At 68.3% G+C, this 56,315-nt stretch carries 55 protein-coding genes (2 of these 55 running past the window's edge); 11 read left to right on the top strand and 44 right to left on the bottom strand.

The window, feature by feature from the left end; translation table 11 throughout:
- Positions 1-403, top strand: partial view of a DUF1844 domain-containing protein gene (locus CXQ96_RS11795; RefSeq protein WP_104118278.1) — the 3' portion only. The gene continues 47 nt to the left of window position 1, outside the view; the window shows 403 of its 450 coding nt (coding positions 48-450); the start codon falls outside the window, past its left edge; its stop codon occupies positions 401-403.
- A 241-nt stretch (positions 404-644) separates the two neighbouring features.
- On the opposite strand, the gene CXQ96_RS11790 is transcribed toward CXQ96_RS11795, so the two are convergent.
- The 8 genes from CXQ96_RS11790 to CXQ96_RS11760 form a co-directional block, all read right to left on the bottom strand.
- Positions 645-1,946, bottom strand: a complete 1,302-nt coding sequence (locus CXQ96_RS11790; protein ID WP_104118244.1) for an MFS transporter — start codon at positions 1,944-1,946, stop codon at positions 645-647.
- Between the two features lie 28 nt (positions 1,947-1,974).
- Positions 1,975-2,829 (bottom strand): SseB family protein, encoded by an 855-nt coding sequence (locus tag CXQ96_RS11785; protein WP_104118243.1) that lies wholly within the window; start codon positions 2,827-2,829, stop codon positions 1,975-1,977.
- On the bottom strand, positions 2,826-3,581 hold the full coding sequence (priA, locus tag CXQ96_RS11780; protein ID WP_104118242.1) for a bifunctional 1-(5-phosphoribosyl)-5-((5-phosphoribosylamino)methylideneamino)imidazole-4-carboxamide isomerase/phosphoribosylanthranilate isomerase PriA: 756 nt from the start codon (positions 3,579-3,581) through the stop codon (positions 2,826-2,828). Before priA ends, CXQ96_RS11785 begins: the two co-directional genes overlap by 4 nt.
- 58 nt (positions 3,582-3,639) lie before the next feature.
- The gene (locus CXQ96_RS18425) at positions 3,640-3,798 is read right to left on the bottom strand and encodes a hypothetical protein (protein WP_181036440.1); all 159 of its coding nucleotides are present in this window, start codon (positions 3,796-3,798) and stop codon (positions 3,640-3,642) included.
- Between the two features lie 4 nt (positions 3,799-3,802).
- Positions 3,803-4,441, bottom strand: a complete 639-nt coding sequence (hisH, locus tag CXQ96_RS11775) for an imidazole glycerol phosphate synthase subunit HisH (RefSeq protein ID WP_104118241.1) — start codon at positions 4,439-4,441, stop codon at positions 3,803-3,805.
- Complete coding sequence (gene hisB, locus CXQ96_RS11770) at positions 4,438-5,055, bottom strand: imidazoleglycerol-phosphate dehydratase HisB (protein ID WP_104118240.1); 618 nt, start codon at positions 5,053-5,055, stop codon at positions 4,438-4,440. Before hisB ends, hisH begins: the two co-directional genes overlap by 4 nt.
- Positions 5,056-5,178: 123 nt before the next feature.
- Complete coding sequence (locus CXQ96_RS11765; protein WP_104118239.1) at positions 5,179-6,285, bottom strand: histidinol-phosphate transaminase; 1,107 nt, start codon at positions 6,283-6,285, stop codon at positions 5,179-5,181.
- Positions 6,286-6,389: 104 nt separating this feature from the next.
- On the bottom strand, positions 6,390-6,896 hold the full coding sequence (locus CXQ96_RS11760; RefSeq protein ID WP_104118238.1) for a LysM peptidoglycan-binding domain-containing protein: 507 nt from the start codon (positions 6,894-6,896) through the stop codon (positions 6,390-6,392).
- A 426-nt stretch (positions 6,897-7,322) separates the two neighbouring features.
- Between CXQ96_RS11760 and lexA the strand changes: the two genes are divergently transcribed.
- Positions 7,323-7,997, top strand: a complete 675-nt coding sequence (gene lexA, locus CXQ96_RS11755; RefSeq protein WP_258059085.1) for a transcriptional repressor LexA — start codon at positions 7,323-7,325, stop codon at positions 7,995-7,997.
- Positions 7,998-8,117: 120 nt separating this feature from the next.
- Here lexA and CXQ96_RS11750 read toward each other — a convergent pair whose 3' ends face one another.
- Complete coding sequence (locus CXQ96_RS11750) at positions 8,118-10,205, bottom strand: ATP-dependent DNA helicase (RefSeq protein ID WP_104118237.1); 2,088 nt, start codon at positions 10,203-10,205, stop codon at positions 8,118-8,120.
- Entirely contained in the window at positions 10,198-11,784 is a 1,587-nt protein-coding gene (hflX, locus tag CXQ96_RS11745) for a GTPase HflX (RefSeq protein WP_104118236.1), read from the bottom strand. Before hflX ends, CXQ96_RS11750 begins: the two co-directional genes overlap by 8 nt.
- Before the next feature lie 122 nt (positions 11,785-11,906).
- Here hflX and CXQ96_RS11740 point away from each other — a divergent pair, with 122 nt between their 5' ends.
- Positions 11,907-12,515 carry a class I SAM-dependent methyltransferase gene (locus tag CXQ96_RS11740; protein ID WP_104118235.1) on the top strand — a complete coding sequence of 203 codons (609 nt, stop codon included), beginning with the start codon at positions 11,907-11,909 and terminating at the stop codon, positions 12,513-12,515.
- A gap of 25 nt (positions 12,516-12,540) precedes the next feature.
- Here CXQ96_RS11740 and dapF read toward each other — a convergent pair whose 3' ends face one another.
- From dapF to CXQ96_RS11710, 6 genes are all read right to left on the bottom strand, one after another.
- The gene (gene dapF / locus CXQ96_RS11735) at positions 12,541-13,488 is read right to left on the bottom strand and encodes a diaminopimelate epimerase (protein WP_104118234.1); all 948 of its coding nucleotides are present in this window, start codon (positions 13,486-13,488) and stop codon (positions 12,541-12,543) included.
- A 4-nt stretch (positions 13,489-13,492) separates the two neighbouring features.
- A complete protein-coding gene (miaA, locus tag CXQ96_RS11730) occupies positions 13,493-14,404 on the bottom strand; it encodes a tRNA (adenosine(37)-N6)-dimethylallyltransferase MiaA (RefSeq protein WP_104118233.1) in 912 nt (303 codons plus the stop codon).
- A complete protein-coding gene (gene miaB, locus CXQ96_RS11725) occupies positions 14,401-15,951 on the bottom strand; it encodes a tRNA (N6-isopentenyl adenosine(37)-C2)-methylthiotransferase MiaB (protein WP_258059077.1) in 1,551 nt (516 codons plus the stop codon). Before miaB ends, miaA begins: the two co-directional genes overlap by 4 nt.
- Before the next feature lie 119 nt (positions 15,952-16,070).
- On the bottom strand, positions 16,071-16,589 hold the full coding sequence (locus tag CXQ96_RS11720) for a regulatory protein RecX (RefSeq protein WP_104118231.1): 519 nt from the start codon (positions 16,587-16,589) through the stop codon (positions 16,071-16,073).
- 592 nt (positions 16,590-17,181) lie between these two features.
- Positions 17,182-18,225, bottom strand: coding sequence for a recombinase RecA (gene recA, locus CXQ96_RS11715; protein ID WP_104118230.1), 1,044 nt, complete (start codon positions 18,223-18,225; stop codon positions 17,182-17,184).
- A gap of 201 nt (positions 18,226-18,426) precedes the next feature.
- Positions 18,427-18,645: a DUF3046 domain-containing protein gene (locus CXQ96_RS11710; protein WP_104118229.1), complete on the bottom strand. Its 219-nt coding sequence runs from the start codon at positions 18,643-18,645 to the stop codon at positions 18,427-18,429.
- Between the two features lie 260 nt (positions 18,646-18,905).
- On the opposite strand from CXQ96_RS11710, the gene CXQ96_RS11705 reads away from it, so the two are divergent.
- Entirely contained in the window at positions 18,906-19,415 is a 510-nt protein-coding gene (locus CXQ96_RS11705; protein WP_258059076.1) for a MarR family winged helix-turn-helix transcriptional regulator, read from the top strand.
- Between the two features lie 54 nt (positions 19,416-19,469).
- Here CXQ96_RS11705 and CXQ96_RS11700 read toward each other — a convergent pair whose 3' ends face one another.
- The 6 genes from CXQ96_RS11700 to dapA form a co-directional block, all read right to left on the bottom strand.
- Positions 19,470-19,910: a helix-turn-helix domain-containing protein gene (locus tag CXQ96_RS11700; RefSeq protein ID WP_104118228.1), complete on the bottom strand. Its 441-nt coding sequence runs from the start codon at positions 19,908-19,910 to the stop codon at positions 19,470-19,472.
- A 125-nt stretch (positions 19,911-20,035) separates the two neighbouring features.
- The gene (locus CXQ96_RS11695; RefSeq protein ID WP_104118227.1) at positions 20,036-20,533 is read right to left on the bottom strand and encodes a CinA family protein; all 498 of its coding nucleotides are present in this window, start codon (positions 20,531-20,533) and stop codon (positions 20,036-20,038) included.
- A complete protein-coding gene (gene pgsA, locus CXQ96_RS11690; protein WP_104118226.1) occupies positions 20,530-21,117 on the bottom strand; it encodes a CDP-diacylglycerol--glycerol-3-phosphate 3-phosphatidyltransferase in 588 nt (195 codons plus the stop codon). The genes CXQ96_RS11695 and pgsA overlap by 4 nt, the downstream gene beginning before the upstream one ends.
- A gap of 9 nt (positions 21,118-21,126) precedes the next feature.
- Positions 21,127-23,991 carry a DNA translocase FtsK gene (locus CXQ96_RS11685; RefSeq protein WP_104118225.1) on the bottom strand — a complete coding sequence of 955 codons (2,865 nt, stop codon included), beginning with the start codon at positions 23,989-23,991 and terminating at the stop codon, positions 21,127-21,129.
- Positions 23,992-24,096: 105 nt separating this feature from the next.
- Positions 24,097-25,797, bottom strand: a complete 1,701-nt coding sequence (locus tag CXQ96_RS11680; RefSeq protein WP_104118224.1) for a ribonuclease J — start codon at positions 25,795-25,797, stop codon at positions 24,097-24,099.
- A complete protein-coding gene (gene dapA / locus CXQ96_RS11675; RefSeq protein ID WP_104118223.1) occupies positions 25,794-26,732 on the bottom strand; it encodes a 4-hydroxy-tetrahydrodipicolinate synthase in 939 nt (312 codons plus the stop codon). Before dapA ends, CXQ96_RS11680 begins: the two co-directional genes overlap by 4 nt.
- Positions 26,733-26,831: 99 nt before the next feature.
- Here dapA and CXQ96_RS11670 point away from each other — a divergent pair, with 99 nt between their 5' ends.
- Complete coding sequence (locus CXQ96_RS11670) at positions 26,832-28,013, top strand: heparan-alpha-glucosaminide N-acetyltransferase domain-containing protein (protein WP_104118222.1); 1,182 nt, start codon at positions 26,832-26,834, stop codon at positions 28,011-28,013.
- Between the two features lies 1 nt (position 28,014).
- Here the strand turns inward: CXQ96_RS11670 and CXQ96_RS11665 are convergent, their stop codons facing one another.
- The 7 genes from CXQ96_RS11665 to CXQ96_RS11635 form a co-directional block, all read right to left on the bottom strand.
- Positions 28,015-28,512, bottom strand: coding sequence for a hypothetical protein (locus CXQ96_RS11665; RefSeq protein ID WP_104118221.1), 498 nt, complete (start codon positions 28,510-28,512; stop codon positions 28,015-28,017).
- Positions 28,512-29,279, bottom strand: coding sequence for a 4-hydroxy-tetrahydrodipicolinate reductase (gene dapB / locus CXQ96_RS11660; RefSeq protein WP_104118220.1), 768 nt, complete (start codon positions 29,277-29,279; stop codon positions 28,512-28,514). Before dapB ends, CXQ96_RS11665 begins: the two co-directional genes overlap by 1 nt.
- 16 nt (positions 29,280-29,295) lie before the next feature.
- A complete protein-coding gene (locus tag CXQ96_RS11655) occupies positions 29,296-29,727 on the bottom strand; it encodes a molybdenum cofactor biosynthesis protein MoaE (RefSeq protein WP_104118219.1) in 432 nt (143 codons plus the stop codon).
- Positions 29,714-30,199, bottom strand: coding sequence for a molybdenum cofactor biosynthesis protein B (locus CXQ96_RS11650; protein WP_104118218.1), 486 nt, complete (start codon positions 30,197-30,199; stop codon positions 29,714-29,716). The genes CXQ96_RS11655 and CXQ96_RS11650 overlap by 14 nt, the downstream gene beginning before the upstream one ends.
- Positions 30,196-30,684, bottom strand: a complete 489-nt coding sequence (moaC, locus tag CXQ96_RS11645) for a cyclic pyranopterin monophosphate synthase MoaC (RefSeq protein WP_104118217.1) — start codon at positions 30,682-30,684, stop codon at positions 30,196-30,198. Before moaC ends, CXQ96_RS11650 begins: the two co-directional genes overlap by 4 nt.
- Positions 30,685-30,726: 42 nt before the next feature.
- Positions 30,727-32,022 carry a gephyrin-like molybdotransferase Glp gene (gene glp / locus CXQ96_RS11640; RefSeq protein WP_104118216.1) on the bottom strand — a complete coding sequence of 432 codons (1,296 nt, stop codon included), beginning with the start codon at positions 32,020-32,022 and terminating at the stop codon, positions 30,727-30,729.
- Between the two features lie 108 nt (positions 32,023-32,130).
- Entirely contained in the window at positions 32,131-33,687 is a 1,557-nt protein-coding gene (locus tag CXQ96_RS11635) for a molybdopterin-dependent oxidoreductase (protein ID WP_104118215.1), read from the bottom strand.
- A 184-nt stretch (positions 33,688-33,871) separates the two neighbouring features.
- On the opposite strand from CXQ96_RS11635, the gene moaA reads away from it, so the two are divergent.
- Positions 33,872-34,942 carry a GTP 3',8-cyclase MoaA gene (gene moaA, locus CXQ96_RS11630; protein WP_104118214.1) on the top strand — a complete coding sequence of 357 codons (1,071 nt, stop codon included), beginning with the start codon at positions 33,872-33,874 and terminating at the stop codon, positions 34,940-34,942.
- A 1-nt stretch (position 34,943) separates the two neighbouring features.
- Entirely contained in the window at positions 34,944-35,195 is a 252-nt protein-coding gene (locus tag CXQ96_RS11625) for a MoaD/ThiS family protein (RefSeq protein WP_104118275.1), read from the top strand.
- 93 nt (positions 35,196-35,288) lie between these two features.
- Here CXQ96_RS11625 and CXQ96_RS11620 read toward each other — a convergent pair whose 3' ends face one another.
- The 4 genes from CXQ96_RS11620 to CXQ96_RS11605 form a co-directional block, all read right to left on the bottom strand.
- Positions 35,289-36,656, bottom strand: a complete 1,368-nt coding sequence (locus CXQ96_RS11620; RefSeq protein ID WP_104118213.1) for a pitrilysin family protein — start codon at positions 36,654-36,656, stop codon at positions 35,289-35,291.
- Between the two features lie 104 nt (positions 36,657-36,760).
- Entirely contained in the window at positions 36,761-39,019 is a 2,259-nt protein-coding gene (locus CXQ96_RS11615) for a polyribonucleotide nucleotidyltransferase (RefSeq protein ID WP_104118274.1), read from the bottom strand.
- Positions 39,020-39,377: 358 nt separating this feature from the next.
- The gene (gene rpsO / locus CXQ96_RS11610; protein WP_087072138.1) at positions 39,378-39,647 is read right to left on the bottom strand and encodes a 30S ribosomal protein S15; all 270 of its coding nucleotides are present in this window, start codon (positions 39,645-39,647) and stop codon (positions 39,378-39,380) included.
- A gap of 103 nt (positions 39,648-39,750) precedes the next feature.
- On the bottom strand, positions 39,751-40,746 hold the full coding sequence (locus CXQ96_RS11605; RefSeq protein ID WP_104118212.1) for a bifunctional riboflavin kinase/FAD synthetase: 996 nt from the start codon (positions 40,744-40,746) through the stop codon (positions 39,751-39,753).
- 483 nt (positions 40,747-41,229) lie between these two features.
- Here CXQ96_RS11605 and CXQ96_RS11600 point away from each other — a divergent pair, with 483 nt between their 5' ends.
- The gene (locus CXQ96_RS11600) at positions 41,230-43,032 is read left to right on the top strand and encodes a hypothetical protein (protein WP_104118211.1); all 1,803 of its coding nucleotides are present in this window, start codon (positions 41,230-41,232) and stop codon (positions 43,030-43,032) included.
- Here CXQ96_RS11600 and CXQ96_RS11595 read toward each other — a convergent pair.
- The 4 genes from CXQ96_RS11595 to truB form a co-directional block, all read right to left on the bottom strand.
- On the bottom strand, positions 43,029-43,739 hold the full coding sequence (locus CXQ96_RS11595) for a DUF4345 domain-containing protein (RefSeq protein WP_104118210.1): 711 nt from the start codon (positions 43,737-43,739) through the stop codon (positions 43,029-43,031). The genes CXQ96_RS11600 and CXQ96_RS11595 overlap by 4 nt on opposite strands.
- Positions 43,740-43,891: 152 nt before the next feature.
- Positions 43,892-44,263 carry a hypothetical protein gene (locus CXQ96_RS11590; RefSeq protein ID WP_258059083.1) on the bottom strand — a complete coding sequence of 124 codons (372 nt, stop codon included), beginning with the start codon at positions 44,261-44,263 and terminating at the stop codon, positions 43,892-43,894.
- Positions 44,264-44,364: 101 nt separating this feature from the next.
- Positions 44,365-44,733: a hypothetical protein gene (locus CXQ96_RS11585; protein ID WP_104118208.1), complete on the bottom strand. Its 369-nt coding sequence runs from the start codon at positions 44,731-44,733 to the stop codon at positions 44,365-44,367.
- 3 nt (positions 44,734-44,736) lie between these two features.
- On the bottom strand, positions 44,737-45,639 hold the full coding sequence (gene truB, locus CXQ96_RS11580; RefSeq protein WP_258059072.1) for a tRNA pseudouridine(55) synthase TruB: 903 nt from the start codon (positions 45,637-45,639) through the stop codon (positions 44,737-44,739).
- Positions 45,640-45,808: 169 nt separating this feature from the next.
- On the opposite strand from truB, the gene CXQ96_RS11575 reads away from it, so the two are divergent.
- The gene (locus CXQ96_RS11575; RefSeq protein ID WP_104118206.1) at positions 45,809-46,987 is read left to right on the top strand and encodes a pyridoxal phosphate-dependent aminotransferase; all 1,179 of its coding nucleotides are present in this window, start codon (positions 45,809-45,811) and stop codon (positions 46,985-46,987) included.
- Between the two features lie 73 nt (positions 46,988-47,060).
- Here CXQ96_RS11575 and rbfA read toward each other — a convergent pair whose 3' ends face one another.
- The 5 genes from rbfA to rimP all read right to left on the bottom strand — a co-directional run bounded on the left by rbfA (position 47,061) and on the right by rimP (position 52,827).
- On the bottom strand, positions 47,061-47,498 hold the full coding sequence (gene rbfA, locus CXQ96_RS11570) for a 30S ribosome-binding factor RbfA (RefSeq protein ID WP_104118205.1): 438 nt from the start codon (positions 47,496-47,498) through the stop codon (positions 47,061-47,063).
- A gap of 112 nt (positions 47,499-47,610) precedes the next feature.
- Positions 47,611-50,550: a translation initiation factor IF-2 gene (gene infB / locus CXQ96_RS11565; RefSeq protein ID WP_104118204.1), complete on the bottom strand. Its 2,940-nt coding sequence runs from the start codon at positions 50,548-50,550 to the stop codon at positions 47,611-47,613.
- A 124-nt stretch (positions 50,551-50,674) separates the two neighbouring features.
- On the bottom strand, positions 50,675-51,130 hold the full coding sequence (locus tag CXQ96_RS11560; protein ID WP_104118203.1) for a YlxR family protein: 456 nt from the start codon (positions 51,128-51,130) through the stop codon (positions 50,675-50,677).
- Between the two features lie 33 nt (positions 51,131-51,163).
- On the bottom strand, positions 51,164-52,153 hold the full coding sequence (nusA, locus tag CXQ96_RS11555) for a transcription termination factor NusA (RefSeq protein ID WP_104118202.1): 990 nt from the start codon (positions 52,151-52,153) through the stop codon (positions 51,164-51,166).
- An 11-nt stretch (positions 52,154-52,164) separates the two neighbouring features.
- On the bottom strand, positions 52,165-52,827 hold the full coding sequence (gene rimP, locus CXQ96_RS18080) for a ribosome maturation factor RimP (protein ID WP_258059070.1): 663 nt from the start codon (positions 52,825-52,827) through the stop codon (positions 52,165-52,167).
- Between the two features lie 75 nt (positions 52,828-52,902).
- Here rimP and CXQ96_RS18075 point away from each other — a divergent pair, with 75 nt between their 5' ends.
- The gene (locus CXQ96_RS18075; protein ID WP_146070869.1) at positions 52,903-54,150 is read left to right on the top strand and encodes a DUF4439 domain-containing protein; all 1,248 of its coding nucleotides are present in this window, start codon (positions 52,903-52,905) and stop codon (positions 54,148-54,150) included.
- Entirely contained in the window at positions 54,137-55,195 is a 1,059-nt protein-coding gene (locus CXQ96_RS11545) for an aminoglycoside phosphotransferase family protein (RefSeq protein ID WP_104118200.1), read from the top strand. Before CXQ96_RS18075 ends, CXQ96_RS11545 begins: the two co-directional genes overlap by 14 nt.
- A 30-nt stretch (positions 55,196-55,225) precedes the next feature.
- On the opposite strand, the gene CXQ96_RS11540 is transcribed toward CXQ96_RS11545, so the two are convergent.
- Together CXQ96_RS11540 and CXQ96_RS11535 are read right to left on the bottom strand one after the other, a co-directional pair.
- Positions 55,226-56,035 (bottom strand): TSUP family transporter, encoded by an 810-nt coding sequence (locus CXQ96_RS11540; RefSeq protein WP_104118199.1) that lies wholly within the window; start codon positions 56,033-56,035, stop codon positions 55,226-55,228.
- Positions 56,036-56,041: 6 nt separating this feature from the next.
- On the bottom strand, positions 56,042-56,315 hold the 3' portion of the coding sequence (locus CXQ96_RS11535) for a proline--tRNA ligase (protein ID WP_104118273.1). 1,526 nt of this gene lie beyond the right edge of the window; 274 of the gene's 1,800 nt are visible here — the last part of the coding sequence; the start codon falls outside the window, past its right edge; it ends in the stop codon at positions 56,042-56,044.

Genomic DNA, 56,315 nt, shown 5'->3' with positions numbered 1-56,315 from the left:
CGCAGCGGCTTCCCGTCGCAGCTTTGCAGAGGAGCAGGAGCAGGGGGTCGCCGCGTCCGACGCGGAGCAGGACGTTCGCCAGCAGATGCGCGACATCTCCGAGGTCGCCGCGGTGGAGGTCATCGTGACGTCGGCCGTCCACCTCATGAGTGCCGCAGCCGTGAAGTGCGGCCTCGGACACGAGGAGAACGCAGAGCAGCTCAAGGACCTCGACGAGGCGCGCAAGCTGATCACGGCCCTTGCCGGCTTCGTCACTGCGGCTGCGCCCGAGATCGGGTCACAGCATGCCGGACCATTGCGCGACGGCCTCCGATCCCTGCAACTCGCGTTCCGCGAAGCGTCCATCATCGCGGACCCTCCTGGCCAGGGGCCGGGCGAGAAGTACACGGGCCCCGTCAACTGAGTTCCAGCGGTGCCCGACGCGTTCGGGCGCCGATTCCCAGCTCGGTTCCGGGCGGCGCCGTCGCGCACCGGCCTTCGGCGCCGCTTCCCCGCTCGGTTCCGGGCGGCGCTTCCGCGCTCGGTTCCGGATGGCGCTTCCGCGCTCGGTTCCGGATGGCGCTTCCGCGCACCGGCCTTCGGGTGTCCCCTTCGCCACCCCACCTGTTCGTGCAGCTCCGCGCCCCGGCCGTCCTTCCGGGCGACTAGCGCCCTGCGTGCGTGTGCTTGGCCGCGATGCCCTGGCCACCGAGGTTCCGTGCGGCGAGTCCGACCACGCCGATCAGCGCGGAGACCACGGCGACCGCGGTGAAACCGCCCCAAGGACCCGTCAGGTCGATCAGCACGCCGGCGACCGGAGCACCGAGCGCCACCCCGGACGTCAGCGCGGACCCGTACCAGCCCATCGCCTCGCCCCTCCGCTCCTCGGCGACGAGATCCGCGACCTTCTCCGAGGCCGCGGAGAGTACAGGAGCGCAGAGCAGGCCCGCCGGGATGGAGAGCAGTGCCAGTGACAGAGTGCTGTCGGCGAACCCCATCGGCAGCGTCAGCACCCCCATGCCGATGAGCAGGACCGCGGGTGCCACGGGCCGATGCAGTGCGCCGTACACCAGGCCGCCCACGACGGACGCCGCGCACCAGGCGACGAACACGAGCCCGAGCTGACTCTCGTTGCCGGAGAGCTCGAGGGCGGCGACGATCCCGACCTCCGAGCCCGACAGCACGAGGCCCGCGCCCGCAGCAATGACCATGACGACGACGAGCTGAATCGTCAGCCAGGGGAATGCGTGCCGTACCCCGCGACGGAACAGTGATACCCCGAGTCCGCCCCCGGTACCCGCGTCGCGCGAGCCGATGAGGTCGGCTGCGGCTTCGCCCACTCCTGAGGGCGCCGCCGCCGGCACCGTTCCCCCGTCGGGACGCTGCCCCGAGCGGGTCGGCGGATTGAACCACATGAGGAAGAGGCCGGCAGATGCCGTGGCGAGCCCGACGAGTGTCAGTCCGAGCACGGTCGACACCTGCGTCGCCAACACGACACCGACCGCCGGCCCGGCCATGAAGATGACCTCGGTGGAGATGGCGTCGAGGGTGAAGGCCGTGCGACGCCGGTCGCCCTCCACCAACACGCCGAGCGCCTGCCGGATGACGGAGAACGCCGGAAGGGTGAAGAGTCCGCCGACGAGTGCCGCGACGAGGAGCCACTGGTAGGACAGGTGTGGGGCGATCGACCAGATGGCCGCTTCGGCGACGACGGAGGGGATGAGCGCCCGACGCAGCCCGACCGTGTCGATCCGCCGCCCGCGCCAGGGAGCTCCGACGGCGATACCGATGGTGACGACGGCAGCGACGGCACCCGCTTCGGCATAGCCTCGATCGAGGGTCTGCACGACGTGCAGTGTCAGTAGGACACCCGCTGCGGAGTGGGGGAAGCGGGCGATCATGCCGACGATCAACAGCATGCGAACGGAGCGGATGCGCAGCAGATCCCGGTATACGGCGAAGTTCACGGCCAGTCTTTCTCCGCCGACGCCTCCGTCAGCGGGTGAGTTTGATATCGAGCGAGTCGACCCGTTCCACGAATTCGGGTATGGCGAGCAGCCTCGTACGGAAGGACGAGACGGCGTCGCGCACCTCATCGGGCGAGAGCCCGCCCTGGAGCTGGAGGTCCATCCGCAGTTCGGGACCGGGTCCTCCGCCGGAGGCAATGCTACCGTCGGCCGAGCGGGTGCGAACGCCTGCGGCTGGCCGCAGGGCCAGGGAGAGGATGCGTTCCTCTCCTCGCGCCGCCACCTCGACGAGTGACGCCAGAGCCCGATCCTCGTAGGACGGAGTCCAGTCGACCTGTTGCGCCAGGGCCCACAGGGCCGGGCGCCGGACCACGAAGGTGAGATCCGCTCCCGGATCGAGCACCATGAGTTCCGCGTCCTCGGCGACGGCGGCGAGTGCAGCCCGCGCCGCGTAGGCGGCGACCGGTCGCGCGTCCGGATGCCAGCGCTCGAGCGCCTGCGTCGACGAGAAGACCGGCAGCGCCTTCCGACCATCGGGCGCCGTCAGCGTGACAAGGGCCATATCGGCTTCCTTGTCTGCCGTCAGCCCGGCATGGGTCTCCGCCGCCCGAGCGACCTGGGCGACGATGGGAATGAACACCCGGGCTGCCTTCAGGGCGGTGAGGACAGCTCTCTCGGGCGCGCCGGGCTCGTCGGCAGCCGCCAGCAGTCCGGCCAGGGCCGCGATGAGCTGCGGGTTGGCCGCGCCGTCGTCGTCGTCGAAGCTGTGCAGCGGGTTGTCGGGACCGGACAGGTCGCGGCCGGCCCACGGCCGGCCTGCGGAGTCAGCGGTGTTGCCCGCCAGCGCCGCCGCGATGTGAGCGGGAAGCTGCCTGCCGGTCACGCGTCCGCGCCGGGCAGCCCTGCCACGTCGAGTGCCTGCGGCAGGGTGAACGCCCCGGCGTACAGCGCTTTGCCGACGATAGCTCCCTCGAGACCCTGCGGCACGAGCTCGCGCAGGGCGGCGATGTCATCGAGGCTCGAGATACCGCCCGAGGCGACGACGGGTCGGGTTGTCTTCGAGAGAACCTCCCTCAGGAGTGCGAGGTTGGGGCCCTTGAGGGTTCCGTCCTTGGTCACGTCGGTGACGACATAGCGGGCACAGCCGGCGTCCTCGAGGCGCTGCAGGACCTCCCACAGGTCGCCACCCTCCTCGGTCCAGCCCCGGGCCGCGAGAGTGGTCCCGCGGACGTCGAGCCCGACTGCGACGGCGTCGCCGTAGCGGGCGATGGCGAGCTCGGTCCATTCGGGATTCTCGAGAGCAGCCGTCCCGAGGTTGACCCGCGTGGCGCCGAGTTCCAGCGCGGCGTCGAGGGAAGCATCGTCCCGGATTCCGCCGGAGAGCTCGACCTTGATGTCGAGGTGCTTGACGACCCGTTCGAGCAACTTCTGGTTCGAGCCCCGGCCGAAAGCTGCATCCAGGTCCACGAGGTGCACCCACTCTGCTCCGTCCTCCTGCCAGGCCAGCGCCGCGTCGAGCGGATCGCCGTAACTGGTCTCACTGCCCGCCTCGCCCTGCACGAGGCGGACAGCCTGCCCATCGGCTACGTCGACGGCGGGGAGGAGTTCGAGCGTGGGTGTTTCGGTAAGGCTCATGATCTGCTTTCGTACGGGCGGCCGGAGCCGCGGTGTCGTGACGTCGGGGCGGGTCCGGCTACTCGCCGGACAGTGTGAACAGGTAGGCGGCAAGCAGTGCGAGACCGGCCAGAGCCAGGAAGGCGATCCATACCCACAGGGGGAACTCCTGGCTGCGAAGGGAGAACGCCCCACCGATGAGGAGCCCTGCCACCCCCATCAGCACGAGACTCAGCATCGCGTCACTTCAGGCCCTCGATCCAGTTCCTCAACAGCTGGGCACCTGCATCGCCGGACTTCTCCGGGTGGAACTGGGTGGCGCTGAGGGGACCGTTCTCGACGGCCGCGATGAAGGGGCCTCCGTGGTCGGACCAGGTGACCTGCGGAGGCTTCATGGCGGGCTGCGTCACGTCGAAGGACCAGTCCTGCACCCCGTAGGAGTGCACGAAGTAGAAGCGCTCGTCACCGATACCGTCGAACAGGACGGTGTCCTCGGGCGCCTTCACCGTGTTCCAGCCCATGTGCGGAACGACGTCGGCCTTCAACCGCTCGACGGTCCCTGGCCATTCCCCCATGCCCGGCGTGCGGACGCCGTGCTCGACACCCTCGTCGAACAGCACCTGCAACCCGACGCAGATCCCGAGGACCGGACGCCCGCCGGCGACCCTGCGACCGATCATGCGCAGCGCGTCGACGTCCTTCAGGCCCTTCATCACAGCAGCGAAAGCCCCCACACCGGGTACGAGCAGGCCGTCGGCGTTGAGGACGTCGTCGGGCTTGGCGCTCAGGACCACGTCGGCACCGACGTGCTCGAGTGCACGGACGACCGACCTGACGTTGCCAGACCCGTAGTCCAGGACAGTCACGGTCCGCGTACTCATAGTGCCCCCTTCGTGGACGGAATGCCCTCGACCCTCGGGTCCGGTTCCACTGCTGCGCGCAGGGCCCGGGCGAGTGCCTTGAACTGGGCTTCGACGATGTGGTGCGGATCCCGACCCGCGATGACGGTTACGTGCAGGCAGATCTGTGCGTGCAGGGCGAGGGCCTCCAAGACGTGACGCGTCAGGGAGCCCGTGAAGTGACCCCCTATCAGGTGGTACTCCTGCCCCGCCGGCTCGCCGCCGTGCACGAGGAACGGGCGTCCGGAGATGTCGACGACGGCGTTCGCCAGAGCCTCGTCCAGGGGGACGGTGGCCTCGCCGAACCGACGGATCCCGGCCTTCGTGCCCAGCGCGAGCCGGAGGGCCTCGCCGATGGCGATGGCCGTGTCCTCGACGGTGTGGTGGACATCGATGTGGGTGTCGCCCGAGGACCTGATGGTCAGGTCGATGAGCGAGTGCTTCGACAGGGCGGTGAGCATGTGGTCGTAGAACGGCACGGTGGTGTCGATCGAGGACACGCCCGTACCGTCGAGGTCGAGTTCGACGAGGACACTGGATTCGCTTGTCACACGCTCGATGCGGGCCGTACGGCCGCGGGCGGCATCAACTGTCATTGCATTCCTTCGGTGCGCTGCCGGTCGAGCAGGCGCGGTCACGCGTTCGTCGGGCGGGGTGGGCTGGTTAGGGCCTCGGCCGCCCTCTGCTCCAAGTCTAGGAGACGAGCCGGCCGGACAGCCCTACCGGGCGATCTGGAGCAGCTTGGTCAACGCGGTCAGGAACACCGTGGTCTCCTGTTCTGTTCCCGCGGTGACCCGGAGGGAGCCCGGGATGCCGACGTCCCGAATGAGAACACCGGCGTCCAGCAGCCCCTCCCAGATCCGACGCGGGTCGTGAAGGCCGGAGAAGAACACGAAGTTGGCGTCCGAAGGAGCGGGCGAGAGTCCGAGGGCCGTGAGCTCCCGCACGATGCGGTCACGCTGGACCTTGATCGCCTCGACATTCGACAGCAGCGTATCCGCGTGGGTGAGCGCTGCATTCGCTGTCGCCTGGGTGATGGCCGACAGGTGGTACGGCAGGCGGACAAGACGAAGGGCGTCTGCTACCTCCGGAGCAGCCGCGAGGTACCCGATCCTCGCACCGGCCAGCGCGAACGCCTTGCTCATGGTCCGCGACACCAGCAGCCGGGGGCGCCCCGGGAGAAGAGTCAGTGCACTCGGCTTCCCCGCCTGCGAGAACTCGCCGTAGGCCTCGTCCACGATGATGATGGCCCGCGCGTCCTGGCCGGCGTCGTAGGCCGCCTCGATGACATCGAGATCCAACGCTGTACCCGTCGGATTGTTCGGCGAGCACAGGAAGACGATGTTCGCTTCGGAGTCTCGAACCGCTGCTGCAGTGGCCTCTGGTGTCATCGCATAGGCCGCGCCGCGCTCCGCGGTGACATACCGGGTCCCGGTTCCACTGGACAGGAGCGGGTACATCGAATACGTGGGCGGGAACCCGATAGCGGTGCGCCCTGGTCCACCGAAGGCCTGGAGGACCTGCTGGAGGACTTCGTTCGACCCGTTGGCCGCCCACAACTGATCGGGCGTCAGTCCGTGTCCCAGGTAGTCCGCGAGGTTCTTGCGGAGTTCCGTGAATTCACGGTCCGGGTACCGGTTCAATCCCCGCGTGGCCTCGGCAACTGCTTCCACGATGGCGGCATGAACATCGGCCGGCACGCCGTGCGTGTTCTCGTTGACGTTGAGCAGGACGGGGACGTCCAGTTGCGGAGCGCCGTACGGGTGCAACCCGACGAGATCATCGCGGAGGGGGAGGTTTGCTAGGGCGTCGACGGAAGAAGGCACTTCCCGAGTTTAAGCGATGGCATCTTCCGCAGCTAATGACGCAGGCTGCTCGCTCGTTTCATGACCGGGGAAGCTTCGACGCCCGGTTTGCAGTACGCCGATATTCAGCCCTGCGACGACTCCGAGGGCACCGAGATGCTCTGGCCCGCCCGGACGATGGAACTGCGCAGGTCGTTGAGCTCCACCATCTCGGCGACCACGACGCGCGGATCCCGGTGCGGGGCGTACTGCACAGCGAGGTCCCACAGCGTCTCACCTGCCGCGAGATTCACCTCCACCGTGGCTGTCGACGCTGGAGCCGACTCCCCCGCCTGGGCCTGGGATGTCAGGAAGGCACCGAGGAGGATCAGGACTGCCACCCCCAGCGCAATCGGCAGACCGACCAGGAGCAGGCGCCCCCGCCTCGTCAGGGTCAGGGGACCATGTGCACTCCGCTGCGTGGAGGTGCGGTAGGACCGCGACGCCGCTGCTGGGCGGTCGGACCCTGGCTGGACGGAGTGGCCGCCCGAGGACTGGTCGAAGGCGGTGACGAGCCGGAGGCGGACCTCCCGCGGAGCGGTCGTCTGGGCCCACAGACCCGTGCTGCCCTGCAGTACTGGTGCTTCAGCCATTACCTATCCTTCTTTCCTTCGAATGATCCGTCGCGGAGGAACCTCCGGATCGAACACACGTTCTAATTCTGCCCTGCCTATTTCTAGCACTCACAAACGACCGTTGTCGAGACTCGCTCGAACATATGTTTGATAACTGCCTCCGCGTGTCCTAGCGTGAAGAGCACGGAACACCACCGGAGGACTGGGCTCGTGAGGCGCCTCTCCACCGGTGATGTACCTCAGACAACCACCCGCCTCTGACAGAACCGGCTTCCGTTTTCATCGGCAGTGGCGCGGCGGGTACGACGGGATGCGCAGTCCCAGGCGAAAGGCTCAACAGTGGCGGAAGCAACACCGGCCGACCGGACGAAATCGAACACCGCCGACATTCCGGCCGACCCCACGCCCATCTCGGCGGGCCGCGGTCGCCCGCGCGGGCGCGCCGTGTCCAAAGGGCTGTCCGCTCGCCAGCTGACGATCCTCGAAACCATCCAGCGTTCGATCGCGGACAACGGTTATCCGCCCTCGATGCGGGAGATCGGCGACACCGTCGGCCTCGCCAGCCTGTCGAGCGTGACCCACCAGTTGTCACAGCTCGAGCGCCTCGGTTACCTGCGGCGTGACCCGAAGCGGCCGCGAGCAATGGAGGTGCTGTTGCCTTTGACACTTGCCGACGAGACATCGTCGGACGCAGAGGGCTCGACGGCAGGCGAGAAGGCGGCGGCGGATCGCCACGTCGCCGTCGACACCGCGATGGTTCCACTCGTGGGCCGCATCGCGGCCGGCGGGCCCATCCTCGCCGAGCAGGTCGTCGAGGACGTCATGCCCCTGCCTCGCCAACTGGTGGGCCACGGCGACCTCTTCATGCTGAAGGTCTCCGGCGATTCCATGGTCGATGCCGCCATCTGTGACGGCGACTGGGTTGTCGTGCGCAGGCAGCAGAGCGCACAGAACGGCGATATCGTCGCGGCCCTGCTCGACGACGAGGCCACGGTGAAGACCTTCCGCCAGCGGGACGGCCACACCTGGCTCCTGCCCCAGAACACCCGCTACGAGCCCATTCTGGGCGACCATGCGAGCATCATGGGCAAGGTCGTCTCGGTGATGCGCGCGTTGTAGGACGCAGGAGAAGCACCTGCCCTTACGCCCTCCGCCGTGGTCGATACGGCTGCAGCGCCTTCCTGCGCGCCGGCCGTTCTGCATCCGGCTGCCGCAACCGGGAGGCCAGTGGCTCCGGCGTCAGCGGGCCGAGAGCCGCTCGAGGATCCCGGTGACCGTGGCCCTGTCCGTCGTCGCCCAGAAGGGCGGCAGGGCAGCGCGGAGGAAACCGCCGTACCTGGCGGTGGCGAGGCGGCTGTCCAGCACGGCGACGACGCCCTTGTCCCCGGTTGCCCGGATGAGGCGCCCCGCGCCCTGCGCGAGCCGTACCGCCGCATGCGTGGCGGAGACGCTCATGAAGCCGTTGCCGCCGCTTCGGGCGACAGCCCGGGTGCGGGCTGTCATGAGCGGATCGTCCGGGCGCGGGAAGGGGATGCGATCGATGATCACGAGCCGGCAGGACGAGCCGGGCACATCGACTCCCTGCCACAGGGACATCGTCCCGAACAGGCACGTGTCCGGTTCGTCGGCGAACTGCGTCACCAGGGCGCTGAGGGATGACTCCCCCTGGCACAGGATCTCGAAATCGACCTTGGGGCGCAGTGCCTCTGCGGCCTCCTCCGCCGCGCGCTTCGAGGAGAACAGGCCCAGTGCTCCCCCGCGCGACGCCTTCACCAGTGTCAGCAGCTCCTCCAGCTGGGCCTCCGACGTCCCCCGTTCGGGTTTCGGAAGATCCTTCGCCACGTAGAGGACGCCCTGCCGCGGGTAGTCGAACGGGCTGCCGACGTCGACCCCCGTCCAGGCAGGCGCCCCGGCGCCGCTGAGACCGAGCGACCCGGCCACAGGACCGAACTCCGACCCGATCGCGAGTGTCGCCGACGTGAGGATCACGGTGTGGTCCTCGAACAATCCCTCCCGCAGCCGCGCTGCGACGGATAGCGGGGCGACGTTCAGGGTCGCCGTCGCGCTCTCGTCCGGTTGGGCGTAGCCGGACCCCGGCGTGAACGCGCTGGCACGCGATGCCCAGACCACTTCGTTGAGGTCGCCGGCAGCGAGGATCCGCTCCGCGAGGTCGAAGACGAGTGTCACGCGGGAGCGGGCGACTTGCCGGCCACCGTCGGCGTCGGCCTCGGACTTGCTGTCGGTCTTCGTGTCCGAGAGCGCTGCACGGGCGGCATCACGCACCTGCGCCAGGGCCTGCTCGAGGTCGTCCGGCAGACCTCCGGCCAGCAGTCCGGACGGCACCGACTCGGACGCGGCCTCGAACGCGGCGGCAGCCGTGTCGAGGGCACCGGTGGTGATGGAGGCGTGGCGGCGCAGAGCGGTGGCGGCGGCAGCGACCATGGAAGCCGACAGTTGCCCCGACACGGCACCCGTGACACGGTCGTGGAGTTCGTGCGCCTCATCGATGACGACGACGTCGTACTCGGGCAGGACGGCGAGACCCTCGAAGGCGCTGATGGCGAGCATCGCGTGATTGGTGATGATGATGTCCGCGTCCGCGGCGGCTGCCCGTGCCTTCTCACTGAAGCACTCCTGGGCCACAGGACAGCGGGCAGCGCCGAGGCACTCCATGCTCGACACGGAGACCTGGCGCCACGCGCGGTCGCTCACACCGGGCACGAGGTCGTCACGGTCCCCCGTCGTCGTCTCGTCCGCCCACTCCCGCAAGCGGACCACGTCCCGGCCCAGCGCAGATGCAGGCCCTCCGACTCCCGTCGACGAGGCCGGAGAGGGATGGGGCGTTGCGTCCTCGCCCAGGCTGAAGAGTGCGTCGGGCGCGTCCTCCTCGGGGAAGCCACCTCCGGTCTTGTGGACGCACACGTAGTTCGAGCGTCCCTTCAGCAGTGCGACGTCGACCGGGCGCGCGAGGGCGGGCCGCACGGCGTCGAGCAGGCGCGGGAGGTCCCGTCCGACGATCTGGGCCTGCAGCGCGAGTGTCGCGGTCGAGACGACCGATGGCCTGTCGCTCTCCATGGCATGCGCGATCAGCGGGACGAGGTACGCGAGCGACTTGCCTGTGCCGGTGCCGGCCTGGACGAGCAGGTGATCACCCGAGCGGATGGCTTCACTGACCTGCCGCACCATCTCATGCTGGCCGGCGCGCATTTCCCCGCCCATCGCACCGACCGCTGCATCGAGCAGTTCGAGCGCCTGCCGGGTCTCGGCGGAATGACGCACCGCCTCCGGTGCCGCGGGCGCGGCACCGGAGCGCGCGCTGTCACTCATGCCGGACGTACGGCTCCAGCTCCGCTGCCAGGCCCTCGCGGACCATCACCTCGAGGCGGGTTCCCTCGTCCACATGCTCCAGGCCGAGGATTTCCACGTCCTCCTCGTGCAGGCGGCTCACGATCTCACCGTGTGCGTAGGGCACGATGAGGTCCAGCTTGACGCCCGGTCGCGGGATGTTCGTGCTGATCAGTTGCCGGAGCTCGGTCAGGCCGGCTCCGGTACGCGCGGAGACGACGACGGAACGCGGTTCGCGCTGGCGCAGCCGCTCGATGACGAACGGGTCGGCGGCGTCCGCCTTGTTCAGCACGATGATCTCGGGCACCTTGCGCGCATCGACCTCGGTCAGAACTGCCCGCACGGCGGCGATCTGCCCCTCGGGATCGGGGTGGGACGCATCAACGACATGGAGGATCAGGTCCGCGTCGGCAACCTCCTCGAGCGTCGAGCGGAAGGCCTCGACCAACTGGGTAGGAAGCGATCGGACGAAACCGACGGTGTCGGCCAGCGTATAGCCGATCCCATCCGGTGTCTCCGCCTTGCGGATCGTCGGATCCAGCGTCGCGAATAGCGCGTTCTCGACCAGGACGCCGGCATCGGTCAGCCGGTTGAGCAGCGATGACTTGCCGGCGTTCGTGTAACCCGCGATCGCGACCGAAGGTACCTGGTTGCGACGCCGGTTGGAGCGCTTGGTCTCACGCGCCGGCTTCATCTCCGCGATCTCACGCCGCAGCTTGGCCATGCGCGTACGGATCTTCCGACGGTCGAGCTCGATTTTCGTCTCACCCGGGCCGCGCGACCCCATACCGGCGCTCGCGCTACCCACCTGACCGCCGGCCTGGCGTGACATCGACTCGCCCCAGCCGCGGAGGCGCGGCAGCAGGTACTCGAGTTGCGCGAGTTCGACCTGGGCCTTGCCCTCACGGCTCTTGGCGTGCTGCGCGAAGATATCCAGGATCAGCGCCGTACGGTCGATGACCTTGACCTTGACGATGTCCTCGAGACCACGACGCTGCGACGGTGACAGCTCGCTGTCGACGATCACGGTGTCAGCACCGGTGGCGTGGACGACCTCCTTCAACTCCTGGGCCTTGCCGGAGCCGAGGAACGTACCCGGATCCGGCTTGAGGCGTCGCTGCACCATGCCGTCAAGTACCTCCGAACCTGCCGTCTCGGCGAGTGCGGCCAGCTCCTGCAGCGAGTTCTCGGCATCCTGGGCGGTACCTTCGCTCCAGAGACCAGCGAGGACGACCCGCTCCAGCCTCAACTGCCGGTACTCGACCTCGGTGACGTCCTCGAGCTCGGTCGACAGGCCCGCCACGCGACGTAGCGCACGGCGCTCTGCGAGTTCCTGCTGGTCGCCGTCGGCCGCCGACTGCTGGTCATCGCCCGACAGTGCGAGGGCCCGCGAACGCCAGGTCCTGTCGATCGGTGCAGCCTGTGTCTCGTCGGGCCTTCGTGTTCCGTCCTTCTCCTTCGCCACGGCAGCTTCGTCGCTGGCGAGGATCCTGTTGATGACGGCTTGGATCTCCTCCGGGCCCATGTCGGCTCCGGTGGGATGTCCGTTATTCGTGGTCATAGTCTCCCTAGATGGATGTGCATCAATTCTAAGGCCGTCCGCGCAATGGGGACCACCGCATTCTCCCAGCGCGAAATGGCCCGGCACATGCTTCGCGCAGGCGTGCCACTAGGCTTTCGGTCATGGAGTCACAGCACTATTTCAGCGCGCAGCCGTCAGGACCTGACACGCGCCGTCCTCTTTCCGTCGTGCTGGCAGGCGCGCGTCGCGAGCTCGTCACGTCGTCGGGCCTCTTCAGCCCGGACGGCGTGGACAAGGGGACCGCGATCCTGCTGGATACGGTGCCGGATCCCGAAGGCCGGCGCCTGCTCGATATCGGGTGCGGCTGGGGCCCCATCGCCCTGACCATGGCGCTGAAAGCGCCCCAGGCGGAGGTTCACGCCGTCGACGTGAATGAGCGATGCATCGCCCTCACGACAGAAAACGCGCACCGTCTGGGGCTGGCGAACGTCGTGGCCAGCACGCCCGACGACGTCGATACGGCACTGGAGTTCGACACCATCTGGTCCAACCCGCCGATCAGGATCGGTAAGCAGGAGCTGCACGCGCTGCTGCTTCGCTGGCTGCCACGCCTCGCACCAGGCGGGCACGCGTGGCTCGTCGTGCAGAAGAACCTCGGCGCGGACTCGCTGCAGCGCTGGCTCGCCGAGGAGCTACCCGAGGGTTTCCGTGTCAGGCGTGCGGACACCTCGAAGTCGTTCCGCATCCTGGACGTACACCGCGCCGCTTAGTAGTGCTCGAATCTGCCATGTCCCGTCAGGGGACCGGCAGCAGCACTCCGTCCGCGACCAGTACAGCCGGACCGCTGAGCTGCACGTGCTCGCGGCCCTCCGGGCCGTCGAAGAACGTCACGCCCACCACCCCACCGGGAACCGTCACGAGCCACTGCAAGGGCGCGTGAGGGCCGGCCCAGTACCGCGTCGCTGCAGCGGCGGCGCATGCTCCGGTACCGCAGGACTGCGTTTCTCCGACCCCCCGCTCGTGGACGCGCATGGTGAGGCGACCGACGCCGTCGTCCCCCACCAACGGATCCGACGGCACCACGAGTTCGACATTGGTGCCCTCGGGCGGAACAGGCTGGACGATCGGTGCGGTGTGCAGCTCGGTCCGGTCGAGTTCGGCCCGCTCGGCGAGGGCCACCACGGTGTGTGGATTGCCCATGCTGATCGACAGTGCAGGGCGGTCGACGTCGAGCCCGTGGATGTCGACGAGCGAGTCCATGCCGCGTGCCACCGCAGCATCGGGGAAGATGAACTCCCAGGGGCCCATGTCCACGGCATATCCGCCGCCCGACCGCGTCACCCGCTTGACGCCGCCGCGGGTGCCGATGGCGAGCTGGCCTCCATCGGGCAGTTCAGCGACGGCCTTTGCGAGGAGGAAGTGGGCGAAGACCCGGACGCCGTTCCCGCACATCTCCGACACGGAGCCGTCCCCGTTGCGGTAGTCCATGAACCACTCCGCGTCCGGCTCGGTCTGCAGGAGCGCGCGACCCTCGGGCAACGCCGATGAGCGCACCGCGCGGATGTACCCGTCGGCGCCGATACCGAGGTGGCGATCGCACAAGGCTGCGACGAAGTCGGCGTCAGTGGGCGTGGAGCCGTCCGGATCCAAGGTCAGGATGAAGTCATTCCCCGTGCCATGCCCCTTGGTGAAGGACAGGGTGGGGTGCTGCTGAGCGGCGGTGTCGGCGAGGAAGTCGGTCACGGTCCTAGGATAGGTCCCCGCCACGGCGGATCAGGTCCACAGCCCGATCGGCCAGCCCGGGTGCCTGCCCATCGAGCCACCCGACGCGCGGGTCGCCCCGGAACCAGGTGAGCTGTCGGCGGGCGAATCGTCGGGTCGCCGCGATGGTGTCCTCGACTGCCTCCGCTTCCGTCATCGCTCCGTCGAGGACCTGCAGGAACTGGCTATACCCGAGGGCACGCGAGGCGGTGCGTCCGTCCCTGAGACCTGCGGCGGCGAGTCGGTCGACCTCCTCCGGGAGCCCGTCCCGCACCATGCTGTGGACCCGCTCGCCCAACCTCTCGCGCAGGGCTGCACGGTCCACATCGAGACCGATCTGCACGCTCGGCTGGTGGTACTCGCGGCGTGGCATGAATGCACTGAAGGCTCGACCGCTGATCTCGTACACCTCGAGGGCACGAATGAGCCGGCGGTCGTCGTCGATCCGTTCGGCCGACGGTGGATCGACAGCGCGCAGTCGCTCACGGAAGCGTGCGCTGCCCTCCGAGTCGAGTTCCGCTTCCAGCTTGGCCCGGACCACCGGATTCGTGGGCGGGAAGTCCAGCCGGTCGAGGGCCGCGCGCACATAGAGGCCTGATCCCCCGACAAGGATGGGTACGCGCCCACGACGCCGGATGCCGTCGATTGTCCGGCGGGCATCCGTCTGGTACGCGGCGACGCTAACTTCCTCCGTGATGTCCAGGACGTCCAGCAGATGGTGCTCCACTCCCCGCCGGTCCTCGTGCGGCAGCTTCGCGGTCCCGATGTCCATGCCGCGGTAGAACTGGAGGGCGTCGGCATTGATCACCTCTCCATCGAGCCGTTGCGCGAGAGCGACCCCGAGGTCGGATTTGCCGGATCCGGTCGGCCCGACCACCGCGACGACCGGGAGGGTCAAGAAGCGCTCCCCCGCACAGGCAGCGACGGCATGCCCAGCAGGACGGGACGGGGACCGCCGTCCGAGGGTGCGGGGACGCCGCAGGAGTCGGCCTGGCTCCTGTCCCAGGCATCCCCGGCGCGGGAGCGCCGGAGGCTGTACTCCTCGGTGGTCGGGTCGGACATGAGGTGGAAGGACGCAGCCTCGGTGATGGGCAGGGTCACGAAGTCCCCGGGCCGTGGCACCTCCGCGCCGTCCGGCACGGAGAAGTGGACGAGGCGCTGATCGCGTGAGCGCCCGGTGAGACGATGTGTCTCGCTTCCCTTGCGGCCCTGCTGATCGGTGACGAGCACCTCGACGCGGGTACCTACCTGGCGCGCGTTCTCCTCGCGGGCGATCCGGTCCTGCAGGGCGGTCAGGCGCTCGAAGCGCTCCTGCACCACCGCCTTCGGCAACTGGTCCGGAAGATCCGCTGCGGGGGTTCCGGGGCGCCGGGAGTACTGGAAGGTGAAGGCAGTCGCGAAGCGGGACTGCTCGACGACGTCGAGGGTCGCCTGGAAGTCCTCGTCGGTCTCCCCGGGGAACCCGACGATGATGTCCGTGGAGATCGCGGCGTGGGGCATCCGTTCACGCACGCGATCCAGGATCCCGAGGAAGCGACTGGAGCGGTATGAACGGCGCATCGCCTTCAGCACGCGGTCCGATCCCGACTGCAGGGGCATGTGCAACTGCGGCATGACGTTCGGAGTCTCCGCCATCGCGTCGATTACGTCATCCGTGAAAGCGGCGGGATGGGGACTCGTGAAGCGCACTCTTTCGAGCCCCTCGATGGATCCACACGCGCGCAGCAGCTTTGCGAAGGCTCCACGGTCGCCGAACTCGACACCGTAGGAGTTCACGTTCTGTCCGAGGAGCGTGACCTCGACCGCGCCGTCGGCCACGAGGGCCTCGATCTCGGCGAGGATCTCCCCGGGCCTGCGGTCGCGCTCCTTACCGCGCAACGACGGCACGATGCAGAACGTGCAGGTGTTGTTGCAGCCGACGGAGATGGACACCCACCCCGCATAGACGGATTCGCGCCTGGTCGGCAGCGTCGAGGGGAAGACGTCGAGTGATTCGAGGATCTCGAGCTGGGCGTCCTGGTTGTGCCGGGCGCGCTGCAGAAGGGCGGGCAGGGCGCCGATGTTGTGGGTCCCGAAGACGGCGTCGACCCACGGCGCCTTCCTGAGGATGGTCTCCCTGTCCTTCTGGGCGAGGCAGCCGCCGACGGCGATCTGCATCCCCGGGCGCGCTTCCTTCACCGCCTTGAGCATTCCGAGGTTCCCGTAGAGCTTGTTGTCGGCATTCTCGCGCACGGCGCAGGTGTTGAAGACGACGACGTCCGCCTGGCCACCCTCGACACGGCTGAGCCCGGCATCTTCGAGCAGTCCGGAGATCCGCTCGGAATCGTGGACGTTCATCTGGCAGCCGAAAGTCCGCACCTCGTACGTGCGCTGGGCGGCCGCATCGGGGTCGCCCAGCGCGCTGCTCACGGTACCTGCGATGGGGAGGGGAAGTGTCATGCTCACACCCTTAAGCGTACGGCTGGCCACGGGGAGGCCCACAATCCGGGCCAGTCCGGTGCCGCAGCACTGCAGCGCCGAAGCACCTGTTCTCGAAGCGGCCGGTCGCGGTCGGTCACCGCGGATCAGTCGAGTGCTTCGGTGTCCGCGATGACGTCCTTCACGATGGAGAACGCCGCACCGGGGCTGTAGCCCTTGCGTGCCAGTACGCCGACGAGCCGGCGCACCTCTTTCTCTCGAGCAGCGCGGTCCGAGAGGTCGGCGCGGAAGCGGAGCTTCCGGCGGACTACGTCCCGGGCCTGCTCGCGTTCGTCGTCGTCGCTGATCTGCAGGAGGGCGTCCTCAGCCAGTTCCGACTCGATGCCCTTGTCCGCGAGCTCACGCCGCAGGGATGCTCGTGACAGCGACTTCGCAGCAGTGCGGGTACGCACCCACATCCGGGCGAATTCGGCGTCATCGATCAGCTGTACTTCCTCGAACCGGTCGAGCAGCGCCGACGCCGTCGCGGCCGGTATGTCACGATCGGCGAGCTTCCGCTCGAGCTGGTGCCTGCTCCGCGGACCGAGGGCCAGCTGGCGCAGCAGGATGGCACGCGCCTCCGATGCCCAGTCCTCGTCACTCCGAAGCGCCTCCGGGTCGCCCATCTCCTCACCCGCGGGCGACGACGGGCCACCGGAACGACCCCAGCCGGTGCCTCCAGTGCGACGACTCGCAGATCGTCCACCCGATCGTCCCGACCCGTCTGCTGGGCGACGACTCGTCGCGCCCGCGGCTGGCGCATCGGGGTATGAGCCATCACCATCTACGCCGTCACGATCCGGAGCATCGCTGCCTGCTGGTTCAGACGGACCGCCGGCACGCTGCGAACGGGACCCCGCAGTGTCGGTGCCCGCAATCCGCCCTCGCAGGCGCTCGGGCAGGGCATGATCCTGGAGGGAGTCAGCGGACGCGCCGACAACGGGACCGAAGGGATCGTCGAACGGCACGCGGTCGGATCCGCCACCGTTCCGCTGGGAGCGGGTACCGCGGGATGAGCCCCGAGACCCTTTCGTCCCGCTGCTCAGCCCTTTGGCACCGAAGGACGACGAGGCCGACCGCGTCAGCCCTTGTCGCTTGGACGTCGACCGCCGCGGAGGCTGCTCCGATTCGGCAGCACCAGCTGAAGCGTCCGAGCCGAACCGGCCGAATGACACTCCCCACTCGACCGGCTCCAGGTCCTCCTGGGATGCCACTCGGCTACTCGCCGCTGACAGCCTTGAGCTTCGGCGCTGGAGGCTCTTCGACCGGCATCCCTATGCCCAGCTTCACCCTGATCTTCTGTTCGAGCTCATCAGCCAGATCCGGGTTGTCGATGAGGAACTTCCTGGCGTTCTCCTTACCCTGCCCCAGCTGGTCGCCGTCGTAGGTGAACCAGGCGCCGGACTTCTTGACCAGCGCGTTCTCCACCCCGACATCGATGAGTCCGCCTTCGCGTGAGATGCCATGCCCGTACAGGATGTCGAACTCGGCCTGCTTGAAGGGCGGGGCCATCTTGTTCTTCACGATCTTGGCGCGGGTCCGGTTACCCACCGGGTTCACGCCTTCCTTCAGGGTCTCGATGCGGCGTACGTCGATCCGCACCGACGCGTAGAACTTCAGCGCCTTGCCACCCGTGGTGGTCTCGGGGCTTCCGAAGAACACGCCGATCTTCTCGCGCAACTGGTTGATGAAGATCGCAGTCGTCTTCGTCTGGCTCAGGCGTCCGGTGATCTTGCGGAGTGCCTGGCTCATCAGCCGGGCCTGCAGGCCCACGTGGCTGTCGCCCATCTCGCCCTCGATCTCCGCCCGCGGCACGAGTGCCGCAACGGAGTCGATCACGACGATATCGATGGAACCGGAGCCCACCAGCATGTCCATGATCTCCAACGCCTGCTCACCCGTGTCCGGCTGCGATACGAGGAGCGCGTCCGTGTCCACGCCGAGCCTCTTGGCGTACTCGGGGTCCAGCGCGTGCTCAGCGTCGATGAAGGCCGCGATGCCTCCGTTGCGCTGGGCGCTCGCCACGGCATGCAGGGCGACGGTGGTCTTACCGGAGGACTCCGGACCATAGATCTCGACGACCCTGCCGCGAGGGAGGCCACCGATGCCGAGTGCGGCATCCAGGGCAATGGAACTCGTGGAGATGGTCTCGATCGGCGCCCTGGTCTCATCGCCCAGACGCATGATGGAACCCTTGCCGTACTGCTTGTCGATCTGGGCGAGAGCAGCTTCTAGGGCTTTCTCGCGGTCTGGAGCGGCCATTCTTCACCTCGGTTACTCATGGCCAACTGGCCTGTTTACGTGTTCATTTCGACTGTATTAGCCTGCGCCGACAGTTTGAGGTGTGGCCGTCGCTATGTGCACAAGCGCGCCGCCTCCGTCACCATCATATCCCCTACCCGAACAGGTATTCGATTATTCTGTCGGTCCTCCGCGTGTCCCCGCGGCCCGTCGGAGGAGGCATCACCGCGGCTTCACATCCCGGCCCAGCCATCGCTCGCGCGGCACATCCTGCGCACGGCACACCGCCTCCCAGACGGCCTTCGGGTCGACGCCCGCGCCCAGCGCTTCCGCCGCTGTCCTGTCGCCCAACTGATCCACGACCAGATCGCGCGCCAACGTCCGCGAGTACCGTTCGCCGAACTCGTCGTCCATCAGACGCCAGAAGTCACTCAATCGCATGTCATCCGTCCTGCCCTCGTCCTTAGCTGGTCATCGTGCAGCCGCCCGTAGCGCCCGGACCTCCGATCGTCCGCCATCGATGCTCCGCCCCCACTCCATCATGCGTGCGGACACCGTCAGCACGCATTGGCTACTTCACCCACTTTCGTGCGGGCCTCGGCGCCGGACCGCTCGGGCCGTCGCTCACCCAGGACAGGCCCGGTGCATCCAGCGTCGTCCTGCATGGTGTCGCACGGACCGCTGAACCCTACAATTGGCCCATGAACGCCAAGCCGAGTACCACAGACCCTGGCACGGGCCTTGCAGGCTCCCCCGGGGAAGATGCCGACACCGACGCCGCCATCGAGTCCCTCGAACAGCAACTGAGCATGTTGTGGCGCCGCGCGCGGTCGAACTCGTACAAAGTAGCGCGCCGGGTGCACCCCGACATGGAACCGGCGGCTTACGGTCTACTCGTGATCCTCCAGCGCGAGGGCTCGATGCGCCTCACGGACATAGCCGCCAGCGTCGGAGTGGGCAAACCCTCGGTCAGCCGCCAGATCGCGATGCTCGAACAGCTCGGACTCGTCCAGAAGGAAGCCGACCCGCTCGACGGCCGCGCCCAGTCGATCTCGCTCACGGAAGCAGGCACGCACCAGCTCGTCGCTGCGCAGACGGCACGCAAGCAGGCGTTCCACCAGCTCATGGAGGACTGGGACGTCGAAGACCTCACCAGGCTCGGCACGCTCATCGCCCAGCTGAACAACACCTATACCAAGGACAACTGGTAGCAGACAGCAGGAAGGCCCGTCCCGCAGGGACAGGCCTTCCTTGTCGTGGGGCGACTAGCGGTTCGTGGCCGCAAGTCCCCGACGGAAGTCGTCGTTCAATTCGTCGTTCAGGTCATTCCCGAACTCCCGGGAGAATTCCTGAGGAATTGTGTCCGGGATGGACACGCCTTCTGCTTCTGCCAAACGGTCGCTGACTTCCCGCAGCATCGAGGAAAGCGGCACCTCGAGTGCACTGCAGATTGATGAGAGAAGTTCAGACGATGCTTCCTTCTGTCCACGCTCGACCTCGCTGAGGTATCCGAGGGAGACCCTCGCACTGTGCGATACCTCGCGCAGGGTACGGCCCTGGCGCTGGCGGACGTCACGGAGGACGTCGCCGATCTCATGGCGAAGAACTACCATCTTGCGCTCCTTAGGCTTGCGTTGTGCATCATCTGCCAACCCCACATCACGCCAACGGACCACGCCGTTTACGGACACGGGCTGCTTTACCATCTGTATCGCCTTGCTCCCTCATATATGCGGCGAGAACCCCGGACGGGGTGCGCCGCTGATGATGACCTGCCCGATCTGCTTGAGCCTAAGTCGCCAACCCTATCAACGGCCGGCATTGTTTATAACTACCCTCGACCACTGTTTGTTCCCCTGGACAGCTCCCGGAAGAGCTCCGCCAGCGCCGCGTCGCGTGAGGCCATCCTGATGCCCTCCCGGTCTCCCGCGAAGTGGTGCTCGAAGGATTCGGTACCGGAAGCCGTCGAGATCGCCGTGAAAACCGTCCCTACCGGTTTACCCTCGTGGGCCGACGGACCCGCGACGCCGGTGGTCGCGACACCGATGTCGGCGGACAGCGCAGTCCGCGCGCCGGTCGCCATAGCTGCTGCAACGCGCGGGTCGACGGCGCCGGCGGCTGCAAGGAGCTCAGCGTCGACGCCCAGCAGGTCTCGCTTGACCGGAACCTGATAGGCGACTATTCCGCCTCTCAATACGGTGGACGCCCCCGGCACATCGGCAAGTGCCGAAGCGATCATTCCCGCCGTCAGGGATTCTGCCGTCGCGACGGTCAGCCCGAGGCGTGCGGCCAGCGCGACGACGTCGGCCGCTGACGCGGGGGCGCTCACCGTCGGGCACCTGCCCGCAGGCGTATCGCCTGGAGGACGTAGTCCACGCCTGTCACTACCGTGATCACGACGGCTGCCGCCATGACCACGGCTGCGGGCCACCAGGCCCAGTCTCCGGCGATGGCCTGCAGCGGGATGAGGAACAGCAGGATCGCAGCGGTCTGGACGACCGTCTTCAGCTTGCCTCCGCGCGAGGCCGGCATGACTCCGTACCGGATGACCGCGAACCGCAGCAGGGTGATGCCGATCTCGCGGACGAGGATCACGATCGTCACCCACCACCACAACTCGCCGAGTACGGACAGCAGCACGAGTGCGGACCCGATGAGCAGCTTGTCCGCGATCGGATCGGCGATCTTGCCGAAGTCCGTGATCAGTCCCCTGCTCCGCGCCAGGTCTCCGTCGAGCTTGTCGGTGTAGATCGCCACGGCGAAGGTGAGGACGGCGAGCCAGCGGAACAGCCCCGCGCTTCCGTCGTCGAGCAGAAGGAACCAGATGAAGAACGGAACCAGCAGGATGCGCACGACCGTGAGGACGTTCGCGATGTTGAGGACCGGCACCGCCGGGGTCGAGGAGCTACTCACGACTTCAGGCTACCTGCCCGTGAGGTTCCAGGCGTCCTCGGCGCCGTCGTCGTCGCTGCCGTCCGCGCCGTCGTGGTAGTCAACTGCCTGCGCGCGGGACGCGAGGTCGTCGGCCACGAGGTCGATCGGTCCCTGGACGGGACGGGCAGCTTCGACGGGAGGCCCGTCTCCACGCATCGCCGCGAGGACGGGTTCGAGGTCGTCGGGCTTGACCAGCACGTCGCGAGCCTTCGATCCCTCCGAGGGACCGACGACGCCGCGTGACTCGAGCAGGTCCATGAGCCGCCCGGCCTTGGCGAACCCGACCCGGAGTTTGCGCTGCAGCATGGAGGTGGAGCCGAACTGTGTCGTGACGACGAGTTCGGTGGCCTGCAGCAGCACGTCGAGGTCGTCCCCGATGTCGTCGTCGATCTGCTTCTTCGGCGCCTCGACCGCGACGTCCTCGCGGTAGACGGCCTGGAGCTGGCCCTTCACGTGTTCGACGACGCGATGGATCTCCGACTCGGTGACCCAGGCGCCCTGCACGCGCATCGGTTTCGAGGCGCCCATCGGCAGGAACAGGGCGTCTCCCTGGCCGATCAACTTTTCCGCGCCCGGCTGGTCGAGGACCACGCGGGAGTCCGTGACCGACGACGTCGCGAACGCCATGCGGGAGGGGACGTTCGCCTTGATCAGGCCGGTGACGACGTCGACCGATGGTCGCTGGGTCGCGAGTACGAGGTGGATGCCGGCGGCACGCGCGAGCTGCGTGATCCTCACGATCGAGTCCTCGACGTCCCGCGGGGCGACCATCATCAGGTCGGCGAGCTCGTCCACGATGACCAGGAGGTAGGGGTAGGGCCGCACGACGCGCTTCGAACCCTCCGGCGGCACCACCTTGCCGTTGCGCACCGCCTTGTTGAAGTCGTCGATGTGCTTGTACCCGTAGTTCGCGAGGTCGTCGTACCGCGTGTCCATCTCCCGGACGACCCACTGCAGCGCTTCGGCCGCCTTCTTCGGGTTCGTGATGATGGGCGTGATGAGGTGCGGGACGCCCTCGTACGCCGTGAGCTCGACGCGCTTCGGGTCCACCATGACCATGCGGACCTCGTCCGGGGTCGAGCGCATGAGGATCGACGTGATCATCGAGTTCACGAAGGAGGACTTGCCCGCGCCGGTGGCGCCTGCCACGAGGAGGTGGGGCATCTTCGCGAGGTTGGCGACGACGAATCCACCCTCGACGTCCTTGCCGACTCCCATCACCATCGGGTGCTCCGTCTTGCGCGCGTTGCCGGAGCGCAGCACGTCTCCCAGGGACACCGTCTCGCGGTCGGTGTTCGGGATCTCGATGCCGATGGCGGACTTGCCCGGGATGGGCGAGAGGATGCGCACGTCCGAGCTGGCGACAGCGTAGGAGATGTTTTTCGACAGGGCGGTGACGCGCTCCACCTTGGTGCCGGGCGCCAGCTCGATCTCGTAGCGCGTCACCGTGGGTCCCCGGGAGAAGCCCGTCACCTTCGCATCCACGTTGAACTGGTCCATGGTGTGCGTCAGGGCCGCGACGACGGCGTCGTTCGCCTCGGAGCGCTCCTTCGGCGGCGTGCCAGCGGGCAGGTAGTCCGACGGCGGGAGGGTGTAGGTCACGTCGCCGGCGAGCTGCAGCTGCTCGGTGCGCTGCGGAATGGGCGTGGGCGGGACCTGCGGCTGGACGGGAGTGGACGGCACGATCAGTGCGCGGGCGGCGGGGACGACGTCGATCGCCTCGGTGGCGCCCTCCGGGGCGCGATCCGGTGCTTCGGTGACCGGAACGCGCGCGGACTGCGATCGCTTGATCTCCTCCGCGGCCAGCTCCTGCTTGGTCGGGCGACGGACCCCTGGCGGCACCGCCGCCTGTGCTTCCCGGGCGCGACGCTCCTCGTCCTCGATCACCGCCCGCTCGAACGCCTCGTCACCGACGTAACCATCCGTGGCGTCGACGTGCTCGGCATCGAAGGGGGTGTCCTCCCTGTCCTTGCCGAACAGTCGCTTCCTCCGCTTCGGCTCCGGCTTCGCCGTCGAACCGTGCGTCTCGTACAGGTAGCTCTGGTCGTGGCCGTCCTCGCGACGGTGTCCGTCGTCGTCCGGGTCCTGCCCCATGAGGTGCTCGTACAGGGTGCGCAGGCGTGCGGGAATGTGCCGGAAGGGTGTCGCCGTGACGATCAGGAGGCCGAGGAAGATCACGATGGCCAGGAGGACCCCGACGGGCCAGGCGGTCAGCACACTGCTGAGCGGCCCGGCCACGAGGAAGCCGACGACACCACCTGCGCGCCACAGCGCGTCCAGTCCGTCGGAGAGTCCTGGCTGACCGCCGACGAGGTGCGCGATGCCGGATCCGGCGAAGAGGATCACGAGCTGCCCGATGGCGATGCGATTGTTCGCGCGGTGCCGCTCCGGGTACCTGAAGAGACGGACTGCGCCGATCACGAGGAGGAAGGGCAGGAGCAGCGCCATCCAGCCGAACGTGCCGCCGGCAGCGGCGTGGACGATATCAGCCGGCGTGCCCGACAGGGCCCACCACTCGACGGCGGCGACGGCCAGGGCGACCAGGAGGAGGAAGAAGCCCGACCCGTCCCGGCGAATATCGCGGTCAGGGCTCACGTCGTGTCCGAACGTACGGACACCGGAACCGACGACACGTGCCATGCCCATCCAGACGGCACGTACGGCCCTCAGCGGAAGAGCGAGCTGGTCCTCGTGATGCGGTTCCGGTGTGACAGGGACCTGGCGGGTCTTCGCCGGAGCGCGCCCCGTACCCTTTCCCGGCGCCTTGCTGCGGGCAGCCCCGGCAGCAGCGGGTACCCCCTTGCCGCGGGTCTGTTGCTGGCCCCGCGGGGCAGGGGACGTTCGAGTGGCCATGATTATCACGGTACCCGACGGCTCCCCTGAATCGTCGGATTCCCGCGCCCCTCCCACCCTGCCGCGACCCGCGCGACGGCACCCGAAGGCCGAGGCCGGCCCGCGTCAGGCCTCGAGGACCACCGGAATGATCATCGGGCGCCGGCGCAGGCGCCGGTTCACCCAGGTGCCGACGACGCGGCGCACCACCTGCTGCAACTGGTAAGTCGTGTGGTCCGTGCTGGTCGTGACCGCGTCCTCCAGGGCCTCGCTGATCCTCGGCCTGATCTCGTCGAAGACGGAGTCGTCCTCCGCGAACCCGCGGGCATGGATGTCGGGGCCGGAGACGATCTTGCCGGTCGTGCGGTTGACGACCGTGATGATGGAAATGAAGCCCTCCTCCCCGAGGATGCGCCGGTCCTTGAGGTCGGCGTCGGTGATCTCGCCGACGCTGGCCCCGTCCACGTACACGTAGCCGCACTCGACCGCCCCGACCACTCGGGCCGTGCCATCCACGAGGTCGATGACGGAGCCGTCGTCGGTGAGCAGGACGTTCGACGCCGGCACGCCTGTCTGCTGCGCGAGCTTGCCGTTCGCGATGAGGTGCCGCGTCTCGCCGTGGACGGGCATGACGTTCTTCGGCCGGAGGATGTTGTAGCAGTAGAGCAACTCACCGGCTGCGGCATGACCGGAGACATGGACCTTCGCGTTGCCCTTGTGGATCACGTCGGCGCCGAGCTTCAGCAGCCCGTTGATCACACGGGAGACCGCATTCTCGTTGCCGGGGATGAGCGAGGACGCGAGGATCACGGTGTCACCCTTGCCCACGGTGATCCGGTGGTCGCCGTTCGCCATGCGGGACAGGGCGGCCATCGGCTCACCCTGCGAACCCGTGGACATCAGCACCACGCGGTCGTCCGGGAGGTCGTCGACGTTCTTGATGTCGACCAGGATGCCGTCCGGCACCTTCAGGTATCCGAGCTTGGCCGCGATGGCCATGTTCCGGACCATGGACCGCCCGGCAAAGCACACGAAGCGCCCATGGGCGTGGGCCGCGTCGAGGACTTGCTGCACGCGATGGATGTGCGAGGAGAAGGACGCGACGATGATCCGCTTGCTGACTCCCCCGAACAGGCTCTCGAGGACGGGACCGATCTCGCGTTCCGCCGTCGTGAAGCCGGGTACGTCCGCGTTGGTGGAGTCGACCATGAAGAGGTCAACGCCCTCCTCGCCCAGGCGTGCGAAGGCCCGGAGGTCGGTGATCCGGCCGTCGAGGGGTAACTGGTCCATCTTGAAATCGCCCGTGTGCAGGACATTGCCCGCCTCGGTCCGGATGAAGACGGCGAGGGCGTCGGGGATGGAATGGTTCACCGCCACGAATTCGCATTCGAACGGGCCGACTTGCTCGATCTGCCCTTCCGACACAGTGAGCGTGTACGGGCGGATGCGGTGTTCCTGCAGCTTCGCCTCGATCAGTGCGAGGGTCAGCTGGGACCCGATGACCGGGATGTCGGCCTTGAGGCGCAGGAGGTACGGAACCGCGCCGATGTGGTCCTCGTGGCCGTGCGTGAGGACCAGCCCGACGACGTCGTCGAGCCTGTCCTCGATGTAGGAGAAGTCGGGCAGGATCAGGTCGACTCCGGGCTGGGTCTCCTCGGGGAACAGCACGCCGCAGTCGACGATCAGGAGCTTTCCGCTGATCTCGAAGACTGCCATGTTGCGGCCGATCTCACCGAGCCCACCCAGTGGCACGATGCGCAGCGTGCCGGGCTGGAGGGCGGGAGGGAGTGCGCGGAGTGCTGGTCCTGCCCCGCCCGCGTCGCTCATGCCGGGACGTCCTGCCGCCTGCGGAGGACGGCGGCGTCCCAGCCGGCCTCGGCAAGATCGGCCAGGACCGGTTCGAGCTCGCTCCGATCCGGCTCGACGAGCGGCAGGCGCACGACGGCGTTGGGCAGCACGCCCTGCAGGTGCAGGATCTGCTTCGCCGACACGGCTCCCGGGATGTGGGTCATCACGGCGCGGATCACCGGATCGAGTTCGAAGTGGATGCGGCGCGCCTCGACGAAGTCCTCTGCGGCTGCCGCGTCCACGAGCGCTCGGAAGGCGCGAGTCGCGACGTGGGCGCTGACGCTGACGACGCCGACGGCGCCCGCGGCCATCCATGGCAGGGTGAGTCCGTCGTCACCCGAATAGACGTCGAGGTCAGTGGCTGCGAGGACGCGCGTGACCGCGGCGAAGTCCGCTTTCGCATCCTTCAGGGCGCCGATCTTCGGGTGATCCGCGAGGCGGAGCATCGTCTCGGTGGTGATCGGGATGGCGGACCGCCCAGGGATGTCGTAGATCATGATCGGCAGGTCGCTGGCCTCGGCGACCGCGTGGAAGTGCGCCAGCACTCCCGACTGCGTGGGCTTGTTGTAATACGGCGTCACAACGAGCTGCGCGTGTGCGCCCGCCCGTTCGGCGCGCCGCGCCATCTCGACGGAGTGCGAGGTGTGGTTCGTTCCCGTGCCCGCGATGACCCGCGCCCGATCCCCGACGGTTTCGGCCACGACACGGTAGAGGTCCTCCTTCTCGGAGTCCTCGAGCGTCGACGTCTCCCCCGTGGTGCCCGACACGACCAGTCCGTCGCAGCCGTCGTCGACGAGCTTGGTGGCGAGGGCTGCAGTGGCGTCGAAGTCCACGTGGCCGTCGGCCGTGAAGGGCGTGACCATGGCGGCCACGAGCGAGCCGAACGGGAGATTGCGCGAGGGGGTTTCAACCATGGGTAAAACGTTACCCGCTCGCGACGGACCCGGTGGGACCGTCGCCGGGAGGCGCCCTCCGCACAGGTGGGACGGAGGCGCCTGTGACACCATGGCTGGATGCAGAAGAAGCCCGTCGCGCGGCGGTTGACCGGGATCGACGCGGCCCGCGGCGTGGCGCTCTTCGGGATGATGAGCACGCACGTCCTCCCGCTCTACGCTCCCGGCACCACGGACGCCACGTGGACCGCGCTGCTCTTCTCCGGCCGGGCGTCGGGCCTGTTCGCCGTCGTCGCCGGAATCGGGCTCGCGTTGCTGACCGGGGGCAGGTCGCCGCACCGCGACCGGGCGCTGACCGCGGACCGCAGGGGTATTGCCGTCCGCGCCGTGGTCATCGCGCTCCTCGGCCTCCTCCTCGGAGGCGTCGAGACGAACATCGCCATCATCCTGTTCCACTACGGCGTGCTGTTCCTCGTTGCGCTGCCCTTCACCGGCTTGCGGGCGCGGGGACTCGCGGCATGGGCCGCGGGCTGGTTGTTGCTCGCACCCGTGGCGGCCCACCTCCTGCGCCCGATCGTCACTGCAGGCGTGACTCCGCCGACGGTGGGCGGGAACCCGATGTTCGAGCACTTCCTCGTGCCACAGACCCTGGCAGCGGACATCTTCCTCACCGGCTACTACCCCGTGCTGCAGTGGCTGGGCTTCATTCTCGTCGGCATGGCGATCGGTCGGCTGGACCTGGCGCGGCTCGGCGTGCAACTGGCACTCCTCGCGACCGGCCTCGTCGCAGCGGTGGGTGCACGATTCGTCAGTGCCCAGCTCCTCGGGCCGGCAGGGGGCATGGCCGCGCTCCTGCAGACACCGGACGGGCGCCGATACCCGCTCGAGGAGATGCTCGACGTCGGGCTGGCGGGGGTCGACCAGTCCGGCTCCTGGTGGTGGCTCGCGGTGAGTGCTCCCCATTCGGGGACTCCGCTCGACCTCGCCCATGTGGCCGGCTGCGCTGCGGCTCTCATCGCCGTCTGCCTCCTGCTGACCCGCCGGTTCCCCCGGGCACTCCTGCCGCTGTCAGCTCCCGGATCGATGACGCTGACGCTGTACAGCCTGCACATCTGCGTCATGAGCTGGGCCGACCAGCTGGTTCCCTTGCCGGACCCGGTACCGCTCCTCTGGCTGCAGATCGCGGCCGCAGTAGCGCTCGGTATCCTCTTCCAGCGCCTCGATGCCCGCGGGCCGCTGGAGCTGCTCGCATCAGGCGCGACGGCGGCGGCGCGCGAGGGCCGGGCCGACGTGCGTCGCTAGGTCACGGGCGCTGGCGGGACCCGCCTGCGCCGTGCTGTCGATGCAGTCTGCCTGCAGCGCGCATCGCGTGCCGCGCCCGCTTGCGGTCGCCCGCCGCGTCATATGCACAGGAGAGCCGGAACCAGCTGCGCCAGTTCTCCGGGTCGGCCTCGACCTCGGCCTGATAGGCGGGGAAGGCCTCATCGGCCGCGGAACGGACGATGCGGCCCGAGGGGGTTCTCGGCAGGTCGTCCACCGGGAGTCCGCCCTCGCCGTCCAGCTGGCGTGCCATCCGCTCCGTCTGCGCGCCGAAGAGCAGTTCGCGGATGAGCGCCCAGGCGCCGATGCAGGGCAGCAGCAGGTACCCGGCGCCGATCGCCTTCGCAACCGGCTCCGGATCACCGAGCAGGAGGAAGCTCCGCTGGAAAGCGACCGCAAGCCAGAAGACCAGGAGCGCCGTGACCAGCAGGACGCCCAGCTTCACCCTGTGCTTGCGGTAGATCGCGAGGACGGGCTGCATCAGGCGTTTCCGGCCGAGAGGTCCAGGTACCCGTCCAAACCGACCGTCAGTCCGGGGTGCTGAGCTACGGAGCGGATTCCGAGGAGGACGCCGGGCATGAAGGAGGCCCTGTCGAAGGAGTCGTGCCGGATGGTGAGCTGCTCCCCCGGACTGCCCAGCAGGACCTCCTGGTGGGCAGTGAGTCCCCGAAGCCGGACCGAGTGCACGGGCACGCCGTCCACGACCGCGCCGCGCGCCCCGTCGAGCTGGTCCCTGGTGGCGTCGGGAGCAGCCGGAACACCCGCTGCGGACCGGGAAGCGGAGATCAGCTGGGCCGTCCTCACGGCCGTCCCCGACGGCGCGTCCACCTTGTCGGGGTGGTGCAGTTCGACGATCTCGACTGATTCGAAGTAGCGCGCCGCCGAGGCGGCGAAGGCGGTTGCGAGAACGGAACCCAGCGCGAAATTCGGCGCGATCAGCACTCCCGTTCCGGGACTGTCCGCCAGCAGGGACCGGAGGCGCGTGAGCCGCTCGCCGGACCAGCCCGTCGTCCCGACGACGGCGTGCATACCGTGCTCGACGGCGAAGCTGACGTTGCCGACCGTCGCATCAGGAACGGTCAGGTCGACGACGACCCGGGCGCCGGCGGACACGAGGGACTCGAGCGGATCGCTGCTGCCGAGGGCTGCGACGAGCTCCAGATCCGCCGCCGCCTCGACGGCCCGGACGGCCTCCGCACCCATGCGTCCCCGGGCTCCCAGTACGGCCACGGGCAGTAGTTCAGTCATGGGCTCCAGCCTACTGTCAGGCTCCCGCGCCCACCCATTCCACCGAACCGTCGGTGAAGAACTGCTCCTTCCAGATGGGCACGCGTTCCTTGACCAGATCGACGAGGTCCGAGCAGGCACGGAACGCCTCTCCGCGGTGGGCGGCACCGACGGCGGCAACCAGCGCCTGATCGCCGATGGCGAGCGGTCCGACGCGGTGGGCCACCCAGATCCGGACGCCGTCGTGCCGCGCGGCGATCTCCTCGGCGACCTCGCGGATGATCCGCTCGGCACTCGGATGGGCCGAGTAGCTCAGGGACGTGACGTCGCGACCGCCGTCGTGGTTCCTCACCACGCCGCTGAAGCCGACGATCGCCCCGCACTGTGGCGAGTCGACGCCGGCGTGCGCTTCCTCGGGCGTGATCGGGGTGTCCGCGACGGCCGCGTGGACGACTTCACCGGTGGTCATTGTGGCCCTCCAATTGGGAGCAGATGTGGTCGATGAGCGGTGAGAGCACGGCGAGGCCGTCCCGCACTCCCCCGGGAGACCCCGGGAGGTTGATGACGAAGGTCGATCCTGCCGTCCCCGCGAGACCTCGGCTGAGGACCGCCGTCGGGACCTTCTCCGAACCGGCGTGGCGGATGGCCTCCATAATGCCGGGAAGGCTGCGCGTCAGGTAGGGGGCGGTCTGCTCCGGCGTCGCATCATCGGGACTCAATCCTGTTCCGCCACTCGTGATGAGGACCGCGGGCCGCGCTTCGAGGGCGGCACCGAGCGCCGACCCGACGGCGACCCCGTCCGGCACGACGACTGCATCCGCGACGGCGAACCCGTGCTGGTAGAGCCACTCGGCGATGGCCGGGCCGCATTCGTCCTCGTAGGTTCCGGCTGCGGCGCGGGTCGACGCGATGACCACGGCCGCGGTGCGAAGGGATGTCATATCGTCCAGTCTCCGCTCTTCCCGCCGGACTTGGACACCACGCGCGTGCAGTTGATCACCGCGTGCTTGTCCACGGCCTTGATCATGTCGTACAGGGTCAGGGCCGCGATGGACGCTGCTGTCAGCGCCTCCATCTCGACGCCGGTGAGCGCAGTCGTCTTGACGGCTGCGACGACCCGCACGTGCCCGCCGTCGCTCTCGAAGTCCACTGTGACCTTCGACAACGGCAACGGATGGCACAGCGGGATCAGGGTGGACGTCTGCTTCGCTCCCATGATGCCCGCGATGCGGGCGACGGCGAGGGCGTCACCCTTCGGCAGGTTCGCCTCGGTGATGAGCGCCACGACCTCCGGCGTGGTCTCCAGGGTCGCTTCCGCGACGGCCTGCCGCGTCGTCGCCTGTTTGCCCGAGACGTCGACCATGTGGGCGGTGCCGTCGGCCCTGACGTGGGACAGCCCCTCGGGCTGGGGTGTCGGCGTGGTCATGATGCGGTCCTTCCTGGGGCAGTCGTTCCAGCAGTCGTTCCGTCAGCGTCCATCGGCGTCGTCCTCCTCCGTCACGAGCACGTCCTCGATCGTGAACGGATCCGCGGGCACCGGCCCGAAGAGTGTCACCTCGACCTGCGCCCCAGCGCTCAGGGCCGCGACGCCGACGGGAAGGTGGACGAGGCAGTTGGAGCCGGCGAGGGCGTGGAGGAGATGCGAGTCGGGACCGCCCACCAGCGCAACCTTGCCGTCCCGGTACAGGCCGCGCCGTACCTGGTGCTTCGCTTCGGGGCTCTCGACGGCGTCGACGAGGACTGCGTCCAGAACCGGGCGCCGGGCCGGAACGCCCGTGAGCTGGTGGAGGGCGGGGCGGAGGAACATCTCGAAGGAGACGAAGGCGCTGACCGGATTGCCCGGGAAACCGAGGAAGGGGACGCCGGATATGGTGCCGTGAGCCTGGGGCCCGCCGGGTTGCAGGGCGACGGACGAGAACTGGACGCTGCTGTTCGCCAGGGCCTGCTTGACCACCTCGTAGGCACCCTGGCTGATGCCTCCGGTACTGAGGACGAGGTGCGTGCTGGTTGCCGTGATGGCTCCGAGGGCTTCCCGGAGAACGGCGGGGTCGTCCCCGAGGAGCCGGTGGCGCGTGACCTCGACGCCGGCGTCACGCAGCGATGCCTCGAGCAACGTGGTGTTGGCGTCGTAGATGGTCCCGGGTGCGAGAGGGGTTCCGGGTTCGGCGACCTCGTCACCGGTCGAGAGCAGCAGCACGCGGAAGCGCGGGCGGACAAGGACCGTTCCGACGCCACATGCCGCCAGGAGTCCCAGCTGTGCGGGCCCGAGCAGGGTGCCCGCCTGCACTGCGACCTCTCCCTCGGCGATGTCGCTCCCGGCGCGGCGGACGTAGAGGCCGTCGTCGATGCCGCCGGGAAGCCAAACGGTCGCTTCGCCGCGTGCCCGCTCCGCAGCGGAATAGAACTGCGGCGGGTCGACCCTCTCGATGGGCACGACGGCGGCCGCCCCCGGCGGCAGCATCGCTCCCGTCATGATCGGCGCCGCCGTTCCGGCCTCGAGGGCGAGCGGCACCGACCCCGCGGGTATCGCCTCGGCCACGACCAGCGAGGAGGGAACAGCGAGATCGTCCGCATGCACGGCGTAGCCGTCCATCTGTGAGTTGTCGAAGGGCGGCAGGGCCACCGGCGCGCGCACGTCCTCGGCCAGCGTTCGCCCCAGGCCATCGGAGATCGCAAGGTTCTCCGGCTCAGTGCCGCCGTACCCGCTACTCCAGCGCAGCAGCCCGGCGACGGCGGCCTGGTGTTCGGCGACGGTTCTTCTCATCACTGCCTCTCGCGCGTTTGCCGGCACCTCCGCGCCCTCCGCGCCCCTGAGTGTCCCGGGTGGCGTGCCCCGGTCGCCGCGCGGAGGACAGAAGGACCAGCAGGTGGTCTAGGTCACCGTGAACGTTACCGTGTGGAGTCCCTCCGCGCCGTCAGGCGCGGGGTCGACGAAGGTATCCGACTGCAGCCCGCCCTCCGCGTCGATCGCCCGCGACTGGACGGTGTGGGTACCGGAACCGAGCTGCAGGGTGGCGCGGTACTGGCACCAGGTATCGGCGGAGATGGGCCTGGCGAGCTCCGCGCGCTGCCAGGCGCCGCCGTCGACCCTCACCTCGACCGCCTCGATTCCCCTGTGCTGCGCCCAGGCGACTCCCCCGACGACGACGTCGCCCGCCGGGACGCTCGCGTTGGTGCGCGGCACGTCGATGCGGGAGGACGTCTTGACGGGGCCTCGCTCGGACCAGCCGCGCGTGGACCAGTACGCCTTGTCATCCGTGAAGCGCGTCACCCTGAGCTCGCTCACCCACTTCGTCGCGGAGACGAATCCGTAGAGTCCGGGAACAACGAGCCGTACGGGGAACCCGTGTTCGACGGGCAGCGGCTCGCCGTTCATGCCCACCGCGAGGAGAGAGTCCCGTTCGTCGGTCAGTGCCTCCAGCGGCGTGCCTGCGGTGAAGCCGTCGACGCTTCGGGACAGCACCATGTCCGCTTCGGGTCGAACACCGGCGCGGGCCAGGAGCAGCCGCACGGGGAGACCCAGCCAGCGGGCATTGCCCGTGAGGTCCCCACCCACCGTGTTGGAGACGCACGCCAGCGTGACGTAGCGCTCGACGAGTGGCAGCGCGAGCAGTTCGTCGAAGGTGATCTCGACCTCGCGGTCCACCAGTCCTGTCACTCTGAGGGACCACGTCGACGCATCGATGACTGGCACCACGAGGGCAGTGTCTATCCGGTAGAAATCGTCGTTCGCCGTCACCAGGTCGCTGATGCCGGGGACCCCGAGGTCCGCACCCTCGGGGATGAAGGACCCCTCGGGCGGCAGCGGGGCGGCTGTCACCGTAGGAGTGGGGAGCTCGATCGTCGATCGCTGCTGCGCGACCGTCGACTGGGACGACCGCACACCGGTCGCTGCCACTCCGGTGGCCGCTGCGACGACGGCAGCACCACCCGCACCCTGCAGGAACCGGCGTCGCGCAGGCGCTGCGCCCGATCGCCGCTGATCGGATTCCCATGACCATGTTCGAAGCGCCCGCACGAGCGCGTCGAGGACGAGGATCGCCACGATGGCCGCAACGACCGGCGCCACGAGCGACACGAGGGAGGATTGCGGGCGCGATGCCACCGCGACGGCACCGAGGACGCCGAACCCTGCGATGACCGCGCGTCCGGCGAATCTCCGGCGGTACTCGAGGACACCGGTCGCGAGGGCAACGAGCGTGATGAGGACGGCGATCGTGATCAGGAAGACCGTCTTGTCGGCAGTTCCGAACAACGCGATCGCCCAGTCCTTGACACCGGGCGGCAGGACGTCGATCACGGAGGAACCGACCGCGCTGACGGGCGTGACGGACGGGCTCAGGGCAGCGGCTGCGAGTTCCCCGCTGATGACACCCAGGCCCACCGCGAGGACCCCGCACGCCAGCGCCCAGGTCCGCCGTCGAATCATTGTCGCCTCCCCGTCGGGCCCGACGGCGCGTTACCGGTCAGGTTTCCTCCGTTACACGACCGCGGACCGGCTGCAGTTCCCCTGCACGCGGCCCACCCCTACCCGACCCGGACCGCGATTGACAGCTGCGCCATGCTCTTCCGCCGGGTAGGGGCGGAACCGGCAGAGGGCGTACCCTCGATGCATGGGAATCCAACTCGGAATGCCGGGCAACGCCCGCGGGGCCACGGCCCCTGGTCTCGTGGATTCCCACGGGAGGCAGGCCACGGACATGCGCCTGTCCCTGACGGACAAATGCAACCTGCGCTGCACCTATTGCATGCCCGCCGAGGGCCTCAACTGGCTGCAGAAGGAGCAGGTACTCTCACGCACAGAGATTGTCCGCCTGGTCCGGATCGGCGTCGACCTGCTCGGGGTCCGGGAGCTTCGACTGACTGGTGGCGAACCGCTCGTTCGAGCGGACCTGCTCGAGATCATCCGTGACATCCGGAGTAACCACCCGGACCTGCCCATCTCGATGACGACCAACGCCCTGGGTCTGGACCGCCGCGCCGTGCAGCTGAAGGAAGCGGGGCTGACCCGCATCAACGTCTCGATGGACTCCCTGCACCCGGAGACGTTCGCGCAACTGACGCGCCGCCCGTTCCTGGACCGGGTCCTGAAAGGCATCGAGGCCGCGGCTCATGCCGGCTTGGGCCTGGTCAAGATCAATGCCGTGCTGATGCGTGGCATCAACGACCACGAGGCACCGGACCTCGTGGAGTGGGCCGTGGCACGTGGCTTCGAGCTCCGGTTCATCGAGCAGATGCCCCTCGACGCGGATCACGGCTGGACGAAGGCGGGCATGGTGACGGCCGCTGAGATGCGGGCCCTTGTCGAGTCCCGGTTCGTCCTCACACCTGACCCGCGCAACCGCGACGGCGCGCCGGCGGAGCGGTGGGAGGTCCGCGCGAAGGACGCTCCCGACGTCGTCCTCGGAACCGTGGGAATCATCGCGTCGGTCACGGAACCGTTCTGCGCCGACTGCCGCCGTACGCGCGTGACGGCCGAGGGCAAGGTGATGAGCTGCCTCTTCTCGCGTGAGGAGACGGACCTGCGGGACCTCCTGCGCTCCGATGCGGACGACGAGGCCGTCGCTCAACGCTGGCGCGACGCGATGTGGCTCAAGCCGAAGGCCCACGGCATGGACCGCACGGGCCTCGGTGCCGACGGTTTCGTGCAGCCCGACCGATCGATGAGCGCTATCGGTGGCTGAGGTGCTGGTGAGGTTCTTCGGAGCGGCCAAAGCTGCTGCGGGCGTCGACGAGGAGCGCCTGGCGGGCGGTCGTTCACTCACGGTCGTGCTGGACGAGCTCCGCGAGCGTCCAGCCGTTGCCGGCGCGCCGTCCCTGTCGAAGGTCCTGGGTCGCAGCAGCTTCCTGCTGAACGAGGTCGCACTGCGCGACCCTGCAACCGTGCTGCACGACGGGGACGTACTGGACATCCTGCCGCCGTTCGCCGGTGGCTAGGGCCGGCCGCTGGGGCACCCGCCCGGCAGTCCTCCCGCTCCGGGTCGGGTACGCGCGGGGCCGCGCGAGCAATCTGCGCCGGACGGCGCGCGCCTAGCGTGCGAAATCCGCCTCAGTGTCGAACGGCCCGACGACGACGGTCGTGCGCGGCGCGGCGGCCAGTTCCCGTGCCAGCGCCTGCACGTCCTGGACGGTGACGGACCGGATCCGGTCGAGCGAGGCGTCCATGTCGATGAACTCTCCCGAGACCAGCTCCGACCGGCCGAGCCGGGACATGCGGGAGCTGCTGTCCTCGAGCGCCATGACCAGCCCGCCGGAGAGCTGTCCGACGGCCTTTCGGAGTTCGTCGGCGTCGATCCCGTCCGCTGCGAGGCGATCGAGTTCCGCGCCGAGCAGTTCGATGACCTGACCCGTCTTCGCGGGCGAGCATCCGGCATACATACCGAAGTACCCCGCGTCCGCGTAGGCCGCCGAGAAGGAGTAGGTGGAATACACGAGCCCCCGTTTCTCGCGGATCTCTTGGAAGAGCCTTGATGACATGCCACCGCCGAGGACCGCATTGAGCACACTCATGGCGAACCGGCGCTCGTCAGTTGCCGTGAGGGACGGGCATCCGATCAGGATGTTCGACTGCTCGACGGCCCGACGGATCACGTGCACGCCCGTGGCGCCCTGCACCGGCGCCTCGGCCGTCGAACGGCGCGGTACCGGGAGGGCTCCTTCGTCGAGCTGCCAGCCCGCTGTCTCCAGCGCCTCCTGCACGAGGCGGCAGACGACGTCGTGGTCGAGTCCGCCCGCAGCGGTCACGACAAGCTCCGCAGGCGTGTAGTAACGCCGATAGTGCGCGAGGACCGAATCCCGAGGCACCGCCCGGATGGCCTCCGGCGTGCCGCCGATGGGTCGGCCGAGCGGATGGTCCCCCAGGACCAGCTCGACGAACCTCTCGTGTGCGACGTCGGCGGGGTCGTCGCTGTCCATCGCGATCTCCTCGAGGATGACGTCCCGCTCCTGCTCGAGCTCCTCGGGGTCGAGCACGGCCGACGTCACCATGTCCGCGATGACGTCGATCGCCATCGGCAGGTCGGAGTCGAGCACCCGCGCGTAGTAACAGGTGTTCTCCTTGGCGGTCGCCGCGTTCGATTCGCCGCCGACCTCGTCGAAGGCCGACGCGATGTCCATCGCGCTGCGCCGTTCGGTGCCCTTGAACAGCAGATGCTCGAGGAAGTGGGTGGACCCGTGCTGGCCCTCGGCCTCATCGCGGGACCCGACCCCCACCCAGAAACCGATGGTCGCCGACCGCTGGCCCGGCATGGCCTCGGTCAGCACCCGGACTCCGCCTGGCAGGACACTGCGCCGTACGACGTTGCCACCGGGATCGCCGGCCACGAAGGTGGGGTCGGGGCCGTCGCCTTCTTGGGGCGTCGGCAGCAGGGGCAGGGACACTACGGAGGACAGGGGCATCCTGGTCTTTCTGGTGGTTCGAAAAAGGCAGACGGCCCCGGCGCCGACCGATTCGATCGGTACGCGCCGGGGCCGCAGGTGCTCAGGAGGAGCGGACCGACAGACTAGCTGTCGGCACCCTCGCTGACCTCGGGCAGTTCGATGCCGGCGTCCTCGGAGGACTCCTCCTCGGCGACGACCGGCGAGAGCGAGAGCTTTCCGCGGTCGTCGATCTTCGTGATCTCGACCTGGACCTTCTGTCCCACGGACACGACCTCGTCGACGTTGTCGACACGCTTGCCGCCGGCGAGCTTACGCAGCTCCGAGATGTGCAGCAGTCCGTCCTTGCCCGGGGTCAGGGAGACGAAGGCGCCGAAGGTCGTGGTCTTGACGATCGTGCCCAGGTAGCGCTCCCCGATCTCCGGGACCTGGGGGTTCGCGATGGCGTTGACCGCTGCACGCGCGGCCTCGGCAGACTCACCGTTCGTGGCACCGATCAGCACGGTGCCGTCGTCCTCGATCGAGATGTCGGCTCCCGTGTCCTCCTGGATCTGGTTGATCATCTTGCCCTTGGGGCCGATGACCTCACCGATCTTGTCCACTGGGATCTTGACCGAGATGATCCTCGGCGCGAACTCGGAGAGCTCGTCCGGGGTATCGATCGCGGCCTGCAGGACACCGAGGATGTGCAGGCGTGCTTCGCGGGCCTGCTTGAGCGCGGCGGCGAGCACCGACGCAGGGATGCCGTCGAGCTTGGTGTCCAGCTGGATGGCCGTGACGAACTCCGACGTCCCGGCGACCTTGAAGTCCATGTCGCCGAAGGCGTCTTCGGCGCCGAGGATATCGGTCAGGGCGGCGTAGCGCGTCTGTCCGTCGACGACGTCGGACACGAGGCCCATGGCGATACCGGCGACCGGTGCACGGAGGGGGACACCGGCGTTGAGCAGCGACAGCGTCGATGCGCAGACCGAGCCCATCGACGTCGAGCCGTTGGAGCTGAGCGCCTCGGAGACCTGGCGGATCGCGTAGGGGAACTCCTCGCGCGTGGGCAGGACGGGCACGAGTGCGCGCTCTGCCAGTGCTCCGTGGCCGATCTCGCGGCGCTTCGGCGAACCGACGCGGCCGGTCTCACCGGTGGAGTAGGGCGGGAAGTTGTAGTTGTGCATGTAGCGCTTGCGCGTGACGGGAGACAGCGAGTCGATCTGCTGTTCCATCTTCAGCATGTTCAGCGTGGTGACACCCATGATCTGGGTCTCGCCGCGCTCGAAGATCGCCGAACCGTGCACGCGCGGCAGGACCTCGACCTCTGCCGTCAGCTTGCGGATGTCACTCAGTCCGCGGCCGTCGATACGGACCTGGTCCTTGAGGATGCGCTGGCGGACGACAGCCTTCGTGAGCGAGCGGAAGGCAGCGGAGAGTTCGTTGCCGCGGCCTTCGAACTGAGCCCCGAGGGAGTCGATCAGCTCGGCCTTCAGCGCGTCGGTAGCGTTATTGCGCTCCTGCTTGTCGGCGATCTGGAAGACCTGCGCGAGCTTCTCGGCTCCGGCGGACTCGACAGCCGCGTAGACGTCGTCCTGGTAGTCGAGGAACACGGGGAACTCGACGGTCGGCTTCGCGGCACGCGAGGCGAGATCAGCCTGCGCCTCGCACAGCGCACGGATGAACGGCTTGGCGGCCTCGAGCCCGTCGGCGACGACTTCCTCGGTCGGCGCGGTCGCGCCGTTCTCCTTGATCAGGGTCCACGAGTTGTCGGTGGCCTCGGCCTCGACCATCATGATGGCGACGTCGTCGCCTGCGATACGGCCGGCGACCACCATGTCGAAGACCGAGTTCTCGAGCTCGGAGTGCTTCGGGAAGGCGATCCACTGGTCGTTGCCGCTGCCGTCGGAGACGAGGGCGACGCGGACGCCACCGATCGGTCCCGAGAAGGGCAGGCCGGACAGCTGGGTGGACATCGACGCGGCGTTGATCGCCACGACGTCGTACCGGACGTCGGGGTTGATCGCGAGCACCGTCACGACGACCTGGACCTCGTTGCGCAGGCCCTTCACGAAGGCGGGGCGCAGCGGGCGGTCCATGAGGCGGCACGCGAGGATCGCCTCGGTGGAGGGACGGCCCTCGCGGCGGAAGAACGAGCCCGGGATGCGCCCTGCGGCGTACATGCGCTCTTCGACGTCGACGGTGAGCGGGAAGAAGTCGAAACCTTCACGCGGGTGCTTGCCGGCCGTCGTGGCCGAGAGAAGAGCGGTGTCCTCGTCGATGTAGACCATCGCCGAACCGGCGGCCTGCTGCGCGAGGCGTCCGGTCTCGAAGCGGACTGTGCGTGTTCCGAAGCGACCGTTGTCGATCACTGCTTCGGCGAACTGAATTTCGGGACCCTCCAAGAGAGTCACCTCCGTTTCCTGGTATCGGAGGCAATCGGCACCCGTCGTGGCTCCGCCCCTCATGGGCGGCCCACAGCACCCGGTCTTCGATCGAGATCCACGGAACGGCTTTCGCCTCGCTCCGGAGACCACTACCGAGGACCGCGAATGCGCGGCGCCGATTGACTCCTGTTGTGCGTTGGGTACTTCTATGCTGTCTGGTCGTGCTGGTCGTGCGGGTCGATCAGGCGGAAGACTCTCCGCCTCACCCATCGTGCCGGACCCTGCCGGCGGCACGCTCCGGCGATCGGCCGGTCCGTACCTCTAGCAAGAAGGCGGCTCCCTCTCCCAGGGAGAGGATGCCGCCTTCCGATGCTACTTATCGACGCAGACCCAGGCGCTCGATGAGCGACCGGTAGCGCGTGATGTCGGTGTCCCGCAGGTAGTCCAGCAGGCGACGGCGGCGACCGACGAGAAGAAGCAGGCCACGGCGCGTGTGGTGGTCGTGCTTGTGCATCTTCAGGTGCTCGGTCAGGTCGAGGATGCGGCGGGAAAGCATCGCGATCTGCACCTCGGGTGAACCGGTGTCACCTTCGGCAAGAGCGTATTCTTTGATGATTTCCTGCTTGATGGCGGCGTCAAGGGCCACGAGTAACTCCTAGAGTTGTACCGTGAACATGTGCTGAGCGTCGTTTGCACGACGACACAGAAAAATCCAGCCACCACGGACTGCAGCCGGATCTGATCCAAGTTTAGCGTCTGGGCTGTTGTTCTGTCGAAAGCAGGTCCCGCGCCCGGTCGACGTCGCGTTCCATCTGGTGGATCAGTGCCTCCGGGCCGGTGTAGGCAACCTGACCCCTCAGGCGATCGACGAATTCCACGACGACGGCCTGGCCGTAGAGGTCGAAGTCCTGGACCCGCTCCGGGGGCCGGTTGATGACGTGGGCCTCTACCTGCCGATCAACGCCCTCGAACGTCGGATTCGATCCGACGGAGATGGCTGCCGGCCACCTCGTTCCGGCCTCATCGATCAGCCAGCCCGCGTAGATGCCGTCGGCGGGGATGAATCCCTGCGAGGAGGAAGCGAGGTTCGCGGTCGGATAGCCGAGTTCGCGCCCGCGCGCGGCGCCGTGCACCACCTCGCCCCGCATGCGGTGGTGTCGGCCGAGCACACGTGCGGCTGTTCCCACGTCGCCGGCCTCCAGGGCTTCCCGCACCCATGTCGACGAGCACCTACGATCGCCGTCCGCATCGGTGGCGTCCTTCGGGTAGCTTGCGCCGAAGTCATCGATCGCGATGACCTCGAAGCCGAGTTTGCGCCCGAGTCCGCGCATCGTCTCGAGGTCCCCGCTGTTGCCGCTACCGAACCGGACATCGTGCCCGATCACCACGGCTTTCGCCTTCAGTGCCTCGACGAACACCCGCTCGACGAATTCTTCCGGCGAGTTGGAGGCGAGGTCGAGGGTGTAGTGCATCATCAGGAGCGCGTCGATGCCGGTCTCGGCAAGGGTCTCCACGCGGTCGTCGAGACCCATGATCAGTTCCGGAGCGGACTCGGGCCGATGGACCTGTGCGGGGTGTGGATCGAACGATACGACGACGGCGGCGGCGGAGCGATCGCGCGCTGCCTCGACGACCTGCTGCAGGACGCGCTGGTGGCCTCGATGGACGCCGTCGAAGTTACCGAGGGTGAGGACGGAGGGCCCGAAATCCCTGGGCACACTGGCCACGTCTCTCCAGTAGAACACGCATCTCCTTCGCGATTCGGCCGATCCCCGCGGCCTCGGATGTAGCCCGGCGGACTGATCGCCGCTCCCATTATGGCCGAAAGCGCCACTGTCGACGCCATCCGCACGGCCCCTGCCCGTACTTCCAAGGCCTCCACTGCCCCTGCACAACCAGGCGCCCGTCGCGATCGTGCTCGGTTGTCCACATACGCCTCAGCGGCGATCGATTCTGACGCGCCTGCAACCAGCATCGGAGGAGCCCGATACCCATGACCCGAACGGTAGTAGCCCATGAGCACCCTGCAATCCGCCCAGCGCGTTCCCGCACACGAACCCTCGCATGAACCCTCGCACCTTGCCTCGCACTGGCCCCCGGAGCATGCATCTCACCGCGGTGCGCGTCACTCCGGTCGTCGCGGGCAACACCGCGGACAGCATCCCTTCAGCGTCGGCCGGCGGATTCCACAGGCCGTTCGCGGGCGTCGGCGTGCGGCGGTCGGCCATATGCTAGCGCTGCTTCTCGCCCTCCTGCTCGGCCTGGCTGGTGTAGCGCCGGCTGTGGCTGGGCCGGTCTCCGGCGGGTGGCACACCGGCGCGGGCGTGGCAGGGACAGGTTACTTCGTGGGGCAGCACCGGAACGCGGAAGGCCTGATCGCCTACTGCACCGACTTCGAACGGTTCTCTCCCGACCATGCATCGGGATACACCGATGGAAACGCCGGTCCCTTCGTCCGGAGTGACGGGACCACTCTCAGCGCTGAGGACAACTCGACGCTCGCCTTCGTGTTGGGTCGCTGGGGCGCCACCGCGGACAACGAGGAGGCTGCCTCGGTCCAGCTCGCGGTCTGGTCCCTGACGGCCACCGGGATGGGGTGGGACACGCCGTCCATGGATAACTTCATCCGCGACCAGGAACTCGCGCTCGCTGTGGCAAGCCGTGCCCGGGCCATGGTCGAGCAAGCCCGGGCGGAGGCCGGCCCCTACAGCATCTCGGCGTCCTTCATCCCGGTGGGTGTCGGTGGACGGGTGAGTGCGACGATCCTCTCGGCCGACGGCACCCCACGGCCTGGTCTGCGCCTGGAGGCTGTGGCATCGGGCGCCAGCTTCGTGGACGGCTCGACGACCTCGGCCTGGACGAGCGGAATCGATCCGCACGTCCTCGACGTTCGCCCCACGGGCTTCGGGGGCGCTCGCGTCACGATCACAGCCTCCTCCGTTCCGGCGACGAACGCCGCCTGGCTCGCGCCGCGCGAACCCGACGTCCAGAGGCTCGTGGTCGCACCCGTGTCGGCTGACACCACCGCTTCCGTCGACCTTCCGTTCCAGCGCGCCTTCGCGCCCGAAGTCACGACTAGTACCTCCATCGCGAGAACTTCTCCCGGCACCCCCGTCCACGACCTGCTGGATGTATCGGTAGCCTCCCCGGGTCAGTGGCTCATCGATCCTGCATCCGGAGAGGCCGTGGAACTCGACGTGGTCTCGACACTGTGGGGTCCGTTGCCCTCCGCGCCGGCCGAGAGTCCGACAGTCCCAGCCGGTACTCCCTCGATCGGGACCGTGACCACGAGAGTGTCGGGCGCGGGCAGCTATCAGACGCCCCCGGTCACCGTGCCGTCGGCTGGTTTCTACGTATGGACGGAGAGCATCGATCCGAGGAGCGCGCGACCCGCTCAGGCGGCACCACTGATCCAGGCGTGGTCGGGTCCATTCGGTCTGCCCCTCGAGACAACGCTGGTGCCATGGCAACCGAGACTGACGACCACGCTCTCACAGTCATCGGCTCCTCTCGGAGCGGTCGTGCACGACACCGTCGCCGCCGAGGGCTTCGATACGGCTGACGACGGCGACCTTGTGCGGCTGACGATGTACGGTCCGCTCGCCGGTATGCCTGCGGAGTCACCGAGCGTCCCTGGCGACGCACCGGTTCACTCCCACACCGACGTCCCAGCGGCCAACGGAACTGTCACGTCCGAGAACTTCGGCCCTCTGGAAGCCCCTGGGTGCTATACCGTCGTCGCGTCGTTCAGCGGAAGCAGCACCGAGGAGCCATTCGTCTCCGCCTTCGGCATCCCTGACGAGACGGTCTGTGTGGAGGAGCCGCCTGCACCGGCCCCCGTGCCGGACGGCGGACCACCCGTCGAGCACGTCCCTGCTCCCGCACCGGCCCAGGCGGACGCGTCGCCCGGACGTGAGCAGCAGCTCGCCCGAACCGGCGTCAGTGCGGCGACGATGGCAGGGAGCGCCCTGATAGCACTCGGCCTCGGCGTGGGGCTGAGTATCGCCGCTCGCCGGCGCACAGTCCGCTAGTTGCGCTGCGCGAACTCCCTGCGTAGATCGCTCGTCTTGGCGATGTATTTGTGCCAGACGAGCAGAGCTGGAGGGAACGCGAGCTCGACAACCATCAGGATGATCAGAACGTAGTTGGGCGTACCCGAGAAAGCCCACGACAGGACCCGCCCGATGCCGCCGACGAAGACCATGAGGCACACCAGCCAGAGCATGTTCGCCCACTGGAACTTGATCGCGATGGTGATGAAGGCGGCACCTACACCGATCATCATCGCGGAGAAGAACCGGAACTGGTTCTCCAGGGTCGGATTGACCGGAGTGGCTTCCGTGTCCGGCAATCCGGCCGTACCCAGGATCAGGTAATAGGCGCCGAACCCGGCGATGACAAGGCCCACCAGGACGACGACGGTGCGAAACACATTCCAGTCGCCACCGGAGGTTGCGTTCCTGCCGGCCGTCTTACCCTTGCCCTTGCCCTTCGTGGTGTCGGTCGTGGTGATTCCCGCGCCGGTTGCAGTGCCACCCGGGGTGGCTCCCTCCGTCCGAGGCGCCTTCGGCGCCTCGGACGGCGATGATGTCGGGCGCTCAGCCCCCGAGGGGTCCGAGTGGACCCGACCGAGGCCGCCTGCCGCACCCGCGCGGTCGGGGCGGAGTCCGTCGGCCCCGGACGGCCTGTCGGGGCCCGTGGATGAGGAGTTGTCGTGCTCGGGGCTGTTACTGGTCATGTCGCTCCTGGGGCAGGCTGAATCGGTGCTCTAGCGCCATACTCTCACGGAGCGTGTGGGCGACGGGGTCCAAAATCGGGGGTGACTGTCACCGCGCGCCGACGGCCGGCATCGGCAGGAGCACCCACCTGCGGGGCGAGGGACCCTGCACTTCAGCCCTGGGCACGCTCCGGCCTGTTCCTGCGCAACCAGGCCAGGCCGAGGATCGGCAGGATGAGCGGGACGAATCCGTATCCCCGGCCGAAAGCGGACCAGACGGTCTCGCTGGGAAAGGCCTGCGCATCGAGGATACTCAGCAGGCCCACGGCGATGACACCCACCAGTTCTATGGTGACCGCTACGACGGACACGATGTATGCACGCGACCCGGCCCGGGCGAGGGAGACGGTCGCGACGATGTAGACCACGGCGGCTACCGCCGAGAGGAGATAGGCCAGGGGCGCCTCGTCGAACTTCGTAGAGATCTGGAAGGCGGCGCGCGCCGTCGCCGCCAGCGCGAAGACTCCGTAGACCGCGATCAGCAGACGCCCGGGACCCGTGGCTCGGCTCTGCTCGCCCGATCCGACAGCCGCGCTCGAGCTACCGCCGCGCGCTCCCCGTTCAGGTAGGTCATCCCGTCGGTCCTTCACAGGCCAGCCACCCCATCCCAGATCTGCTCCATCCGGAAGAGCATGACGAACACGGTCAGCCCCGCGGCGGCGAGGACGAAGTTGCTCCAGCGCGTCTTCTCGAGGATCGACCACCAGAAAGCGCCGATGGGTACCACCAGCGCGGTCAGGAGGTATCCCCAGAACTCCCACGCTTCCCCCAGCACGGGCTCGCCCATCACCTGGCGGATCAGCGCACCCACCGCGTATGCGATCAGGAAGAGTTCGACGGCGGCCGTGGAGAGGATGGTGATGTCATTGGGCGGCTGGCGCAGGAGTGCAGCGCCGATGCAGAGGACGGCGCAAAGGGCGCACACCAGGGCCCCGACGAGGAAGAACGGATCCATGGGCTATTCCTTGCCTCCCGGAGCGAAGACCAACGATGTCCGCGCTGCTCCGCCCCGGTTCTCGAGCAGAGCCACCAGGGTTCCGTCCGGCGCGAATGCAGCGACGGGTACGTTCGGCTCGGGACTCGGTCCGATCTTCCTGCCATGGGAGACATCGGCCGCTTCGGCGTCCGAGAGTTCCCTGACCGGAAAGAGCGCCCGCCCGGCCTCGTCGAGCGACAGTACGTCGAGGCTGTCGGCGAGCTCCTCCAGAGTGCGGGCCTGATCGATCGAGTACGGTCCCACCTGTGTCCGGCGCAAGGCTGTCAAATGCCCCCCGACGCCGAGAGCATTTCCGAGGTCGCGCGCGAGGGCACGGATGTACGTGCCCGAACTGCACTCGACCGTGACATCGATGTCCTGTAGCCGCCCGTTGCTGATCCGGCGTATGGCATGGACCTCGAATCGATGGATGGTGACAGGGCGCGCCGGCAGGACCACCTCCTCCCCCGAGCGGACACGGGCGTAGGACCGTTCCCCTTTGACCTTGATGGCGCTGACGCTGCTCGGAACCTGCTGGATCTCACCGGTCAGAGCGCCTACTGCCGTGCGGATCTCCTGTTCGGTCACCGCAGCGGCGATGCTGCCGCCCGTGACCTCACCCTCGGCATCGTCCGTCACGGTGGACTGCCCCAGACGGATGGTGGCCGTGTACGTCTTCGAGGTACCGACGATGAAGGTGAGCAGCCGCGTCGCTCGGTTGATGCCGACCACCAGGACCCCGGTTGCCATCGGGTCGAGGGTTCCCGCGTGACCGACCTTCCGCGTTCCAGCCAGTCGGCGCATACGCCCCACGACGTCATGACTGGTCCAGCCCTGAGGCTTGTCCACGATGATCAGCCCTGAGTGGACCTGCCCGGAATTCACGCCTCCCAGTATATGGGCCGCTGTGCGGCTTCCCTGCGACGGACCGTACGGTGGTGGGAAGCGATTGGCGCCGCTGTCACCGGGCGGCCGGTCCTGCTGATCGGGCACGCCCCCGGCGAGTGCGCGATGCGAGCAGTCGTGTCCGTTGCCCCGCGATACCATCCTGCGTATGCCCTCCACTCCGTCCCATGTGGTCAATGTCCCGGTCAACCAGATCCGTGAGATCACGCAAGCGGCCTGGGCTACTCCCGATGCCATCGTCCTGAGCATCGGCGAGCCGGCTTTCCCCGTTGCGCGGCATGTGCTGGAGGCGGCGATGGCCGCTCTGGACCGGGATGACACCAACTACACACCCAATGCCGGCATCGCTCCCGTCCGAGCCGCGTTCTCCGAGCGGTTCTCGCGCCGGTCGGGAGTCGACGACGACCCGTCGCGAGTCTTCGTCGTCGCCGGAGCGCAACAAGGCCTCCACTTGGCGCTCAGCACCCTCATCGGGGTCGGTGACGAGGTGCTGGTCCCCGATCCGGGATACCCCACCTTCACCATGACGGTCGGCCTGCTCGGCGGCGTGCCCGTCTTCTATCCGCTGGTCCCGCAGCACGGCTTCCAACCGCGGATCGAGGACCTGCGGAACCTCGTGACGGAGCGGACGAAGGTACTCATGCTCAACTCGCCGTCGAACCCCCTCGGCTCGGTGTTCGACCACGAGCTGACGCGCGAGCTCGTCCGGTTCGCGCACGAGCAGGATCTCTGGATCGTCTCCGACGAGTGCTACGAAGCCTTCACCTACGACGTGCCGCACGTCAGTCCCGCACGATTCGATGCCGGCGGTCCGGAGGCCGTTCCCCAGGCACGGGAAGCCCGCGTCATCACGTCACTCACGCTCTCCAAGACCTACGGACTCACAGGGCTCCGCATCGGCGCCCTCGTCACGCCGCCCGGGATGGAACCGCTCCTCAGCAACGTCATGGAAGCGACCGTGTCCTGCGTCTCCGCGCCGTCGCAGTACGCAGGCCTCGCGGCATTGACGGGCCCGCAGGACTACGTCTCCACGGCGCTCGAGCACTACCGCTCGAATCGGGATGCGGCCACGTCCGTCCTGGACTCACTGGGCATCGACTATCTGGACGCCTCTGGTGCGTTCTACCTGTGGGCCGACCTCTCATTCACGACGGGTGGCGACGTCCGCACCTGGACGAGGACGTTCCTCTCGGAGCGGGGAGTCGCCCTCGCACCGGGCACCGCTTTCGGATCCATGGGCGAGGGCTGGGTCCGGATAGCGCTCTGCGGTCGGACGGACGAGCTCGTCGAGGGGCTCTCCCGACTTCCCGCGCCACCCCGCTCCTGACACCGCCGAAGGGGACGCAAAAAGGCAGCCGACCGGGAGGCCGACTGCCTTTCGCGGAGTACCTGTGGGAGGACTACCGCTCTGCGTCGTCGTCGTCGGACGTGCGGTACGGGTCCGCATCGCCGGCGAAGTCTGCGCCCTGCGCGATCGCTGCCACTTCGGCGTCGCGCTCGCGCGCCTTCTGCAGCAACTCCTCGAGGTGGCTGGCGTTGACCGGCACCTCGTCGGGAACGAACTCGAGGGTGGGTGTCAGCCGGGCCGTGATGTTCTTGCCCACCTCGGAACGCAGCACACCGCGTGCGGACTCGAGCGCCATCCGCGTTGCCTGCTGCTCCTCGGGATCGCCCAGCACCGTGTAGTACAGCGTTGCGTGCTGCAGGTCGTTGGTGACGCGGGCATCCGTGATGGTGACGGCTTCCAGCCGGGGGTCCTTCACGCGACGCCGAAGCGCCTCGGCGACGATGACTTTGATGCGCTGCGCGAGCCGCGCGGCGCGGGCCGGATCTGCCATTGCTGATACTCCTACTGAAGCGGGGTGTGGTGGAGGAACTCCTCGCGGGGTTCCGGGTGTGCGACAGGCACGGGCGCCCCGGAGAACCAGGGCGCCCGTGCCGACCTACATGCTAGACGCGGGGCTTCTCCCGCATCTCGAAGGTCTCGATGGTGTCGCCTTCCTTGACGTCGTTGAAGGAGCCAAGACCGATACCACACTCGAAGTCGGTACGGACCTCGGTGGCGTCGTCCTTGAAGCGCTTGAGCGAGTCCACGGAGAGGTTGTCCCCGATGACCTTGCCGTCGCGCAGGACGCGCGCCCTCGAATTGCGTCGGATGACTCCCGAACGGACGATCGAACCGGCGATGTTGCCGAACTTCGAGGAACGGAACACCTCGCGGACCTCTGCGGTACCGAGCTGCACCTCCTCGTACTCCGGCTTGAGCATGCCCTTGAGGGCGAGCTCGATGTCGTCGATCGCGGCGTAGATGACCGAGTAGAAGCGCATATCCACGCCCTCACGCTCGGCAAGGTCCGCGACGCGCTCCGCCGGCTTGACGTTGAAGCCGATGATGATCGCGTTGTCGACGGTCGCCAGGTTGACGTCGTTCTGGGTGATCGCGCCGACGCCACGGTGGATGACGCGCAGCTGCACGCCCTCTCCGACGTCGATCTTGAGGAGCGAGTCCTCCAGGGCCTCGACGGCACCCGACACGTCACCCTTGAGGATGAGGTTGAGGGTGTCGACCTTGCCCTCTGCGACAGCCTGATCGAAGTCCTCGAGGCTGATCCGCTTGCGGCGCTTCGCGAGGGCCGCGTTGCGGTCGGCTGCCTCACGCTTCTCGGCGATCTGGCGAGCGGTGCGCTCGTCGTCCGTGACGAAGAACGTATCACCGGCACGAGGCACGTTGGACAGACCCAGGACCTGCACGGGACGCGACGGCTCGGCCTTCGTGACGACGTCGCCGTTCTCGTCGAACATGGCACGCACACGGCCGTGTGCGGTACCGGCGACGATGGTGTCACCGACATGCAGCGTTCCGGACTGCACGAGCACCGTCGCGACGGCGCCGCGTCCGCGGTCGAGGTTGGCCTCGATCGCGATGCCGCGGGCGTCCTTGTTCGGGTTGGCCCGCATGTCCAGTGCCGCGTCCGCCGTGAGGAGGACGGCCTCGAGGAGCTCGTCGATGCCGACGCCCTGGAGCGCGGAGACGTGCACGAACATCGTGTCGCCGCCGTACTCCTCGGGCACCAGGCCGTATTCGGTGAGCTGGCCCTTGACCTTGTCCGGGTTCGCGCCTTCCTTGTCCATCTTGTTGACGGCCACGACGATCGGCACGTTGGCCGCCTGTGCGTGGTTCAGTGCCTCGACGGTCTGGGGCATGACGCCGTCGTCGGCCGCGACGACGAGCACGGCGATGTCGGTGACCTTCGCGCCTCGGGCACGCATGGCGGTGAACGCCTCGTGGCCCGGGGTGTCGATGAAGGTGATGGCCCGCGTGCTGTCCTCGTGGACGTGCTGGATCTGGTAGGCACCGATGTGCTGGGTGATGCCACCGTGCTCGCCCTCGACGACCTTGGTGTTACGGATCGCATCGAGCAGTCGGGTCTTACCGTGGTCGACGTGTCCCATGACCGTGACGACCGGCGGACGCACCTCGAGCTCCTCGTCGCCCTCGGCTGCCAGTTCGGCGTCGAAGTCGATGTCGAAGCTGCTGAGGAGCTCGCGCTCCTCGTCCTCGGGCGAGACGACCTGGATCTTGTAACCGAGTTCCGTGCCGAGCACCTCGAAGGTGTCCTCGTCGAGGGACTGGGTCGCCGTGGCCATCTCACCGAGGTGGAACAGCACGGTGACCAGTGCGGCGGGGTTCGCCTCGATCTTGTCGGCGAAGTCCGTGATGGAGGAACCACGGCGCAGGCGCACGATGGTGTTGCCGTCGCCACGGGGTACGCTCACGCCACCCAGCGAAGGAGCCGACATCTGCTCCAGTTCCTGCCGCTTCGCGCGCTTTGACTTGCGCTGCTTGCCGCGGCCGGCTCCACCCTTTCCGAACGCGCCGGCAGTGCCGCCGCGTCCGCGGGTGCCCTTACCGAAGCCGCCGCCTGCGGGTGCTCCGCTGGGGCTGTTCGGCGCACCGCCGGGTCCGCGGCGCGGACCGGCACCAGCACCGGCACCGGGCGCTCCGCGGCCGGGGGCAGCGGGGCGTTCGGTGCGGTTGGGCATCATGCCCGGGGTCGGGCGCGAGCCGGGAGCACCACCGGGACGGGGAGCGCCGGGACGCGGCGCGCCGGGGCGGGGTCCGCCTGCACCAGCGGCCGGACGGGGACCACCTGCACCAGCAGCCGGACGGGGACCACCGGGTCCTGCGGCGGGACGCTGCTGGGCATCGTCACGACGACCGGGCCGGGGCATGCCCTGCGAGGGTGCGAACGGGTTGTTGCCCGGACGCGGCGGACGGTCCGACGCACGGTCGGCTCCGCGATCGGTGTCCCCCCGGCGCGAACCCATACCCTGCGAGGGTGCGAACGGGTTGTTGCCCGGACGAGGCGCTCCACCCGGGCGGGCGCCCGAGGGACGCGTGGTGCCTGCCGACGGTGCGGCGGGCGGGGTGGCGGGACGCGGGGCCGGACGTGAACCGGGCGTCGCGCCGTCGTTCTGGGTGCCCTGCTCGGGCGGGGTCACCTGTGCTGCGGCGGCCGGCGTTTCGGCTGGAGCGGCACCGTTCGAGAACGGGGATGCCTGGGGGGCTGCCGGAGCGGGCGGAGCCGCCGGAGTCGCGGGTGCAGGTACGGCGGGTGCAGGTGCGGCCGGGGCGGATGCCTCAGGAGCAGCCTGGGCAGCACCCGGCTTCGGGCCCGGCGACGCGGGAGCCGCGGGGCGTGAGGGTGCCGCAGCGGTCTTGGTACCGGCGGCATCGGGGAACGCGCCGCGAAGTTTCTTCACGACGGGTGCCTCGATGGTGGATGAGGCTGAACGGACGAATTCGCCCAGTTCCTGCAGTTTTGCGACTGCGTCTTTCGAGGTTATACCGAGCTCTTTGGCGAGCTCGTGTACGCGGACCTTGGCCACATTTCTCCTGTCTCGGTCCGCACCGAGTCAGGCACGAACCGTCTATTTCCTACTGCTGATCCCAGTCGCTAGGGCGTCTGGTAGATCGAATGCAGAGCGCAACGGATTGGTCATCGTTGCGCACTCATCGCTGGGTTCTCATCGGGTTTCCATGAGGGTTCTGACCCGCTTTCCGGGAGGACGGTGGTGAGTCGGAGCGTCCATCTCGACGCTCCAGGTGTGCCTGGAAGTCCGCTGCGAACTGCGCAGTATCCACCGGCTTGCGGAAGGCCCTGTTGAAGGCTTTCCGTTTGACGGCCGTTTCCATGCATGCCGGGTCGGGATGCAGCCAAGCACCCCGTCCGGATAGCCGGCGCCGCTCATCGATGACGGCGACATCCTGCCCGTCGATCGGTCGTGCAACAACCCGCATCACGTGTGACTGGCGGTCCCGCCGGCGGCATCCTACGCAGGTGCGTATCGGATGAGTGTCCTCCGGACGGTGCCCGGACTCTTCTCGGTGAGCAATATCTTCTCGATGAGCAATATCTTCTCGATGAGCAGAGTCTTCCGGGCGCGACTCGACAGCAGTCCCTTCCATTCTACCCCTTCCGGTTCCGCTGGCCGACCGGCGCTAGGGCTTGGGCGCCTGGGCCGCCTGCGCGGCGTCCGAGACGATGTCGATCCGCCAGCCGGTGAGCTTCGCAGCGAGGCGGGCGTTCTGGCCCTCCTTGCCGATGGCGAGGGACAGCTGGTAGTCCGGCACGACCACGCGGGCCGAGCGCGTGGCCTCGTCCGTGATCGTCACCGAGGTAACGCGCGACGGTGACAGCGAGCTCGCGATGAAAGCAGCCGGGTCGTCGTTGTAGTCGACGATGTCGATCTTCTCGTCGTTCAGCTCGCTCATGACGGCGCGGACACGAGTGCCCATCTCGCCGATGCAGGCACCCTTTGCGTTGACGCCCGGCACGTTCGCCTTCACGGCGATCTTGGTGCGGTGCCCGGCCTCCCTCGCGAGGGCGACGATCTCGACCGTCTTGTCCGCGACCTCGGGGACCTCCAGTTCGAAGAGCTTCCGCACGAGACCCGGGTGGGACCGGGACAGCGTGATCGACGGCCCCTTCATGCCACGGTGGACATCGACGACGAACGCGCGAAGCCGCGTGCCGTGCAGGTACTTCTCCCCCGGCACCTGCTCGGGCGGCGGGAGGACGGCCTCGACGGACCCCAGGTTCACCTGCACCATGTGCGGATTGTTGCCCTGCTGGATCATGCCTGCGACGAGTTCGCCCTCCTTGCCGCGGAACTCCCCGAGGATGTTGTCGTCCTCCGCGTCCCGCAGGCGCTGCAGGATGATCTGCCGCGCGGTACTCGCGGCGATGCGGCCGAAGCCCGTCGGGGTGTCGTCGAACTCGCCCACGGGCGCGCCGTCGTCGTCCTTCTCCGTTGCCCAGATGGTGACGTGTCCGTTGCGGCGGTCGAGCTCGGCGCGTGCCGTCTCGTGGGCGCCGGGTGAGCGGTGGTATGCGATGAGCAATGCCTGCTCGATGGTGGGAATCAGCTTGTCGAGCGGAATCTCCCGTTCGCGTTCGAGGAGCCTCAGCGCACTCATATCAATGTCCATGTGGGTTCTCCTTAGGCGTGGTGCACAGCGCCGGAGATGTCCGGATCGGCCCCATCGCTGTCATCGTGGTGTTCATCCTCAAGATGCGCGAATTCGACCTGGACGGTCCCCTTGCGGATCTTGGAAAACTCGAGGGCGAGCGGATCGCCCTGTTTCGGCTTCATGCCCTTCTTGACCGGCAGCTGGGGGATCAGCCGGATGCCCGTGGCGGTGACCTCCTGCAGGCGCCCGACGACGACGTCGCCGCTGACGGGCTTCACCTCGACCATGCGTCCGACGCTGCGGCGCCAGTGCCGCGGCTCGGTCAGGGGGCGGGAGACTCCGGGCGAGGAGATCTCGAGGTTGTATGGACGGTCGTCGTCCTCGGGATCGCTGTCCATCGCCGCGGAGAGGTCCGTCGAGATGGCAGAGATCACATCGAGCCCGACGCTTCCCGAGGCGTCCTCGGGCAGGTCGACGACGACATGAACCGTGCGGTGGGATCCGGCGACCTTGATGTCGACATCCTCGAGATAGAGGTTGTGCTGCTCGACCACGGGCTGCAACCTGGTCCGCAGGCGCTGCGCTTCAGCCTGCAGCTCGGCCTCGACGGCCGATTTGCGGCTCGAGGCATGATTTTCGTTCCCGGACCGGACCGCCATGGCTGCCTCCCACTCGATGATGTTGTCCTTCAAGAGTACCGACTTTCCGTGGCGCCCGGTGTATGGCCCGGTGAAACGCGGGCTGCCGTGGCATCATCGGAAACTGTGATGAACCGGGGTCAGGAGAGCAGGCAGCAGGCAGGCGGAGGGCGCGTCGCCGCCGCTGCCGGGCTCGCCGTGCGCTGGTCCGGACGGCTCATCGGTCTTGTCATCGCGGTCCTTCTCGTCGTGGGTATCGGGGTGGGCGTCCGCTCGCCGGAACCTCAGGAACGCGTCTACTCGGCATCGGAACAGGCACAGCTCGACGCCGAGGACCGCTTCCGCGCACTGGCCGAGGACGCGCGTGCCGCGGCGGCCGTCCAGCCGGCCCTCGCGGACCGACTGACCGCAGCGGCCTCGGACCTCGACGTCCAGGCGGACGCCGTCGCGCTACCCCGCTCCCCCACCCCGGCGCCGACAGCGCCCTCGGTCGAGTCGGACGGAACCACGGAGAACGGCGGCACGGCAACCGGGCGGACGCCGAGCCCGTCAGGGGATTCGCCGGATCCCGGCTCCACTCCCGCCACCCCGCCCGTCGACGGGATGCTGGTGCTGTCGATGCTGCAGGAGAGCGCCCTCGAAAGCCTCGGCGACGCCGTGTCGGCCGAGCCCGGGGCGGCCAGGGTGCTGGCCTCCGCCGGAGCGAACCAGTGGTGGCACGCCACAGCGCTCGGTCGGGTGCTCGGCGTGTCCCCGGATCTCCCGCCGGTCGGAGAGTCTGCGGGTACTGCTGCCGAGGACCAGCCCGGTGCGACGACGCCGGCTCGGGCAGAGGACGGAACGATTGCCGGGGAGTGCGCCGGGACTCCGCTCGGGCCGGACGCCGACCGCCAGGCGTTGCTCACGGCGAAGAACGCGGAGGACCAGGCCCGCTACGGCTACGAGGTGGCCGCGGCGCTGCTCGAGGACGGGGCCGGAGCGCTCGCGCGATCGGCGGAGCATGACGCAGCAGCGGATGCCGCTGCCGATCGCCTCGCAGCGCTGTGCGTCCCTGCCGCTCCGGCTCCTGCCGGCTTCACGATCGGTGCGGCGTTCCGGGCTGATCCCTCCCGTGCCCTGCGCGACCTCGAGCAGGACCACGTCGCGCTGTATGCCGGCCTCGTGTCCGCCGTCAGTCCCGATGTACGTCCCTGGGCCGTCACCTCGCTCAACGCCGCCGTCCAGCGCAGCATCGGGGCAGGCGCGGCACTCGAGCCACTACCCGGGCTCGACGACGGGCCGGAAGGCACGGCTGGCGCAGCCCCGACGAGCGCGAGCGTGGTACCGACGCCGCAGGACCCTCCTGCGCCGGCGGAAGCGGTCGATGACCAGGAATGAGGATCAGGGCGCGGAGAGCTCTTGGCACATCACGGACAACTCCCTGCCCGAACTTCCCGACCTGCCGCCGCGCCTCCTGCACAGCGCCCGGACCATCGACGGCGGGATGCAGTGGACACGGCAGTGGCGCAGGCTGCTCCTGGACCGGCTCGACGCCTGGGACCTGCAGCTCGACCTTCCGCCCGGACGGAGTGCCTGGGCCGGCCAGTGCGCCGTCGTCGTGCCGGTCCTGCGAAGCGGCACGGGGGGCATGGAGAGAGCGGTACTCAAACTCTCGATCCCGCATGACGAGGCGCTGCCCGAACCCGACGCGCTGGAACTGTGGAACGGCGCGGGCGCGGTTCGCCTGCTGGCGGCGTCTCGTCCCGACTATGCGATGCTGCTCGACCGACTCGATGGGGACCATTCCCTGAAGAACCTCCCGATCGACGAGACCCCTGCCCCCTGGGGCGAGGTTCTGCGGTTGCTGTCGCTGCCGCCGGGAGACAGCGCCCTCTGGGCCGCTTTCCCGCACCTCGCATCGGAAGCGGAGCAGTGGACCGATACCCTCCCCGCCCGCTGGGTCGAGCTCGGGGAGCCTTTTCCGCGCTGGCTCATGGAGGCTGCCCTCGAGGTGTGCCAGTCGAGGGGCGTCGTCGGCCGGCGTTCGGAGCGCGACGTCCTCGTGCACTCCGACCTCCACTACGAGAACCTCCTGCCCTCCGCGCAGGGTCAGCTGCGGCAGTTCACGGCGATCGACCCGAAGCCCGTCCTCGGCGACGCGGAATACGCGGTCGCTCCGATGCTGTGGAACCGGCTCTCCGAGCTGGACCAGGGTGACCCGGCCGGGCACCTGCGTGCCCACTGCGCCGCTCTGTCGGCTGCCGCAGGGCTCGACGGCGAACTGTCCCGCGGCTGGACCGTGGTCCGCGAGGTCCGCAACGCGCTGTCCTACCTCCACCACCGCCGCACGGGTGATGCGCAGCGCTCGCTGTGGGTGGCGAGCTCGGTGGCGGGACGCACGCTCGATGGGCTGCCATCGGTCAGCGAACTCCCGGCCCTGTAGCCGGACCGGCAGCGGGAGCCACGAGCGCTCCTAGTCACGTAGGAACGGCCGGACGTTCTCCATCCACACGTCGGCGCCCAGTTTCAGGATCAGGGCGCCGACGACGGCAAGGAACACGATCCGGATGAACCTGCTGCCCTGGCTGATCGCCATGCGGGACCCCGTGTAGCCGCCGGCCATGTTCGCGACGCCCAGCAGGAGCCCGAGTCCCCAGAGGATGGAACCGTTCGGCAGGAAGAACATCAGCGCACCGAAGTTGGTGGCCATGTTCACGATCTTCGCCTTGGCGCTGGCACCGAGGAAGTTGTAGCCGAGCAGCGTGACCATCGCGATGATGAGGAAGGATCCGGTGCCGGGTCCGATCAGGCCGTCGTAGAAGCCGATGACGAGGCCGATGCCCCCGGCCGTTCCATAGTGTCGTGCGCCCTGGTGCCGCAGTTTCGTCAGCGTCCCGACGGAGGGCTTCAGCGCGGTGAACACCGCGACGGCGACGAGCGCCACGACGATGATCGGCTTGAAGACCGACGACGGCAGGGAGGCGGCCAGGATCGCCCCGCCGAAACTCCCGACGAGGGCAATGCCCGCCATCGGAAGCGCCGTCCGCAGATCCGGGTGCGCCCGGCGGTAGTAGGTGATCGCGCTCGTCGTCGTGCCGAAGATCGATCCCAGTTTGTTGGTCGCCAGGGCCTCCACCGGCGCGATGCCGGGGACGAGCAGCAACGCCGGCAGCTGGAGGAGACCGCCTCCGCCGACGACGGCGTCGACCCATCCCGCGGCGAAGCCGGCAACGAGCACCAGCAGGATCGTCGCGAGGTGCAGTTCCTCCAGTCCCGAGCCCACGGCGGGTTAGTGCGCGGTGAGCTCGCGCAGCAGCGCGGCCGCCTCGTCGACGGGCACGTTCTGCGCCTCACCCGTCCGGCGGTCCTTCACCTCGAGCACGCCGTCCGCCAGTCCGCGCCCGACGACGACGATGGTGGGCACGCCGATGAGTTCCGCGTCGCCGAACTTCACGCCGGGAGAGACCTTCGGGCGGTCGTCGAACAGCACGGTGAGTCCAGCTGCCTCGAGGTCACCGGCGAGTTTCTCCGCGGCCTCGAACACCTCGGCGCCCTTCCCGGTA

The sequence above is a fragment of the Arthrobacter sp. B1805 genome (assembly GCF_002929745.1).
Classification (GTDB): Bacteria; Actinomycetota; Actinomycetes; order Actinomycetales; family Micrococcaceae; genus Arthrobacter_D.
This window is presented reverse-complemented; position numbering and strand designations above follow the sequence as displayed.

What these genes read in the sequence shown, in the direction of transcription:
- CXQ96_RS11760 (WP_104118238.1), bottom strand. Translation starts at nt 6,896, where the DNA reads ATGGCTGAAGCACCAGTACTGCAGGGCAGCACGGGTCTGTGGGCCCAG.
- dapA (WP_104118223.1), bottom strand. Translation starts at nt 26,732, where the DNA reads ATGGTTGAAACCCCCTCGCGCAATCTCCCGTTCGGCTCGCTCGTGGCC.
- CXQ96_RS11665 (WP_104118221.1), bottom strand. Translation starts at nt 28,512, where the DNA reads ATGCAGCCCGTCCTCGCGATCTACCGCAAGCACAGGGTGAAGCTGGGC.
- CXQ96_RS11595 (WP_104118210.1), bottom strand. Translation starts at nt 43,739, where the DNA reads ATGACCAGTAACAGCCCCGAGCACGACAACTCCTCATCCACGGGCCCC.
- CXQ96_RS18425 (WP_181036440.1), bottom strand. Translation starts at nt 3,798, where the DNA reads ATGCTGAGTCTCGTGCTGATGGGGGTGGCAGGGCTCCTCATCGGTGGG.
- CXQ96_RS11740 (WP_104118235.1), top strand. Translation starts at nt 11,907, where the DNA reads ATGGAGTCACAGCACTATTTCAGCGCGCAGCCGTCAGGACCTGACACG.
- CXQ96_RS11750 (WP_104118237.1), bottom strand. Translation starts at nt 10,205, where the DNA reads ATGAGTGACAGCGCGCGCTCCGGTGCCGCGCCCGCGGCACCGGAGGCG.
- CXQ96_RS11545 (WP_104118200.1), top strand. Translation starts at nt 54,137, where the DNA reads ATGACCAGGAATGAGGATCAGGGCGCGGAGAGCTCTTGGCACATCACG.
- CXQ96_RS18075 (WP_146070869.1), top strand. Translation starts at nt 52,903, where the DNA reads ATGAACCGGGGTCAGGAGAGCAGGCAGCAGGCAGGCGGAGGGCGCGTC.
- CXQ96_RS11650 (WP_104118218.1), bottom strand. Translation starts at nt 30,199, where the DNA reads ATGACATCCCTTCGCACCGCGGCCGTGGTCATCGCGTCGACCCGCGCC.
- CXQ96_RS11560 (WP_104118203.1), bottom strand. Translation starts at nt 51,130, where the DNA reads ATGGAAGGGACTGCTGTCGAGTCGCGCCCGGAAGACTCTGCTCATCGA.
- rbfA (WP_104118205.1), bottom strand. Translation starts at nt 47,498, where the DNA reads ATGGCAGATCCGGCCCGCGCCGCGCGGCTCGCGCAGCGCATCAAAGTC.
- CXQ96_RS11705 (WP_258059076.1), top strand. Translation starts at nt 18,906, where the DNA reads ATGAACGCCAAGCCGAGTACCACAGACCCTGGCACGGGCCTTGCAGGC.
- glp (WP_104118216.1), bottom strand. Translation starts at nt 32,022, where the DNA reads ATGAGAAGAACCGTCGCCGAACACCAGGCCGCCGTCGCCGGGCTGCTG.
- nusA (WP_104118202.1), bottom strand. Translation starts at nt 52,153, where the DNA reads ATGGACATTGATATGAGTGCGCTGAGGCTCCTCGAACGCGAACGGGAG.
- moaA (WP_104118214.1), top strand. Translation starts at nt 33,872, where the DNA reads ATGGGAATCCAACTCGGAATGCCGGGCAACGCCCGCGGGGCCACGGCC.
- hflX (WP_104118236.1), bottom strand. Translation starts at nt 11,784, where the DNA reads ATGACCACGAATAACGGACATCCCACCGGAGCCGACATGGGCCCGGAG.
- priA (WP_104118242.1), bottom strand. Translation starts at nt 3,581, where the DNA reads ATGAGCCTTACCGAAACACCCACGCTCGAACTCCTCCCCGCCGTCGAC.
- hisH (WP_104118241.1), bottom strand. Translation starts at nt 4,441, where the DNA reads ATGAGTACGCGGACCGTGACTGTCCTGGACTACGGGTCTGGCAACGTC.
- hisB (WP_104118240.1), bottom strand. Translation starts at nt 5,055, where the DNA reads ATGACAGTTGATGCCGCCCGCGGCCGTACGGCCCGCATCGAGCGTGTG.
- CXQ96_RS11710 (WP_104118229.1), bottom strand. Translation starts at nt 18,645, where the DNA reads ATGCGATTGAGTGACTTCTGGCGTCTGATGGACGACGAGTTCGGCGAA.
- CXQ96_RS11585 (WP_104118208.1), bottom strand. Translation starts at nt 44,733, where the DNA reads ATGGATCCGTTCTTCCTCGTCGGGGCCCTGGTGTGCGCCCTTTGCGCC.
- CXQ96_RS11685 (WP_104118225.1), bottom strand. Translation starts at nt 23,991, where the DNA reads ATGGCCACTCGAACGTCCCCTGCCCCGCGGGGCCAGCAACAGACCCGC.
- CXQ96_RS11600 (WP_104118211.1), top strand. Translation starts at nt 41,230, where the DNA reads ATGCTAGCGCTGCTTCTCGCCCTCCTGCTCGGCCTGGCTGGTGTAGCG.
- CXQ96_RS11575 (WP_104118206.1), top strand. Translation starts at nt 45,809, where the DNA reads ATGCCCTCCACTCCGTCCCATGTGGTCAATGTCCCGGTCAACCAGATC.
- CXQ96_RS11720 (WP_104118231.1), bottom strand. Translation starts at nt 16,589, where the DNA reads ATGGGCGACCCGGAGGCGCTTCGGAGTGACGAGGACTGGGCATCGGAG.
- CXQ96_RS11700 (WP_104118228.1), bottom strand. Translation starts at nt 19,910, where the DNA reads ATGGTAAAGCAGCCCGTGTCCGTAAACGGCGTGGTCCGTTGGCGTGAT.
- CXQ96_RS11635 (WP_104118215.1), bottom strand. Translation starts at nt 33,687, where the DNA reads ATGATTCGACGGCGGACCTGGGCGCTGGCGTGCGGGGTCCTCGCGGTG.
- CXQ96_RS11620 (WP_104118213.1), bottom strand. Translation starts at nt 36,656, where the DNA reads ATGCCCCTGTCCTCCGTAGTGTCCCTGCCCCTGCTGCCGACGCCCCAA.
- CXQ96_RS11670 (WP_104118222.1), top strand. Translation starts at nt 26,832, where the DNA reads ATGCAGAAGAAGCCCGTCGCGCGGCGGTTGACCGGGATCGACGCGGCC.
- recA (WP_104118230.1), bottom strand. Translation starts at nt 18,225, where the DNA reads ATGGCCGCTCCAGACCGCGAGAAAGCCCTAGAAGCTGCTCTCGCCCAG.
- dapB (WP_104118220.1), bottom strand. Translation starts at nt 29,279, where the DNA reads ATGACTGAACTACTGCCCGTGGCCGTACTGGGAGCCCGGGGACGCATG.
- CXQ96_RS11680 (WP_104118224.1), bottom strand. Translation starts at nt 25,797, where the DNA reads ATGAGCGACGCGGGCGGGGCAGGACCAGCACTCCGCGCACTCCCTCCC.
- CXQ96_RS11655 (WP_104118219.1), bottom strand. Translation starts at nt 29,727, where the DNA reads ATGACCACCGGTGAAGTCGTCCACGCGGCCGTCGCGGACACCCCGATC.
- moaC (WP_104118217.1), bottom strand. Translation starts at nt 30,684, where the DNA reads ATGACCACGCCGACACCCCAGCCCGAGGGGCTGTCCCACGTCAGGGCC.